At 62.5% G+C, this 56,944-nt stretch carries 50 protein-coding genes (2 of these 50 cut by a window edge); 35 read left to right on the top strand and 15 right to left on the bottom strand.

What is annotated here, in order from left to right:
- The 3 genes in view from GR212_RS01895 to GR212_RS01885 are tightly spaced (at most 16 nt apart) and all read right to left on the bottom strand, a layout consistent with a single transcriptional unit that may run on beyond the window.
- Window positions 1–701, bottom strand: the 5' portion of a protein-coding gene (locus GR212_RS01895; protein ID WP_163984759.1) for an MATE family efflux transporter. It extends 649 nt beyond the left edge of the window; only the first 701 of its 1,350 coding nucleotides appear in the window; it begins with the start codon at window positions 699–701; its stop codon lies beyond the left edge, outside the window.
- A 16-nt stretch (window positions 702–717) separates the two neighbouring features.
- A complete protein-coding gene (locus tag GR212_RS01890) occupies window positions 718–1,221 on the bottom strand; it encodes a CAP domain-containing protein (RefSeq protein ID WP_163984758.1) in 504 nt (167 codons plus the stop codon).
- 1 nt (window position 1,222) lies between these two features.
- Window positions 1,223–1,489 carry a DUF6460 domain-containing protein gene (locus tag GR212_RS01885; RefSeq protein WP_163984757.1) on the bottom strand — a complete coding sequence of 89 codons (267 nt, stop codon included), beginning with the start codon at window positions 1,487–1,489 and terminating at the stop codon, window positions 1,223–1,225.
- 165 nt (window positions 1,490–1,654) lie between these two features.
- Between GR212_RS01885 and GR212_RS01880 the strand changes: the two genes are divergently transcribed.
- Window positions 1,655–2,599, top strand: coding sequence for a class I SAM-dependent DNA methyltransferase (locus GR212_RS01880; protein WP_163984756.1), 945 nt, complete (start codon window positions 1,655–1,657; stop codon window positions 2,597–2,599).
- A gap of 107 nt (window positions 2,600–2,706) precedes the next feature.
- A complete protein-coding gene (locus tag GR212_RS01875; RefSeq protein ID WP_163984755.1) occupies window positions 2,707–3,342 on the top strand; it encodes a YitT family protein in 636 nt (211 codons plus the stop codon).
- Between the two features lie 9 nt (window positions 3,343–3,351).
- On the opposite strand, the gene GR212_RS01870 is transcribed toward GR212_RS01875, so the two are convergent.
- The gene (locus GR212_RS01870; protein ID WP_163984754.1) at window positions 3,352–3,543 is read right to left on the bottom strand and encodes a DUF2735 domain-containing protein; all 192 of its coding nucleotides are present in this window, start codon (window positions 3,541–3,543) and stop codon (window positions 3,352–3,354) included.
- A 442-nt stretch (window positions 3,544–3,985) separates the two neighbouring features.
- Here GR212_RS01870 and GR212_RS01865 point away from each other — a divergent pair, with 442 nt between their 5' ends.
- Window positions 3,986–5,026 carry a glutamine synthetase beta-grasp domain-containing protein gene (locus GR212_RS01865; protein WP_163984753.1) on the top strand — a complete coding sequence of 347 codons (1,041 nt, stop codon included), beginning with the start codon at window positions 3,986–3,988 and terminating at the stop codon, window positions 5,024–5,026.
- An 86-nt stretch (window positions 5,027–5,112) separates the two neighbouring features.
- Here the strand turns inward: GR212_RS01865 and GR212_RS01860 are convergent, their stop codons facing one another.
- Window positions 5,113–5,574 carry a carboxymuconolactone decarboxylase family protein gene (locus GR212_RS01860; RefSeq protein ID WP_163984752.1) on the bottom strand — a complete coding sequence of 154 codons (462 nt, stop codon included), beginning with the start codon at window positions 5,572–5,574 and terminating at the stop codon, window positions 5,113–5,115.
- A gap of 31 nt (window positions 5,575–5,605) precedes the next feature.
- The gene (locus GR212_RS01855; RefSeq protein ID WP_163984751.1) at window positions 5,606–6,109 is read right to left on the bottom strand and encodes an RrF2 family transcriptional regulator; all 504 of its coding nucleotides are present in this window, start codon (window positions 6,107–6,109) and stop codon (window positions 5,606–5,608) included.
- Between the two features lie 238 nt (window positions 6,110–6,347).
- Between GR212_RS01855 and GR212_RS01850 the strand changes: the two genes are divergently transcribed.
- Both GR212_RS01850 and pdeM read left to right on the top strand, forming a co-directional pair.
- Window positions 6,348–8,858: a ligase-associated DNA damage response DEXH box helicase gene (locus GR212_RS01850; protein ID WP_163985157.1), complete on the top strand. Its 2,511-nt coding sequence runs from the start codon at window positions 6,348–6,350 to the stop codon at window positions 8,856–8,858.
- A gap of 72 nt (window positions 8,859–8,930) precedes the next feature.
- The gene (gene pdeM / locus GR212_RS01845; protein WP_163985156.1) at window positions 8,931–9,668 is read left to right on the top strand and encodes a ligase-associated DNA damage response endonuclease PdeM; all 738 of its coding nucleotides are present in this window, start codon (window positions 8,931–8,933) and stop codon (window positions 9,666–9,668) included.
- Between the two features lie 47 nt (window positions 9,669–9,715).
- Here pdeM and GR212_RS01840 read toward each other — a convergent pair whose 3' ends face one another.
- The 3 genes from GR212_RS01840 to GR212_RS01830 form a co-directional block, all read right to left on the bottom strand.
- Window positions 9,716–10,456: a TIGR02186 family protein gene (locus GR212_RS01840; protein WP_246725672.1), complete on the bottom strand. Its 741-nt coding sequence runs from the start codon at window positions 10,454–10,456 to the stop codon at window positions 9,716–9,718.
- Window positions 10,457–10,521: 65 nt separating this feature from the next.
- On the bottom strand, window positions 10,522–11,445 hold the full coding sequence (locus GR212_RS01835) for a TSUP family transporter (protein ID WP_163984749.1): 924 nt from the start codon (window positions 11,443–11,445) through the stop codon (window positions 10,522–10,524).
- Between the two features lie 295 nt (window positions 11,446–11,740).
- On the bottom strand, window positions 11,741–15,451 hold the full coding sequence (locus GR212_RS01830; protein WP_163984748.1) for a peptidoglycan-binding protein: 3,711 nt from the start codon (window positions 15,449–15,451) through the stop codon (window positions 11,741–11,743).
- On the opposite strand from GR212_RS01830, the gene GR212_RS01825 reads away from it, so the two are divergent.
- The 5 genes from GR212_RS01825 (at window position 15,450) to GR212_RS01805 (ending at window position 21,757) form a co-directional block, all read left to right on the top strand.
- Window positions 15,450–15,782, top strand: a complete 333-nt coding sequence (locus GR212_RS01825; RefSeq protein ID WP_163984747.1) for a hypothetical protein — start codon at window positions 15,450–15,452, stop codon at window positions 15,780–15,782. The two genes, GR212_RS01830 and GR212_RS01825, sit on opposite strands and share 2 nt — an antisense overlap.
- A 127-nt stretch (window positions 15,783–15,909) precedes the next feature.
- Window positions 15,910–17,706 carry an acyl-CoA dehydrogenase C-terminal domain-containing protein gene (locus GR212_RS01820; protein ID WP_163984746.1) on the top strand — a complete coding sequence of 599 codons (1,797 nt, stop codon included), beginning with the start codon at window positions 15,910–15,912 and terminating at the stop codon, window positions 17,704–17,706.
- A gap of 72 nt (window positions 17,707–17,778) precedes the next feature.
- Window positions 17,779–18,987, top strand: coding sequence for an acetyl-CoA C-acetyltransferase (locus tag GR212_RS01815; RefSeq protein ID WP_163984745.1), 1,209 nt, complete (start codon window positions 17,779–17,781; stop codon window positions 18,985–18,987).
- 14 nt (window positions 18,988–19,001) lie between these two features.
- A complete protein-coding gene (locus GR212_RS01810; RefSeq protein ID WP_163984744.1) occupies window positions 19,002–21,212 on the top strand; it encodes a 3-hydroxyacyl-CoA dehydrogenase NAD-binding domain-containing protein in 2,211 nt (736 codons plus the stop codon).
- Window positions 21,213–21,313: 101 nt separating this feature from the next.
- Window positions 21,314–21,757: a YybH family protein gene (locus GR212_RS01805; RefSeq protein ID WP_163984743.1), complete on the top strand. Its 444-nt coding sequence runs from the start codon at window positions 21,314–21,316 to the stop codon at window positions 21,755–21,757.
- Window positions 21,758–21,765: 8 nt separating this feature from the next.
- Here GR212_RS01805 and GR212_RS01800 read toward each other — a convergent pair whose 3' ends face one another.
- Complete coding sequence (locus GR212_RS01800; protein ID WP_163984742.1) at window positions 21,766–22,977, bottom strand: MFS transporter; 1,212 nt, start codon at window positions 22,975–22,977, stop codon at window positions 21,766–21,768.
- Window positions 22,978–23,116: 139 nt separating this feature from the next.
- Here GR212_RS01800 and GR212_RS01795 point away from each other — a divergent pair, with 139 nt between their 5' ends.
- The 4 genes from GR212_RS01795 (at window position 23,117) to galE (ending at window position 26,960) form a co-directional block, all read left to right on the top strand.
- A complete protein-coding gene (locus GR212_RS01795; protein WP_163984741.1) occupies window positions 23,117–23,671 on the top strand; it encodes a TetR/AcrR family transcriptional regulator in 555 nt (184 codons plus the stop codon).
- Between the two features lie 254 nt (window positions 23,672–23,925).
- Window positions 23,926–24,351, top strand: a complete 426-nt coding sequence (mscL, locus tag GR212_RS01790) for a large conductance mechanosensitive channel protein MscL (protein ID WP_163984740.1) — start codon at window positions 23,926–23,928, stop codon at window positions 24,349–24,351.
- A gap of 143 nt (window positions 24,352–24,494) precedes the next feature.
- The gene (locus GR212_RS01785; RefSeq protein WP_163984739.1) at window positions 24,495–25,661 is read left to right on the top strand and encodes a pyridoxal phosphate-dependent aminotransferase; all 1,167 of its coding nucleotides are present in this window, start codon (window positions 24,495–24,497) and stop codon (window positions 25,659–25,661) included.
- Window positions 25,662–25,922: 261 nt separating this feature from the next.
- Entirely contained in the window at window positions 25,923–26,960 is a 1,038-nt protein-coding gene (gene galE / locus GR212_RS01780) for a UDP-glucose 4-epimerase GalE (RefSeq protein ID WP_163984738.1), read from the top strand.
- A 14-nt stretch (window positions 26,961–26,974) separates the two neighbouring features.
- Here the strand turns inward: galE and GR212_RS01775 are convergent, their stop codons facing one another.
- A complete protein-coding gene (locus GR212_RS01775) occupies window positions 26,975–27,901 on the bottom strand; it encodes a LysR family transcriptional regulator (protein ID WP_163984737.1) in 927 nt (308 codons plus the stop codon).
- A 172-nt stretch (window positions 27,902–28,073) separates the two neighbouring features.
- Here GR212_RS01775 and GR212_RS01770 point away from each other — a divergent pair, with 172 nt between their 5' ends.
- The 8 genes from GR212_RS01770 to mmsB all read left to right on the top strand — a co-directional run bounded on the left by GR212_RS01770 (window position 28,074) and on the right by mmsB (window position 36,473).
- A complete protein-coding gene (locus tag GR212_RS01770; protein WP_163984736.1) occupies window positions 28,074–29,282 on the top strand; it encodes an ABC transporter substrate-binding protein in 1,209 nt (402 codons plus the stop codon).
- Window positions 29,283–29,297: 15 nt separating this feature from the next.
- Complete coding sequence (locus GR212_RS01765; protein ID WP_163984735.1) at window positions 29,298–30,080, top strand: ABC transporter ATP-binding protein; 783 nt, start codon at window positions 29,298–29,300, stop codon at window positions 30,078–30,080.
- 2 nt (window positions 30,081–30,082) lie between these two features.
- Window positions 30,083–30,784, top strand: a complete 702-nt coding sequence (locus GR212_RS01760) for an ABC transporter ATP-binding protein (protein ID WP_163984734.1) — start codon at window positions 30,083–30,085, stop codon at window positions 30,782–30,784.
- Window positions 30,785–30,787: 3 nt separating this feature from the next.
- Complete coding sequence (locus tag GR212_RS01755; protein WP_163984733.1) at window positions 30,788–31,675, top strand: branched-chain amino acid ABC transporter permease; 888 nt, start codon at window positions 30,788–30,790, stop codon at window positions 31,673–31,675.
- A gap of 1 nt (window position 31,676) precedes the next feature.
- The gene (locus tag GR212_RS01750) at window positions 31,677–32,660 is read left to right on the top strand and encodes a branched-chain amino acid ABC transporter permease (RefSeq protein ID WP_163984732.1); all 984 of its coding nucleotides are present in this window, start codon (window positions 31,677–31,679) and stop codon (window positions 32,658–32,660) included.
- A gap of 163 nt (window positions 32,661–32,823) precedes the next feature.
- Window positions 32,824–34,419, top strand: a complete 1,596-nt coding sequence (locus GR212_RS01745; protein WP_163984731.1) for a GMC family oxidoreductase — start codon at window positions 32,824–32,826, stop codon at window positions 34,417–34,419.
- A gap of 39 nt (window positions 34,420–34,458) precedes the next feature.
- The gene (locus tag GR212_RS01740) at window positions 34,459–35,517 is read left to right on the top strand and encodes an enoyl-CoA hydratase/isomerase family protein (RefSeq protein ID WP_163984730.1); all 1,059 of its coding nucleotides are present in this window, start codon (window positions 34,459–34,461) and stop codon (window positions 35,515–35,517) included.
- Between the two features lie 74 nt (window positions 35,518–35,591).
- Window positions 35,592–36,473 carry a 3-hydroxyisobutyrate dehydrogenase gene (gene mmsB / locus GR212_RS01735; protein ID WP_163984729.1) on the top strand — a complete coding sequence of 294 codons (882 nt, stop codon included), beginning with the start codon at window positions 35,592–35,594 and terminating at the stop codon, window positions 36,471–36,473.
- Between the two features lie 232 nt (window positions 36,474–36,705).
- Here mmsB and GR212_RS01730 read toward each other — a convergent pair whose 3' ends face one another.
- A complete protein-coding gene (locus GR212_RS01730; RefSeq protein WP_163984728.1) occupies window positions 36,706–38,775 on the bottom strand; it encodes an ATP-dependent helicase in 2,070 nt (689 codons plus the stop codon).
- Between the two features lie 268 nt (window positions 38,776–39,043).
- Here GR212_RS01730 and GR212_RS01725 point away from each other — a divergent pair, with 268 nt between their 5' ends.
- The gene (locus GR212_RS01725) at window positions 39,044–39,919 is read left to right on the top strand and encodes an SMP-30/gluconolactonase/LRE family protein (protein ID WP_163984727.1); all 876 of its coding nucleotides are present in this window, start codon (window positions 39,044–39,046) and stop codon (window positions 39,917–39,919) included.
- A gap of 160 nt (window positions 39,920–40,079) precedes the next feature.
- Here the strand turns inward: GR212_RS01725 and secD are convergent, their stop codons facing one another.
- From secD to GR212_RS01710, 3 genes are all read right to left on the bottom strand, one after another.
- Window positions 40,080–42,638: a protein translocase subunit SecD gene (gene secD, locus GR212_RS01720; RefSeq protein WP_163984726.1), complete on the bottom strand. Its 2,559-nt coding sequence runs from the start codon at window positions 42,636–42,638 to the stop codon at window positions 40,080–40,082.
- A 93-nt stretch (window positions 42,639–42,731) separates the two neighbouring features.
- A complete protein-coding gene (locus tag GR212_RS01715; RefSeq protein ID WP_163984725.1) occupies window positions 42,732–43,154 on the bottom strand; it encodes a hypothetical protein in 423 nt (140 codons plus the stop codon).
- Window positions 43,155–43,294: 140 nt separating this feature from the next.
- Entirely contained in the window at window positions 43,295–44,821 is a 1,527-nt protein-coding gene (locus GR212_RS01710) for an ArnT family glycosyltransferase (RefSeq protein WP_163984724.1), read from the bottom strand.
- 721 nt (window positions 44,822–45,542) lie between these two features.
- On the opposite strand from GR212_RS01710, the gene GR212_RS01705 reads away from it, so the two are divergent.
- The 12 genes from GR212_RS01705 to visN form a co-directional block, all read left to right on the top strand.
- Window positions 45,543–47,189 carry a globin-coupled sensor protein gene (locus GR212_RS01705; protein WP_163984723.1) on the top strand — a complete coding sequence of 549 codons (1,647 nt, stop codon included), beginning with the start codon at window positions 45,543–45,545 and terminating at the stop codon, window positions 47,187–47,189.
- Between the two features lie 62 nt (window positions 47,190–47,251).
- Window positions 47,252–47,548, top strand: a complete 297-nt coding sequence (locus GR212_RS01700; protein ID WP_163984722.1) for an STAS domain-containing protein — start codon at window positions 47,252–47,254, stop codon at window positions 47,546–47,548.
- Window positions 47,545–47,910: a chemotaxis response regulator CheY1 gene (cheY1, locus tag GR212_RS01695; RefSeq protein WP_004128526.1), complete on the top strand. Its 366-nt coding sequence runs from the start codon at window positions 47,545–47,547 to the stop codon at window positions 47,908–47,910. Before GR212_RS01700 ends, cheY1 begins: the two co-directional genes overlap by 4 nt.
- Before the next feature lie 16 nt (window positions 47,911–47,926).
- Window positions 47,927–50,203 carry a chemotaxis protein CheA gene (locus tag GR212_RS01690; protein WP_163984721.1) on the top strand — a complete coding sequence of 759 codons (2,277 nt, stop codon included), beginning with the start codon at window positions 47,927–47,929 and terminating at the stop codon, window positions 50,201–50,203.
- 4 nt (window positions 50,204–50,207) lie between these two features.
- Entirely contained in the window at window positions 50,208–50,675 is a 468-nt protein-coding gene (locus GR212_RS01685) for a chemotaxis protein CheW (RefSeq protein ID WP_163984720.1), read from the top strand.
- Entirely contained in the window at window positions 50,672–51,580 is a 909-nt protein-coding gene (locus GR212_RS01680; RefSeq protein ID WP_163984719.1) for a protein-glutamate O-methyltransferase, read from the top strand. The genes GR212_RS01685 and GR212_RS01680 overlap by 4 nt, the downstream gene beginning before the upstream one ends.
- Complete coding sequence (gene cheB / locus GR212_RS01675) at window positions 51,577–52,620, top strand: protein-glutamate O-methylesterase CheB (RefSeq protein ID WP_163984718.1); 1,044 nt, start codon at window positions 51,577–51,579, stop codon at window positions 52,618–52,620. Before GR212_RS01680 ends, cheB begins: the two co-directional genes overlap by 4 nt.
- Window positions 52,620–53,009: a response regulator gene (locus tag GR212_RS01670; RefSeq protein WP_004128537.1), complete on the top strand. Its 390-nt coding sequence runs from the start codon at window positions 52,620–52,622 to the stop codon at window positions 53,007–53,009. Before cheB ends, GR212_RS01670 begins: the two co-directional genes overlap by 1 nt.
- Window positions 53,006–53,560 carry a chemoreceptor glutamine deamidase CheD gene (gene cheD / locus GR212_RS01665; RefSeq protein ID WP_163984717.1) on the top strand — a complete coding sequence of 185 codons (555 nt, stop codon included), beginning with the start codon at window positions 53,006–53,008 and terminating at the stop codon, window positions 53,558–53,560. The genes GR212_RS01670 and cheD overlap by 4 nt, the downstream gene beginning before the upstream one ends.
- A gap of 16 nt (window positions 53,561–53,576) precedes the next feature.
- Window positions 53,577–53,966 carry a chemotaxis protein CheT gene (gene cheT, locus GR212_RS01660; RefSeq protein WP_163984716.1) on the top strand — a complete coding sequence of 130 codons (390 nt, stop codon included), beginning with the start codon at window positions 53,577–53,579 and terminating at the stop codon, window positions 53,964–53,966.
- 165 nt (window positions 53,967–54,131) lie between these two features.
- Window positions 54,132–55,808: a flagellar basal-body MS-ring/collar protein FliF gene (gene fliF / locus GR212_RS01655; RefSeq protein WP_163984715.1), complete on the top strand. Its 1,677-nt coding sequence runs from the start codon at window positions 54,132–54,134 to the stop codon at window positions 55,806–55,808.
- Window positions 55,809–56,326: 518 nt separating this feature from the next.
- A protein-coding gene (visN, locus tag GR212_RS01650; RefSeq protein WP_163984714.1) for a transcriptional regulator VisN crosses the window boundary here: on the top strand, window positions 56,327–56,944 show its 5' portion. Its footprint extends 120 nt past the window's final position; the window shows 618 of its 738 coding nt (coding positions 1–618); its start codon is at window positions 56,327–56,329; its stop codon lies beyond the right edge, outside the window.

The raw sequence follows: 56,944 nt of genomic DNA, 5'->3' as shown, positions 1-56,944 counted from the left end.
AGCAGTTCCGCGCGGGGCGGGCGCGCCTCGCCGGCAAAGCTGCGCAGCACGATCGTCAGGCCCAGCAGCGTGCCGCTCGCTTCGCCGATCAGCGTGCCCCAGGCAACGCCGGCCACACCCCAGCCAAGACAGAGGCCGAGCACGATGGCCAGCGCGATGTTGACGCCGTTGATGACCGTTTGCAGCAGCAGTCCGATGCGGCCCTGGCCGCGGCCGAGCACGAAGCCGAGCAGCGCATAATTGGCAAGGGCGGCCGGCCCTGAAAGCATGCGGATGGAGAAATAGGTGCGTGTCGCATCGGCGACGCCGCCCTGCGGCCCCATCAGCTTGATGCCGAGCCAAAGCAGCAGGGGCGACAGCAGCACGAGCAGGATTCCGCAACCGACCGCCGATATCAGCGCCCGCCAGAAGACGGCCTGCTGTTCGTGCCGGTCATGGCGGCCATAGGCCTGGGCGGTAAGACCTGTCGTGGAGGCGCGCAGGAAGTTGAAACTTGCAAAGATGAGGTCGAAAAGCACCGCTCCGATCGCAAGTCCCGCCAGCGCATCCGGCTGGCCGAGGCGGCCGACGACCGCGGTCCCAGCGAGGCCGAGCAGTGGCGTCGTCATGAAGCCCAGCGTCATCGGAATCGCGATCGACAGCACGAGCCGATGCGTCACGTCGAAGGGCAGAACCCTCCCGCTCCCCTGTTGGACATCCATGTTGCGCTAAGCCTCCTCAGTTCGAGGAAAGCACCATGGACCAATAAGGCCTGCCACCGGAAGAGGGGGTATAGGCAAGAGCGACGCCAAGACCATCATATTTGCCGAGCATGTTGTGCAAATGCTTCGGCGAATTGATCCAGGCCGTCACCGCCGCGTTCACGTCGTGCTGGCCTTCGGCAATGTTCTCGGCTGCCGGCAGCTTGACGCCGCTTGCCTTGACCCGCTTGCCGAAATCGTCGCCGATGCCGATCAGGTGCTCCATCTTGCCGGTATCCGCCATGCGCCGTGCCTGATAGACGGCCGCGGCGCTGGCGGCGGTATCGATCTTCAATGGCGGCAGCCCGTTCTTGGCGCGCAGTGCATTCACGAGCGGCAGGGCGGAGGCGGTCTGGTCGCTGGCGGGCGTGTTGGAAACACGGGCGGGCGGCGTGGCGCAGCCCGCGACGGACGCGGTGAGCGCAAGGGCGGCGAGGCGCAGCGCATCGCGGCGCGTGCAGGTCAGTATCTGAGAGGTCATGTCAGCGGCGATAATTGAACAGGCGGAGGATGATGAAGAGTGGAATGACGATGGTTGCGCCAAGCAGCAGATAGTCGCCGAATTCGCCAAGCGCAGCAAAGCCGCTGTGCCAGAGATCGACGATGAACCGGCGGACGCCATTCAGAAAATCGAGCGGCCGCCAGCCGAAGAACTTCATCACGAAGCCGACCACGAGCGACACGATGATGAGCTTCACCAGCGTGCGGCCGGGCGAGTCGCCAAGGAATCTGTTCACCTGATCGGACATACTGACGTCTCCATGATGGCAGTCGGTGGTGTTGAGATAGGGCCGGGGCTGGTGACTCGCAAGCACTTTTGCCCGGCGCATACCTCAAACGGGCCTCTGCCTGAAATAGGACTTGAGTTTTTTTGTGGCCGAGTTCAAAGCCGGGCGTCAAACAGGATGAAACCGATGCTGCCGAGCCAGCTTTCCTCCGGCGATGTCATCGCAGACCGCCGCGCCGACTATGCGAAGATGCTTGCCGAAAGCGGCGAGCCTGCGAGCGCTGCCGAGCTGATGGAGCAGGCGCTGGAACTGTCGCCGCGCTGGGCGGCGGGATGGTTTACGCTTGCGACCTATCACGAGAAGGCCGGAAATGTGCCCGGCGCGCTCGCCGCGCTGAACGAGGTGCTGGCGCTCGATGCGGGAGACGTCTTCGGCGCCCGGCTGAAGCTTGCCGTTCTCGGCGGCGCCGACATGCCCGACCGCCCGCCGAGCCTTTATGTCGAGCGGCTGTTCGACGACTACGCCGACCGCTTCGAAACCTCGCTGGTCGAGAAGCTCGGCTACAGCGTGCCCGGCAAGCTTGCGGCGCTGATCGCCGAGACGGCCGATATCCCGAAACATTTCCGCCTCGCCATCGATCTCGGCTGCGGCACGGGCCTGCTTGGGCCGGAGATCCGTGCCCATGTCGACCGGCTCGAGGGCTACGACCTGTCGAAGGGCATGCTTGCCAAGGCGGCCGAGAAGAAAGTCTACGACCATCTCGGCCAGGCCGACTTGTCGCTGGAGCCGGATCTGTCCGGCGTGTTCGATGCCGGACTTGGGCCGGGCCGCGCGGACCTGATCACCGCCGCCGATGTGCTGATGTATCTGGGCGCTCTGCAGGGTGTCATGGCGATCGTGCGCAGGCTGGCGGCCGATGGCGCCGTCTTCGCCTTTTCCGTCGAGGATGCGCAGCAGCCGGCCGGCTATGTGCTACGCGACTCCCTGCGTTTCGCGCATTCGGAAGCCTATGTGAGGGCGATATTGGCCGATCATGGCTTTGACGTGCAGGGTCTCTCCCGCAGCGTCATTCGCATGGATGGCGGAAAACCGGTCCACGGCATTCTGTTCATTACGCGCAAATCGGCCTGATTATTCGAATCTTGCGAATTTCAAATAGGTCAGTATTGCTTACGTATTTTCGCTTGATTATCGCCCGAGCTTTCAGCAAAGAAGCCTTGAAACACAGGGGAAAGCACATGGCGAACGCGAAGAGCGCATTTGGCGTCTGGAATACATCTGCGACCCGGCATTCATGGGTCGAGGACTTTCAGGGCATACTGTCCGGCAGCCTGATTTCGTCGCTCGGCTTGTTCTGCCTTTCGAGCGCGGGCCTTTTGACGGGCAGCACCGCCGGCATCGCTTTCCTGCTGCACTATGCAATCGGCGTGAACTTCGGCCTGGCCTTCTTCGTCGTCAATCTGCCGTTCTTCTATCTGTCGCTGAAACAGCTCGGCCCGGTCTTCACCGTCAAGACCTTCATCGCCATCGCGCTGACATCTCTGCTCACCAACCTGCAGCCGCTCCTGTTCGACGTGGCGCACATCAATGCGCTATGGTCGGCGCTCCTCGGCGGCATCCTGCTCGGTTTCGGGCTGCTCGCGCTTTACCGTCATCGCGCCAGCCTCGGCGGCGTGGGTATTTTGGGGATTTATCTGCAGGAGCGTTTCGGCATTCGGGCAGGGCTTGTGCAGCTTGCCATCGACTTGTGCGTGCTCGCCGTCGCTTTTGCGGTGACCACGCCTCCTGTGGTCATCTGCTCGGTGATTGGCGCCATCGCGCTCAATCTCTTCGTCGCGATCAATCATCGCTCGGATCGCTACATAGCGCTGTAAAGCTGATGCCTACTGCTTGCGGGTCTCGTCGGATTCGACGATAGCGGCTTCGTGATACCAGCTGTCGAATGCGGCCGTGGCAATGGTCGGGCCGATATCCGGGGTGAGGTTCACCTTCGGACGCTGGCTGACCGCCGTGGGGCGGGCCGTGACGGGAAACTGATAGATCTTTGCGGTTTCGTGCCGGGTACTGATTGCCATTCGTTGTCTCTCCCTTTTTGGTGTTCAAGCGGGCGCGCTTCAAGAGACAGCTCATATATAGCAAAGCCGAAGGCAAATATCACCATTCCGCTTAAAAAAAATGCTGAATGATGAAATTATAGGCAACTCGACGATGGCGCGGTCGATGCCGCTTCTTTGATCTGCCAATTTGCCAATCCATTCCGGGGCCGGCGAGCCTGCGACATCTTGGCAGCCTGGTTGGGACGACCTCGGCGATTTGAAAAGAATCCGGCGGTTGATGCTCCGAAACCTTGTTCGAATACGGCTGAATCATAAAAATCTTGCCTCACGGGTCCCGTGTCGATCTGATCTGGCACAGCAAATGCATCTCATCTAGCAGCCGTTCGTAGTGAGGAATTTTCCGGCGGGCGCGCCGGGCAAGTTTTCCTACTTCGCCTGATTAACTGTTATGAGGTGCGTAATGACGAAATTTAAACTCGAGTACATCTGGCTCGACGGGTACACCCCGGTACCGAACCTGCGCGGTAAAACGCAGATCAAGGAATTCGACGTATTTCCGACGCTCGAGCAGCTTCCGCTTTGGGGCTTCGATGGTTCGTCAACGATGCAGGCCGAAGGCCGCAGCTCCGATTGCGTGCTGAAGCCCGTCGCCATCTATCCGGACCCGGCCCGTACCAACGGTGCTCTCGTCATGTGCGAAGTCATGATGCCCGATGGCGTGACCCCGCATGAAACCAACAGCCGCGCGACCATCCTCGACGATGAAGACGCATGGTTCGGCTTCGAGCAGGAATATTTCTTCTACAAGGACGGCCGTCCGCTCGGCTTCCCGGAATCTGGCTATCCGGCTCCGCAGGGTCCGTACTACACCGGCGTCGGCTACAAGAACGTCGGCGATGTCGCCCGCGAGATCGTTGAAGAGCACCTCGACCTTTGCCTCGAAGCAGGCATCAACCACGAAGGCATCAACGCCGAAGTGGCCAAGGGTCAGTGGGAGTTCCAGATTTTCGGCAAGGGCTCCAAGAAGGCCGCCGACCAGATCTGGATGGCTCGCTACCTGCTGCTGCGTCTGTGCGAAAAGTACGGCATCGACATCGAGTTCCATTGCAAGCCGCTCGGCGACACCGACTGGAACGGCTCGGGCATGCACTGCAACTTCTCGACCAAGTTCATGCGCGAAGTCGGCGGCAAGGCCTATTTCGAAGCGCTCATGGCTCAGTTCGACAAGAACCTCGAAGCGCATATCGCTGTTTACGGTCCGGACAACCACCTGCGTCTGACCGGCAAGCACGAAACGGCTCCGTGGAACAAGTTCAGCTACGGCGTTGCCGACCGCGGTGCCTCGATCCGCGTTCCGCATTCCTTCATCAAGAACGACTACAAGGGCTATCTCGAAGATCGTCGCCCGAACTCGCAAGGCGACCCCTACCAGATCGCTTCGCAGGTTCTGAAGACCATCTCGGAAGTGTCGACGGCCGGGTCCGCTTCGGCTGCTGCCTGATTATTTTCAACCTCGGTTCGCCGAGGTGGAGACAAACGAAAAGCGCGGGATTTCGGTCCCGCGCTTTTTGCGTCTTGAAGCTGGTCTCAAGCAGCCTTGCTGCCGGCATCGACCGGATGCTGCGAGCGGAAGCCGACGGCAAGGCGGTTCCAGACGTTGATCGTGGCGATCGCGACGGTGATCTTGACGATCTCCTCTTCGCTGAAGTGCTGCTTCAGCGGCTCGTAGTCGGAATCCGGGATGCCGGTCTGGGCAATCTTGGTGACGGAATCGACCCAGCGGAGCAGGGCGCGTTCGCGATCGTCATAGACGGGTGATTCCCACCAGACGCACATCAGGTTGATCCACTGTTCACTGAGGCCATCGTGCCGGGCTTCCTTCACATGCATGTCGACGCAGTAGGCGCAGCCGTTGATCTGCGAGGCGCGAAGCTTGATCAGGTGGATGAAACGGCGCTCCAGGCCGCTGCTCTGGACGAAGTTTTCCAGCGCGACGACGGCCTTGTAGGAATCGGGCGAGGCCTTGGCGAAATTGAAACGGGGATGCATGGTCTTCTCCTTGGGTTGAACTTTCGAGGGATCAGCTTTTTGTCTTGCGTTCATGAAGCGCGAGAAAGGCGCAGCCCCTCGCGGCGATGCCGCCATCCGTGTCCGTCTGCCTGAGATCGGTCAGCACGTCGGCAATACTCGTCTTGGCCAATTCGGCCCTGTAGACGCGCTCAGCGGCCAGCATCGCGGCACTGATGCCGCAGGGCCTGGCGAAGTAGCGCCCTTCCAGCGGGTTCGGTCCGCGCTGGCGGATTTCGGCGCAGCGAAAGGCAGGCGCCGGACCTTCCGCCGCCAGCACGATATCAAGCAGGCTGATCGCTTCCGGCTTGCGCGCCAGCCGATAGCCGCCCTTCGGTCCCGGCACGGTGTCGAGAATGCCGGCACCTGAAAGCGCCTGCAGATGCTTCAGAAGATAGCTGACGGAGACCCCGTGGAATTCGGCAAGCGCCGCCGCCGAAAGCACGCCTCCGTCGGACAATCCCGCCAGCATGGCAACGCAATGGATGGATTGTTCGACGCCGTCCCCGAGCTTCATTTTCCAACCCTTCTAATCATGGATATTTTTTATCCGTGATTTTTTGAGGAGTCAATTCTTTTTTGAAGTGAGGCTGTATGGAGCCTGAAAGGCAGCTTTTTGTATGCCGTGCCTCTGACCCCCCTCTGTCCCGACAGGGACAGAGGGGGGTGCGCACTCTCCGCGATCCATGAAGCCGATAATGCGAAGTCAGGCATCCCCGCTTCTCATCGGCCGCATATCCATTACATTCAACCCCATGGATCAGATCGACACTGCGCAGCCTCTTGCCCTGCCTGCACCTTTCATCCGCTGGTTCGCGGAAAAGGGCTGGCAGCCGCGTGCGCATCAGGTCGAATTGCTTGCCCGCGCCGAGGCCGGCGAAAGCACCTTGTTGATCGCCCCGACGGGTGCGGGCAAGACGCTCGCCGGCTTCCTGCCGTCGCTCACCGATCTCACCCATCGCGGCAAGATCCCTCCGGGCTCGGCCTTCACCGGCATCCATACGCTCTACATCTCGCCGCTGAAGGCGCTTGCGGTCGATATCGAGCGCAACCTGATGAAGCCGGTTTCGGAAATGGGCCTGCCGGTATCGGTCGAAAATCGCACCGGCGACACGCCTGCCGGCAAGCGGCAGCGGCAGAAGCTCAATCCGCCCGATATACTGCTGACGACGCCGGAACAGGTGGCGCTGCTGCTCGCCAATCGCGAGGCCGAGCGCTTTTTCAAGGACCTGAAATATATCGTCTTCGACGAGCTGCATTCGCTGGTGACTTCCAAGCGCGGCCATATGCTGTCGCTCGGCCTCGCCCGCATCCGCAAGCTGGCGCCGCGCGTGCAGACCATCGGCCTCTCGGCGACCGTCGCCGATCCGATGGATCTGCAGAAATGGCTTGTAGCGCAGGGAGAGGGGGAGGAGCGGCATGCCGGCCTCGTCATGGTCGAGGGCGGCGCCAAGCCCGATATCTCGATCCTGTCGACGGAAGAGCGCATCCCCTGGTCCGGCCACTCCGCCAAATATGCGATCCCGGATATCTATCGCGAGCTGAAGGCGCATCGCACCACGCTGCTCTTCGTCAACACGCGCTCGCAAGCCGAAATGCTGTTTCAGGAGCTGTGGTCGGCCAATGACGACAATCTGCCGATTGCGCTGCATCACGGTTCGCTCGATGTCGGCCAGCGCCGCAAGGTGGAGGCGGCCATGGCGGACAACAGGCTGCGCGCGGTCGTCGCCACCTCGACGCTCGATCTCGGCATAGACTGGGGCGATGTCGATCTCGTCATCCATGTCGGCGCGCCGAAGGGGGCAAGCCGCCTTGCCCAGCGCATCGGCCGCGCCAATCACCGCATGGACGAACCGTCGAAGGCAATCCTGGTCCCGGCCAATCGCTTCGAGGTCATGGAATGTCAGGCCGCCCTCGATGCCAATTATATCGGCGCGCAGGACACCCCGCCGATCGGCTCCGGCGCGCTCGATGTTCTCGCCCAGCATGTGCTCGGCATGGCCTGCGCCGAGCCCTTCGACATGCTGGAGCTCTACGATGAGGTGCAGAGCGCCGCTCCCTATGCTCATCTCTCCTGGGAGACCTTCGAGCGCATCGTCGATTTCGTTGCCACCGGCGGCTATGCGCTCCGCACCTATGAGCGCTATGCCCGCATCCGCAAGATGGCGGATGGGCGCTGGCGCGTCTCCAATCCGCAGGTGGCGCAGCAATACCGCCTGAACCTCGGCACCATCGTCGAGGAGGCGATGCTGAATATCCGTATGGTCAAACGCAATGCTCTCGGTTCGCTCGGGCGCGGCGGAGCCTCGCTCGGCAAGGTCGAGGAGTATTTTCTCGAACAGCTTTCGCCCGGCGACACCTTCCTCTTTTCCGGCAAGGTGCTGCGTTTCGAAGGCATCCGCGAGAACGAGTGTCTGGCCTCGCAGGCCTTTTCCATGGATCCGAAGATCCCATCCTATGCCGGCGGCAAGTTTCCGCTCTCGACCTATCTCGCCGATCAGGTGCGGGCAATGATCGCCGATCCCGACCGCCGGCACCGCCTGCCGGATCAGGTGCGCGACTGGCTGGAAATCCAGAAAGAGAAATCGCTGCTGCCCAAGCGCGACGAGTTTTTGATCGAAACCTTTCCGCGCGGCAGCCGCGCCTACATGGTCGCCTATCCCTTCGAGGGCCGGCTCGCGCACCAGACGCTCGGCATGTTGCTGACCCGCAGGCTGGAGCGGGCGGGCGCAAAGCCCATGGGCTTCGTCGCGACCGATTATTCGCTCGGCATCTGGGGCCTGGAGGACATGGGCCTGATGATCGCCAACCGCCGGCTCAGCCTTTCCGATCTCTTCGACGAGGATATGCTCGGCGACGATCTCGAGGCCTGGCTCGACGAGTCCTTTCTCCTGAAGCGGACTTTCCGCAATTGCGCCGTGATTGCCGGCTTGATCGAGCGCCGGCATCCGGGCAAGGAAAAGACCGGCCGCCAGGTGACCGTCTCCGCCGATCTGATCTATGACGTGCTGCGCAGCCACGAGCCGGACCACATCCTGCTGCAGGCGACGAGGCAGGATGCGGCGACGGGGCTTTTGGATATTGGCCGCCTTGCGGATATGCTGAAGCGAATCAGGGGCCACATCACCCACCGGGCGCTGGATCATATTTCCCCGCTCGCCGTGCCGGTGATGCTGGAAATCGGCAAGGTGCCGGTGCCGGGCGAGGCGCACGATGTCCTCCTGGCCGAAGCGGCGGATGACCTGATCCGCGAGGCGATGGAATAGGGCATGATCCAAAAAAGTGTGAAGCGCTTTTGGGTCATGCGAAACAGACGACGAAGGTAGATTGTTAAGGTGATGAACCGCCTGGCGCTAGCGCGAGATATGAACCGTCAGGGCAACGGCGCGATATCGGCGTCGGGCGTCGAGACCGTCGTTCATGGCGTTGCTGCCGTCTGCGATCCGCTTGGCGCGCTCTATCTGCCGGATGCCGGAATTCTCGTCGTCTCCGATCTGCATCTGGAAAAAGGTGCGGCCTTTGCCCGTCGCGGCATGTTGTTGCCGCCCTACGATACGCTGGCGACGCTGACGGTTCTCTCCGCCGTCATCTCCCGCTACGATCCGAAACTCGTGGTTTCTCTCGGCGACAATTTCCACGATCGGGTCGGGTCGCAGCATCTGCCGGAGGAGTTCCGCGGCCTCATCGTCGACATGGCTCGCGGCCGCGAGTGGATCTGGATCAATGGCAACCACGATCCGGACGGCACGATCGACCTGCCCGGCCATTCCGTCGACGAGATGCATTATGGCGGGCTGTGTTTTCGCCATGAACCGAAGGCGGGACTGCAGGCCGGTGAGATCGCCGGCCATCTACATCCCTCCGCCACGGTTCGGCGTCGTGAAAAATCCGTGCGCCGCCCGTGCTTCGCAACCGATGGCGCTCGCCTGCTGATGCCGGCATTCGGCATCATGACCGGCGGCCTCGACCTTCGCCACAAGGCCATGGCGGGTCTTTTCGAGCGGGAGAGCCTGATCGCCCACCTGCTCGGCCGCGACCGCATCTATTCCGTCCGGTTCGGCAACCTGTCGGCCTGAGTTGCGTTCGCCGGCTCGATGTCGTCAATCGCAGGAAAAGCGGCTCATCAGCTTTTGCGGAACATGAAGCTCGCACCCCAGCCGGTGACGAGGGCAAGCAGCACGGAAAACACGCCGTAGGCGATCGGCTGCTGATGCGCCGCATCGGTTATCATTTGCTCGATGCCTGTCTTGATGACGCGTAGCGGCAGGGATTTCTCGCCCAGGAACTTGCCGCTCTTGAACAGATAAGCGCGCACCGTATGCACGCCGTTCGGCACGTCGGCGGGTATCCTCAGCGTCGCCTTAAAAAGGGAGGAGCTGACGAAGCGGACGCCGGCCGGGTCGCTTTCATAAAGGCCGCCTGTCTTCTGCAGTCGTCGGAAGGCGTTCCGGAATTCCGGCACGTCGGCGATATTGCCGACGAAGCCGACGGGTGTCAGCGGAATATGATCGACGCCGATGCCGCGATCGCTGAGTTCCAGCGGCGCGGTGATATTGTCGACGGCGCGCGTGCTCGACAGCGAATAGGCCTGCGGCACATGTTCGAACGTCATCGAGCGCGTGTTGACCCATATACCGAAAACACGCTCCTTCCGGCGCACGGTGGCGTTCTCGCGCGGGCCTTCCAGCACGACGACGATGTCGTATTGGCCGATCGCCAGAAGCAGTTGGTCCGTGTTGGAAAGGGCGCCGAAAATCGTCAGGTCGGCGCCCGTAAAGTCGGACGTTATGGCGATCTCGCTGGTCGAGGTGCCGATCTCCATCGTCTCCCGCGCCGTGGTGGAGGTCGTCGGCTGATCGAGCATCACCTGTGCCTGTCCGGCGAGCGGCGCAAGCAGCAGCGTGGCAGCGATCAGCAGGCCGAACCCCCTCATCGGCTCACTCCTTCCATCACCACCGAATAGATGTCTGCCGGCGTGACGATAAGGGCGATCGCCAGGCGAAGGCCGACGGCCAGGACGAGAAGACCGAGCAGCGCGCGCAATTGCTCGCCGCGCAGCTTCTGGCCGACGCGCACGCCATACTGCGCACCGACCACGCCCGCCACCATCAGCAGGAAGGCCAATATGATATCGACGGAGTAGTTGGTGGCAGCCTGCACGGTGGTCGTGAAGGCGGTCACGAAAATGACTTGGAACAGCGAGGTGCCGACGACGACGTTGGTCGGCACGCGCAGCAGATAGATCATCGCCGGCACGAGGATGAAGCCGCCGCCGATACCCATCGGCGTCAGCATGCCGACGAAGAAGCCGAGGCCGATCACCGGAATGGCGCTGAGATAGAGCTTGGATTTCTTGAAGCGCAGTTTCAGCGGCAGGCGCTGCACCCAGTTGTGATGGCGGGGCTTGCCGGTCGATGGCGGCAGCTTGCCGGCGGCCCGCCGCATGGCCCGCACGCTCTCCCAGAGCATCAACGTTCCCACGGTGCCGAGCAGAAGCACATAGATCAGCGAGATGATCAGATCGATCTGGCCGAGCCGGCGCAGCAGCACGAACAGCCAGAGGCCGAATGTCGCGCCTGCCAGGCCGCCGGCGAGCAGGATCGTGCCCAGCTTCAGATCGAGCGAGCCGCGCCGGAAATGGGTCAGCGCGCCCGACACCGAGGAGGCGACGACCTGGTTGGAACCGGTGGCGACGGCCACGACCGGCGGGATGTTGTAGAAGATCAGGAGAGGCGTAATCAGAAAGCCGCCGCCGACGCCGAACATGCCGGAGAGAAACCCTACGGCTGCTCCCATGCCGAGAATAATGAGGATATTCACCGACAGTTCTGCAATCGGCAGATAGATCGTCACGCGCTGTTCCCATTTGCAGGCATTTCGGCGCGGTGACCGAAGCCCATTCTTCCCTTAAACGGCGGATTCTAATCTGAAATCATTGCCAGAGCCTTAGGAAAAGCCGGGCTGCTTCAGTTTTCGAATAGCCAGCTTCACTCTAACGCGGCTTTTTCCGCATTTCTGTGACGTCGTTCCCGGGAGCAAGGGGGAATGGCATGGGAGGAGGCTTCGTCGAGCCTCCCTGAACAGGACAATGCCGGCGCGATCGCGCCGGCATGTTCGGGTGGATTGCCTTTTACAAGAGCCCGGCGGGCTACTTGTTGCGGGCCAGCAGTTCCTTGACGACCTGATCCGTGACCCGTCCATCAGCCGGCAGGCCGACCGACTTCTGGAAGCTCTTCAGGGCGGATACCGTCTTGTCGCCCATGGTGCCGTCCGGGGTGCCGGCATCGAAGCCGTTCTTGTTGAGAATGGCCTGAATGTTGCGAATGGCCTTCTTCATGTCGATGGAGGCCGTGTTCACGCCCTTGCCGGTGGTCCATTCGTCGGGAATGTCGGTGCCGTTGGCCTTGGGATCGGCCGATTGCACCTTCCAGAGATCGACCTTGGCGCGGGCGCCTTCGAGATCCGCCGGTTTCATGGCGTTGGCGACCTCGTCCCGCTTCTGGGCAGCGTCCTTGTCACCGCTCTTCGCCGCGATCGCGAACCATTTGTAGGATTCCTGCAGGTCCTGCTTCACGCCGTTGCCCCGCGCATAGAGGATGGCGAGATTGAACTGGCTGTCGGAGACGCCGAGGTCGGCGGCGCGGATGAACCAGTTCGCAGCGGTGTCGTAGTCCTGCGGTCCGGCCGTGCCCGAGGCATAGAGGACGGCGAGATTGTGCATGGCGCTGGCATTGCCCTGATTGGCCGCCTGTTCGTAATACTGCTTGGCCTTGACGAGATCGCGGTCGACGCCGTTGCCCTTCTCGTACATGCTGGCGAGGCGATACTGCGCGGGCGCATAGCCCTTGTCGGCCGAAAGCTGATACCAGTTCGCCGCCTGCTTCATATCTGCCGTAACGCCGCGGCCATCCGTATAGCGCGCGCCGATTTCGAAGAGCGCGACAGGATCGGCCGACTTGGCGGCTGCGACCAGCGATGGCGGCTGGATGCCGTCAGGCACTGCGATCTCCGGAGCTGCCGCAGTGGCGGCGGGAGCCGCAGCGGCTGCCTTGTCCGGCTGGACGAAGGCCGCGGTCTGCTGCGCGGGTGCGGCGCTGCCGGCGGGCGTCAAGGTCTCGGTCGCCGCCTGGTTGCCGTCGAGCGGTGCCGCCGCCGTCAGGTGATCGCTGGCCGGCACCGGTGCCGGATCGACAGGCGCGGCCGCAGGCTGGGCCTCCGCCGTATCGGTTGTTGAGGGGGCGGGTGCGGCGGCCTGGTTTGCGGCGGGCTGCTGATTGCTGTCGGCCGGGTTCGCATTGGCGACGACGTTGCCGGCCGCTGCGTTGGCCGGAGGCGCGACCATCGTCGAGACTTCGGCGGGCGGAGGCGCCTTCTGGCCGCGCGTCAGCGTATTGACCAGCGGGAAGGCCATGATAGCGAGGAGCGCTGCGCCGATGGCGAGCAGTATCGGCCGGCGGAAGCGCGAGAACGCGCCGCCTTTCTTGGCGTCCTTCTTGGAGGCAGACGTGGAGCGCTGCGTCTGGTCGACTTCCATGGCAGCCGCCTGCGCCGCGCGCCGGGCGGCGGCGATGTAGTCGGCCCGTTCGTTTTCGGTCGGCTGGCGGGCGTTTCCACTGCGGGAGGCATTCTGGCTGGCGCGCACGCGCTCCAGGATCTTCTTGATATCGGGCGCGCCCGAGCCTGGCTCCAGCAATTCGTTGGCTTCCTCGCCAGGCATCAGGTCGGCCGGATCGATCGACGGCGCCTGCTCGATCACCGGGCGATCCGGCGGAAAGATCGGCTCCGCCTTTTCCGGCATGAACAAGCGCTTGCCAAGGCTGGCGAAGAGGCTGGTCTTGCCGCTCTTCTTGGCCGCGGCCTTGATTTCCGCCTTCGTATTGGCGTCGATCGCCTCTGCGACCGCTGCTTCGGAAGAGATTGCAGGGGAGGCGCTCGGGGTTTCGGCGGGCGCAACCGTGCGGATGATCGGACCGGACTTCTGCTGCGCGGCCATCGGCGGCCTTATGGCGGGGCCGTCCTCTTCGGCGAAGACGTCGCTTTCGAAGGTCGCAACGGGCATGGCGGCCGTCGGTCTGCGATGTTCCATATGGTCGAGGCGATCGGCGATCTGCAGCAGCGTGTCGTGCAGCGCCTCGAAAGTACGGTGCGTGCGCTCGTCGCTGGAGCGGCTGAGGTCTTCGAGATGACGAAGGTCTTCGGCAAGCGCCGTCAGTGCGGACATGTCGGCGGCCTGGACGCCGTTGCCAAGGCCCTCGCGCGAATAGGCCTCGACGACGGTTTCCGCCGCATGGCGGGCCGCCTCGATGATGTACTCGTCGTTGGTCGCCATATAGTCTTCGATGGCGCTCATCCGCCGATCGAAATCGACGGGGAAATGCTCGGCTGCCGCTGCCCGGGGCTCGTTCGTCAGCAATGTCGAGAGATGGGCGATCTGTTCTTCGAGATTGCGCAGGGCCTGCGTATCCGTGGGCGGTGCCGCGGTGCTGGCCTCAAGGCGTGCCGCGATGTCGGAGAGACGTCCTTCCAGCCGGCGCACCATGCCGTCGTCGATGTTTGCGGCCGGAGCGGGCGGATGGAAATCCATTTCGTCGATGCGGCGGGCGAGATAGTCCAGGCGGTCGGCCAGCACGTTGCCGACCGAACCGTGCTCCAGCGCATCGATCTTGTGGGAGATGTCTGCGAGGTAGGTGACGAGTTCTGGCTGTGGCGCGGCCTTCTGCGAGCGCTCCATCAGATGCGACAGCTGGTCGAGGCGCTCTTCGAGGCGGGCGACGGATTTGGCGCTGCCGAGCTCGTCGATGCGCATGGCGAGCGCTTCGAGACGGCCGGAAAGATCGTCGGCCGGCTGATGCCGGGCGGCGTCGCGGTGCATCAGGTCGATCTGGTCGGCAAGGCCGCTCAAGCGGCCTTCCAGCCGCTGCATGGCCTGGTCCTGCGGCTGCATCATGGAGCCGAGGCTCTCCATCGCGGTTGCGATCGTCAGCAGCTTGTTTTCCAGCGCATGCACGGCCGGGCTGTCGTTCATGCCGCCGAGATGCTGCTTGATGTCGTCAAGGCGATAGGCAAGCGAAACGAGTTCGTCCTGAAGGCCCGACGTATCGATCGCCTTAACGTGGCGTGCGACGTGATGCAGGGATTCCTCGCGGGCAAGCCCGTCCATCAGCGAGCGCAGCTCGTCGAATTCGGCTTTCAGGCCGGCGGTTTCCGGCTGCCCGGCGATCTGGTTGATGCTGTCGGCAAGGCGCGCCATGTCTTCGCGGACGTCGGCGACGAAATGCTTGTCCTCGGCGTTTTCGCGGATATCGCGGATTTCGGCGCGCAGCGCGCTGACTTCGCGGGTCACGCTCTCGGCGATGTCGTGTTTGAGGTCCTGGCGAAGGTTGACGAGCGCCTGGGCGATATCGATCGGCGCTTCTGCGGCAGCGGCCCGCATCGGCTGACGCGAGGCATAGGCGTCGGCTGGGCGTCGGGCCGGCTGCGGTTCGGCGTGTGCCATCTCTTCGCGGCGTGCGAGCACCCGCTCGCGGTTAGCCTCCAGCGCACGCTGGCGCTGGCGAATCTCGGCAAGAGGATCCGGACGGGGGTCGATGTCCTGGCGTTCGCTGCGCAGCGGGCGCTCGTAGGATCGGCTGGCATATTGTTCCCGTTCGGGGCGTGGCGGCAGCCGCTCCGGTGCGGCGACCCGTTCGGGTGCGAGTGCGGGCGCATGGCCGACGGCGACACGCTGGCGCGTATCGCGCGAGGCGGCGGTGCCCATCAGCCCCTCGATGCGTGCCTCCAGCCCCTCGATCGTGCGGCTCAGAGCATCCAGCGACGTCCAGTCGCCTGTACCGGTAGGATTTGATCGCGATCCGCTCATGTCTTTTGCTCGCCTTGAACTTTGGACCACCTGGGCCACCGGACTGACAGGAAGAGGAGATCGCGGCATTGCCGCGCCACCCGTATCCCACCACTCGGAAAGGGATAAATGTATTGGCTTTCCTCAAACAGAGCTGCAAGACATCGCGCCCTCAAAGGATAAGTTGAAGAAACGCGAAGCATTGCTGCTCATCTCGTACAATTTACGAAACGTGGTAAACAACTCGTTAAGTTTCGCGGAAGTCTTAACCTTTTATTTCGGTTCTGCGGCCGCAACCCCCGATATTCCTGTGAGCCGGCTACGGCGCCGCTTCCCGGACCAGCGCTTTTGACGGCCTTCGCCCATCAAAAATTCACCACGCAACACGAATTTGACGTTTACGCAAACGTCAATATTTTGTAAGAGTAGGTCAGTGGCCGGAATCTGAGGTCCGGCGGCGAATTGGAGGAATTCGAAAGATGCCAGTCTACAAGGCCCCCGTGAACGATACGCTCTTCGTCCTGAACGATGTGCTCGGGCTGGAGCGCTACAACAATCTTCCGGGTTATGCCGACGCCACGCCCGACATGATCGAGGCGATCGTCGGCGAAGCGGCCAAGATCTCGGAAGAGGTGCTGTTCCCCCTGAATTATTCCGGCGATCAGGAAGGCTGCGTGCGCCATGACGATGGCACGGTCTCGACGCCGAAGGGCTTCAAGGAAGCCTATCGCGCCTATCGTGAAGGCGGCTGGCTCGGCCTCGCCGTGCCGGAGGAATTCGGCGGCCAGGGGCTCCCCTATGTCCTGCACTGCGCCGTCGGCGAATATACTTCCGCCGCCAACATGTCGCTGATGATGTATCCGGGCCTGACGCAGGGCGCGATCGCGGCGATCCTCGTGCATGGCTCCGACGAACAGAAGCAGACCTATCTGCCGAAGATGGTCGAGGGCACCTGGTCCGGCACCATGAACCTCACCGAGCCGCATTGCGGCACCGATCTCGGCCTGCTGCGCACCAAGGCGGTTCCTCAGGCCGACGGCAGCTACAAGATATCGGGCCAGAAGATCTTCATTTCCGCCGGCGAGCACGACATGACGGACAATATCGTCCATCTCGTTCTTGCCCGCATCGAAGGCGCGCCCGAAGGTACCAAGGGCATCTCGCTGTTCATCGTGCCGAAATTCATGGTGAAGGAAGACGGCTCTCTCGGTGCCCGCAACCCGGTCGCCTGCGGCGCGATCGAGCACAAGATGGGTATCCATGGCAACGCGACCTGCGTCATGAACTATGACGAGGCGACGGGCTTCCTGATCGGCGCCGAGAACAAGGGTCTCAACGCCATGTTCGTCATGATGAACGAAGCGCGGCTGGGCGTCGGCCTGCAGGGTCTCTCGATTGCCGAGATCGCCTATCAGAATGCCGCCAACTATGCCCGCGAGCGCATCCAGGGCCGCTCGCTTTCCGGTCCGAAGGCGCCGGACAAGAAGGCGGACCCGATCATCGTCCATCCCGATATCCGCCGTTCGCTGATGACCATCCGCGCCTTCAACGAGGCCGGCCGCGCCTTCCTTCTCTGGACGGCGCTGAAGTCCGATATCGCCCATCGCTCGCCCGACGAAAAGGAACGGCAGTCGGCTGACGATATCCTCGGTCTGGCAACGCCGATCCTCAAGGGCGTGATGACCGACAAGGGCTTCGAGCACGCCGTCATGGCGCAGCAGGTCTTCGGCGGCCACGGCTATATCGAAGAACACGGCATGAGCCAGTATGTTCGCGATGCCCGCATCGCCATGATCTACGAAGGCGCCAACGGCATCCAGGCGCTCGATCTCGTCGGCCGCAAGCTGGCGCTGAACGGCGGCCGCGCCGTCATGGCCTTGTTCAAGGAAATCGGCGACTTCTGCGAGGAGAACCGCAACGACGAGCAGATGGCTTTCTTCACCAAGCATCTGAAGAAGGGCTTGAACGATGTGCAGGCCTCAACCATGTGGTTCATGCAGAATGCCATGGCCAAGCCCGACAATGCCGGCGCCGGCTCGACCGACTACATGCACCTCTTCGGCCTCGTCGTCCTCGGCTATATGTGGGCGAAGATGGCGAAGGCGGCGCAGACAGGCCTTGCGGCGGGCGACAGCGCGCGCGAGGATTACCTGAAGAACAAGCTTGTCACGGCACGGTTCTACATGGAGCGCATCATGCCGGAAACGGCGCTGCGCAAGGCCCGTATCGAAACCGGCGCCGACACGATGATGGAGTTGGCAGCGGAAGCCTTTTGACGGGATCCCTTCTCCCCATTGGGGAGAAGGAGAGTTATTGGAAGGCGGCTTGCCGCCGCAGGGAGATGAGACATGACCGAGGTTTTCATTTACGACCATGTGCGCACGCCGCGCGGGCGGGGCAAGAAGGACGGGTCGCTGCACGAAGTCCCCTCCGTGCGCCTCGCCGCCAAGACGCTGGAAGCCATCCGCGACCGCAACGGCCTCGACACAGAAACCGTTGACGACATCATCATGGGCTGCGTCGATCCGGTCATGGAAGCCGGCGCCGTCATCCCGAGGGGTGCTGCCTTCGAAGCGGGCTATTCAACCAAGGCGCCTGGCATGCAGATTTCCCGCTTCTGCGCCTCCGGTCTCGATGCCGTGAACTTTGGCGCGGCCAAGATCGCGCAGGGGGCTGATGATATCGTCATTGCCGGCGGCGTCGAAAGCATGTCGCGCGTCGGTCTCGGCATGTCCGGCGGCGCATGGTTCATGGATCCCTCCGTCAACTTCCCGGCCTATTTCATGCCGCAGGGCGTATCTGCCGACCTGATCGCCACCAAATACGGTTTCTCGCGCGATGATGTCGACGCCTATGCCGTCGAGAGCCAGAAGCGGGCCGCCAATGCCTGGGCAAAGGGCTACTTCAAGAATTCCGTCATCCCGGTGAAGGATATCAACGGCTTGACCATTCTCGACCGCGACGAGCATATGCGTCCCGGCACGGACATGCAGGCGCTTGCCTCGCTCAACCCCTCGTTCCAGCTGCCGGGCGAAATGGGCGGCTTCGAGGCCGTCGGCATCCAGGCGCACCCGGAAGTGGAGCGCATCAACTACGTCCATCATGCCGGCAACTCCTCCGGCATCGTCGATGGCGCGGCCGCCGTGCTGCTCGGCTCCAAGGCGGGCGGCGAGAGCATGGGTCTGAAGCCGCGCGGCCGCATCAGGGCCTTCGCCAATATCGGCTCCGACCCGGCGCTGATGCTGACCGGTCCCGTCGACGTCACCGAGAAGCTCCTGAAGCGCAGCGGCATGACGCTCGCCGACATCGATCTGTTCGAGCTCAACGAAGCCTTCGCCGCCGTCGTGCTGCGCTACATGCAGGCCTTCGACATTCCGCATGACAAGATCAACGTCAATGGCGGCGCCATCGCCATGGGCCATCCGCTCGGCGCGACCGGCGCGATGATCCTCGGCACGGTGCTGGACGAGCTGGAACGCCGCGATCTCAACACCGCGCTGGTCACGCTCTGCATCGGCGCCGGCATGGGCACCGCCACGATCGTCGAACGCGTCTGAGGGAGGGAAAACCAATGGCCTACACGAATTTCACCGTCGAAACGGACGCAGACGGGATCGCGCTCGTCACCTGGGACATGCCCGGCAAGTCCATGAACGTCTTCACTGCCGAGATCCTGGACGAGCTTGGCGCCATCATCGACGCGACCGTCGCCGATGCCGCTGTCAAGGGCGTGGTCTTCACCTCGGGCAAGTCCTCCTTCTCCGGCGGCGCCGACTTGTCGATGATCAAGTCGATGTTCTCCTTCTATCATGAAGAAAAGGCCAGGGATCCGGGGGCGGCCGCGCAGAAGCTCTTCGATCTCGTCGGCCGCATGACCGGCCTGTTCCGCAAGCTCGAAACCTGCGGCAAGCCGTGGGTCTCGGCGATCAACGGCACCTGCATGGGCGGCGCTTTCGAGCTGTCGCTGGCTTGCCACGGTCGCGTCGCTTCCAGCGCCAAGAGCGTCAAGATCGCGCTGCCTGAAGTCAAGGTCGGCATCTTCCCCGGCGCCGGCGGCACGCAGCGCATCCCGCGCCTGACGGACGCTCAGTCGGCGCTGCAGATGATGACGACGGGCCAGTCGCTGACGGCCGCACGCGCCAAGGCGATGAACTTGGTGCATCAGGTGGTCGAGCCGGATCAGCTGATCCCGGCTGCCAAGCAGATGATCAAGGACGGCCTGAAGCCGGTAGCACCGTGGGACGAGAAGGGCTTCAAGGCGCCGGGCGGTGGCATCTGGACGCCTGCCGCAGCCCAGCTCTGGCCGGCAGCCCCCGCCATCCTGCGCCGCGAGACGTCGGGCAATTATCCGGCCGCGCTCGCCATCCTGAAATGCGTCTACGAAGGCCTGCAGGTTCCCTTCGATACCGGCCTGAAGATCGAGCAGCGCTATTTCACCCATGTGCTGCAGACCACCGAAGCCTATTCGATGATCCGCTCGCTGTTCATCTCCATGCAGGAGCTTGGCAAGGGCGCCCGCCGCCCGGCAGGCCAGCCGAAGACGGAGCTGAAGAAGGTCGGCGTCGTCGGCGCCGGCTTCATGGGTGCTTCCATCGCCTATGTCACCGCAGCCGCCGGCATTCCGGTCACGCTGATTGACCGCGATATCGAGGCGGCAACCAAGGGCAAGGGCGTCGGCGAAGGCCTGGTCAAGGACTCGGTCGGTAAGGGAAGGCTGACGCAGGACGAGGGCGCTGCTTTGCTCTCCCGCATCACGCCGTCGGCCGATTATTCCGATCTGAAGGATGCCGATCTCGTCATCGAGGCGGTGTTCGAGGATCGCGAGGTCAAGAAGGCCGTCATCGAGGCCGTGGAAGCCGTGCTGCCGGCGGGCGCCATCTTCGCCTCCAACACCTCGACGCTGCCGATCACCGGTCTTGCAAAGAATTCCAAGCGTCCGGTCGATTTCATCGGCGTCCATTTCTTCTCGCCGGTCGAGAAGATGATGCTGACCGAAGTCATCCTCGGCAAGGAAACCGGCGATCGTGCCATTGCTGTTGCGCTGGATTACGTCGCCGCCATCAAGAAGACGCCGATCGTCGTCAACGACACGCGCGGCTTCTTCGTCAATCGCTGCGTCTTCCGTTACATCCACGAAGCCTATGACATGCTGATCGAAGGCGTGCCCGCGGCCATGATCGAGAACGCCGCCAAGATGGCCGGCATGCCTGTGGGACCGCTGGCGCTCAACGACGAAGTTGCCATCGACCTGTCCTACAAGATCCTCAAGGCCACCGTCGCCGATCTCGGCGAGAAGGCTGTTGATCCGCGTCACATGCAGCTGGTCACCGGCCTCGTGGAAGGCGAGGGGCGTCTGGGCCGGAAGAATTCCAAGGGCTTCTACGACTATCCGCCGAAGCCGGCCAAGAAGTCGCTCTGGCCGAGCCTCAAGGATCTCTATCCGCAGAAGAAGGCCGATGACGTCGATGTCGCCGTGCTGAAGCAGCGCTTCCTCGTCACCATCGCGCTCGAGGCATCCCGCACCATCGAAGAGGGCATCGTCACCGATCCGCGCGAGGCCGATGTCGGCTCCATCCTCGGCTTCGGCTTTGCGCCTTACACCGGCGGCGCGCTGTCCTACATCGACGGCATGGGCGTGAAGGTGTTCGTGGAGCTCTGCGAAAAGCTGGCGGCCGCCTACGGCCCGCATTTCCAGCCGACGGCGCTGCTCAAGGACATGGCCGCGAAGGGGGAGACCTTCTACGGACGCTTCGACCCTTACGGCGCCAAGAAGGCGGCTTGAGGCGACAACCATAGTTGACGGCAAATAAACCGGCCGCTCCTGTCGGGAGCGGCCGTCTTCGTTCGTCCTCTGCTTGAGTTCGTCAAACCGAGGAGAGTGACATGATCGAGATCATCGGCAATCGCGACAAGGCCGAAGCCGTCAATGCTGTGCTTGCAAGCTGGGCTTCCGCTCTCGGCAACAAGGATGCCGCCGGTGTCGTCAGGCATTTGAGCGACGATGTCGTCAGCTTCACGCTTGCGGCGCCTCTGGTGCACAAGGGCAAGGGCGAGAAGGGTCTGGAGGGCTGGTTCTCGACCTGGGAAGGGCCGATCGGCGGCGATGCCGTCGATGCGAGGCTGATCGTCGGCGAGGATGTCGCCTTCTGGACCGGTCTCGTGCACATGACCGGCAGGAAGACCGACGGCGTCGATGTCGATCTATGGTTTCGCCAGACGCTTGGCCTCAGAAAGGAGGCCGGCATCTGGAAGATCGTCCACGAGCATGCATCGGTGCCGTTTGCGATGGACGGAAGCGGCCTCGCCGAGCTTGGGCTTAAACCGTAAGATTTGTCTTACGCAATGCTCAGTGGCTTTTCCCGGCCGGCGCGCAAGGCAAAGACGCCCCAGCCGACCAGCAGCAGGATCGCCGCCGCGTAGATATCGGCGGCCTCGGCAAACCCGAGCGCCTTCGAGAGAAAGCCTGCCAGAATGGCGGGCACGCTGAAGGCGAGATAGCTCTGAATGTAGAAGGCCGAAAGCAGCCCGGCGCGCTCGTCCGGCTTTGCCAGCGGCATGATGCTTCTCACCGTGCCAAGGAAGGTCGCCCCGAAGCCGGCGCCGGCGATCACGGTTCCGGCGGCGAGGATCGACACCTCGGCCGCATGCACGCCGGCAATCACGGTCAACACGCCGAGCGTCATGCTCGCTATACCGAACTTCATGGCGGTTGCGGCCGATCTCCTGCGCAGCAGGAACACGGCCGCAGCGCCGCTGATTGTCAAGGCTGCGACGACGGAGCCGCCGACCAGGGGCATCGTGCTGCCGGTGGTCGCGCTCACGAGCGAGGGCACCAGCGACAGATAGAAGCCGCCAAGCGCCCATACGGCGACATTGATCGGCGTCAGCGCCAGCAGCGTGCGGCGCACCTGCGGCGGAACGGCGACCTCAGGCTTCAGCGACGCAAGCAGCCCGCTTCGGCGCTGCGTCGTCTCCGGCACCAGCCAGAGCAGCGCCGCCTGCAGGACGAGAAGGGCGAGCGTGATGATATAGACGAGCAGCATCGGTGCAGGCGCGAACTGCACCAGCAGGCTGGTGCCGAGCGCGCCGACGGCCATGCCGGCAAGCGGCGCGAGGCTATTGGTGATCGACCCCTTGATCGGATCGAGATCGACGAGGGCGGCGCCGATGGAGCTTGCCGCAGCGCCCGTTGCCAGGCCCTGCACGATGCGGGCGGCAATCAGCCAATCCGGGCCTTCGGCCATTAAAAACAGCGCCATCGCCACCATATTGAGGAGGATCGACGCGAAGATCACCGGACGGCGGCCGAGATGGTCTGAAATCGAGCCGACGATGAGCAGCGCGGCGAGGAGGGCGAAGGCATAGACGGCGAAGATCACCGTGATCAGCACCGGCGAGAACGCGAAGGCCTGCTGGTAAAGGCGATACAGCGGCGTCGGTGCGGAGGAGGCGGCAAAGAACAGCGCGCTGGTGGCGGCGTAATAGAGCGGCGCCAGGCGTCTGGCCGATGAAATCGGCGCGCTGGCGGTGGAATCGAGAGAGGTCATCGACTATATCCAAGCTTAAAGCTAAAAGATTGCGTTAGGCAGATATAAGTCGCCCGATGAACAAAAGCAAATAATTTGCGTTAGTGGGTGGCGCATGGTCGCTCGCGATCGGCAAAAAGGGAAAGATTGGCAAAGGCTTATGAGCTACAGAGAAAATCCCCGCCCCGGCGGGCGCAGCGCCAGGGTGCAGGCAGCGGTGCATCAATCCGTCCGCGATATGCTGGCAACGATGGACCGCGCCGACGTCACGATCCCCTTGATCGCACAGCGCGCCAATGTCACGCCGTCGACGATCTATCGCCGCTGGGGCGATCTTCAGGAGTTGCTGGCCGACGTGGCAGCCTCGCGCCTGCAGCCGGAAAGCGAGCCGGCCAGGATCGGCAGTGCCCGCCGGGATCTGGAGGTGTGGGTCGAGCAATATGCCGATGAAATGGCCTCCGGCGTCGGGCGGCAGATGCTACGCGACGTTCTTTCCGCTGCCGACGGAGCAAATGCGGAACGATGCAGCGGCTACACGCAGCACCAACTCGCCGCCCTCATCGCGCGGGCGCAGAAATCTGGCGAGCCCTTTCCGACCCAGGCCGAACTCATGGATCATGTCATCTCGCCGATCATCTACCGTATTCTTTTCGATCAGGCGCCCGGTGCGGATTATGTGCGTGAACTCATCGCAAAAGTGATGCCGCAAAGTTGAAGCACTGTCGCTCATGGCGAACGACTCAAGGCAGATGCCTTCAAATCTAGTATCCGGAAAATTCCGCGGCGTTGCTCGCAACCGACGAACAAATAGCTGCGGATATGCACGGGTAAATTGACTAACCCACGGAATCATCTTGGGATATTCGCGCCTACGTGACGTTTCCCGCCAATTTGCTGTTGAAAAATAAGGAAAAAGATGATGCTAATCATCATTAGTGAATTCAACGGCAACGCGAAGGGGACTGCTCAATGCTTAATGAATTCAAGGCATTTATCGCGCGTGGCAACGTCATGGATCTCGCGGTCGGCGTGATCATCGGCGGTGCTTTCGGCGGTATCGTGAAATCGCTGGTTGACGATATCATCATGCCGATCGTCGGCGCGATTTTCGGCGGCTTCGATTTCTCGAACTACTTCATCGGCCTCGCCTCCGGGGTCAACGCGCCGACGCTTGCCGCGGCCCGTGCCCAGGGCGCGGTTCTCGCCTACGGTAGCTTCATTACCGTCCTGATCAACTTCCTGATCCTCGCCTGGATCATCTTCCTCATGGTCAAGGGCGTGAATGCGCTGCAGACCCAGGTCGCGCGCAAGGAAGAGAAGGTTGCCGAGGCAGCGCCGCCGCCGGCTGACGTTCAACTGCTGACGGAAATTCGCGATCTCCTCGCCAAGCGCTGATAGGCTCAGCTCAACGTTTTTAAAAGCCTCGGTCCCGCAAGGGCCGGGGCTTTATTCATCACCAAAATCGATCGGTCACTAAGGCAAAGTCATGGGATTTGTCCGCCGCTCTGCTTTATGAAGGCAGAAACCGGAGACTTTGCATGTCGATACTTGATAGCCTCAGCCCGCGGGCGCTCGCAGCACCTGAAAGCGGGATCGTCGAAGTGGTCAATTATGCCCGCGGCCGCGAAGGCCTGCTGCCGCTTTGGGTCGGCGAGGGCGATCTGCCGACGCCGGATTTCATCAACCGCGCCGCCATGGCTTCGCTCAACGCCGGCGAGACCTTCTACACCTGGCAGCGCGGTATCCCAGAACTGCGCCAGGCACTCGCCGATTATTACGGCCGGCATTTCGGCACCTCCCTGCCGATGGAGCATTTCTACGTCGTCGGCTCCGGTATGCAGGCGATCCAGCTTTCCGTGCAGGCGATCACCTCTCCCGGTGACGAAATGGTCTATCTGTCTCCCGCCTGGCCGAATATCGCCGCCGCGCTGGAGATATCGGGCGCGCGCTCGGTCGCCGTGCCGCTGCAGTTCGAACATGGCAAATGGACGCTCGACCTCGGCCGTCTGGAGGCGGCGATCACGCCGAGGACCAAGGGGCTCTTTATCAATACCCCGTCCAACCCGACCGGCTGGACGGCGACCCATCAGGATCTCCGCGATATTCTGGCACTGGCGCGCAAGCATGATCTCTGGATCATGGCCGACGAAATCTATGCGCTGTACTATTATGCCGGCGGCCGCGCGCCGAGCTTCCTTGATGTCAAGGAAGCCGACGACAAGATCCTTTTCGTCAATTCCTTCTCGAAGAATTGGTCGATGACCGGCTGGCGCGTCGGCTGGATCGTCGCCCCGGCCGAGCTTGGGCAGGTGATCGAGAACCTCGTGCAATATTCGACATCGGGCGTTGCGCAATTCATGCAGAAGGGTGCGGTCGCGGCGCTGAACGAGGGCGACGATTTCGTCCGCTCCAACATCGCCAAGGCGACCCGCTCGCGCGACATCCTCTGCGATGCGCTCATCGCCACCAATCGCGTGCAGACGCTGAAGCCGGATGGCGCGCTCTATTCCTTCCTCAAGATCGACGGCGTGACCGACAGCCGCAAGGCGGCCATCGACATCGTCGACAAGACCGGCGTCGGCCTTGCGCCCGGAACGGCCTTCGGCAAGGGCGGAGAGCTGTTCATGCGCGCCTGCTTCCTGCGCGATCCGGCGCAGGTCGCCGATGCGGCGGAGAAGTTGAGCCGGTATATTTTGGATTTGTAGGGACGGCCGGTGCGCCGCAGCTGGCAGCTTTCGACTTGGATGGTCCGCACCCCCTCTGTCACCAAGTGACAGAGGGGGGTGAATACTCTCCAAGTTCACCAAAATTGCCGTCGCGCATCCGATCGATAAAATGCAATCGATCCACGAAATCCCCTCCTAACCATCCCGGCAATCTTTTCCGCCCGCCTGTCCGCTTTTAATCAATTTCGCAGGGGAAGCGGTCCCATATGGTGTCGATGAGACTTGGCGGGGACGCGAAGAATGACGGTGTTGGTGACGGGCGGAGCCGGTTATATCGGTAGCCACATGGTCTGGAGATTGCTGGATGCGGGCGAGGACGTCGTGGTTCTCGATCGCCTCTCCACAGGGTTCCGCTGGGCGGTTCCGCCGGCTGCCCGCTTCTATCTCGGCGATATCGCGGACGAAGCGCTGCTGCAGATGATTTTCGCCGAGAACGACATAGAGGCCATCATCCATTTTGCCGGCTCGGCCGTGGTGCCGACGTCGATCGAGGATCCCCTGGCATACTATGAGAACAATACCGGCAAGACGCGCATCCTCATGAGCGCCGCCGTCAGGGCCGGCATCCGCCATTTCGTCTTCTCCTCCACGGCCGCGGTTTACGGTCAGCAGCCCGCGGATCGGCCGGTCAGCGAAACCGCGCCGCTGCGTCCGGAATCGCCCTATGGTCAATCCAAGCTGATGTCCGAGTTGATGCTGCGCGATGCCGCGGCAGCCTATGATTTCCGCTATGTGGCGCTGCGCTATTTCAATGTTGCCGGCGCCGATCCGCTCGGACGGGCGGGCCAGTCGACCGACGGCGCCACCCATCTCATCAAGGTCGCCTGCGAGGCGGCCCTTGGCCGCCGTCGTCAGGTGGATATCTACGGCACCGATTATGCGACGCATGACGGCACCGGTGTTCGCGACTACATCCACGTCAGCGATCTCGTGGAAGCACATCTGACGGCCTTGCGGCATCTGCGCAGCGGCGGCCGGTCCCTGGTTGCCAATTGCGGCTACGGCCAGGGCTACTCCGTGCTCGACGTGCTCAATATGGTCATGCGCGTCTACGGCCGTGCCTTCCGCATCCACATCGCCCCGCGCCGGCCGGGCGACATGGCCAGCGTCGTTGCCGATGCGACGCTTGCTCGTCGCGAACTAGGCTGGACGCCCACATACAATTCCCTGGAAACGATCGTCCGTTCGGCGCTGGATTGGGAGCTTCACCTTGCCGAGCGCGCCGGGTTCGACGCCGCCGGGCTCAACAAGATCTACGCCGCCCCGAGCATCCTGTAACGGGGCGGGCGGCTTCAGCTTTCCGTGCCTCTCCAGGGTCCCAGAAAAGCCGGCGCATTCCGATGCACCGCATCCATCAGGAAATCGATGACGGTGCGCACGCGCGGCGACTGGCGCAGGTCGCGGTGGCAGGTGATCCAGTAGTGGCGCCTGAGATCCACCTCCTGCGGCAGGACGACCTGCAGATCCGGGTGCTTGCCGGCGATGAAGAACGGCAGCACGCAGAGCCCCTGGCCGTTCTTCGTCGCGGTCAGCTGCGCAAAGATGCTCGAGCTCTGGAACTGCGGCTTTATGCGCGGGTGCACGTCGCCGAGATAGTCCAGGCCCGGTGCGAAGATCATGTCCTCGATATAGCCGACGAAAGCGAAATCCGGCAGGTCGTCGCGGCTTCCGATCGGCGGATGGCGGGCGAGATAATCGCGCGATCCGTAGACCTGCAGGTGATAGTCGGTGAGCTTCTCGGTAAAATAAGGGCCGGCCTTCGGCGGGTCGAGCACGATGACGATATCGGCCTCCTTGCGCGAAAGCGACATGATCTGCTGGATGGTGATCAACTCCAGCGAAATGTTCGGATGCCGGGCGGTGAATTCGGGCAGGACGCCGGTGAAGAAGAAGTTTGAAAATCCTTCCGGCGCGCTGATGCGGACAACGCCCCGTTGCGCCGCCGATCCGGCGGAAAGATCGGCGCGAAGACGCTCGGTTTCCTGCTCCATGCGTTCGGCGGTGTCGACGAAGCGCTGCCCCATTGATGTCAGCATGTAGCCGCGCGGATTGCGCTCGAAGAGCTTGACCTTGAGGGCGAATTCCAGCCGGTCGATGCGGCGCGAAACGGTGGCATGGCTGGTGCGCAGCTGTCGCGCCGCGGTTGAAAGCTGCCCGGTCCGCGCGACGGCGAGAAAGAACTGCAGATCGTCCCAGGTGAAGTGCGGCGCGTTCTTCATTCTTCCCCTTTCTGTTCAAAAATGAACAGACGCTGTTTGGAATTAATTGCAATCGCGACTTGCGTCAACGCGGGAATTCCGTGATCCTGCGCCCGGGAAAAGTCGTTTTGAGGAAAGCGGCTGGCCAATTCTGAACAGATTCGTTTTTGCCAAATCTCTGGGAGGAGAGGACATGCGAAAGAGTCTCATTGCATCCCTGGCATTTCTGCTTGCAACCGGCACCGCGGCCTTCGCCGACGGTGCATCCGATGGTGTCGTCAAGATCGGCATCCTCAACGACCAGTCCGGCGTCTATGCGGACTTCGGCGGTAAATCGTCGGTAGAGGCCGCCAAGATGGCCGCGGAGGATTTCGGCGGCAAGGTTCTCGGCGTTCCGATCGAGATCGTCGATGCCGACCACCAGAACAAGCCCGATATCGCCTCCAACATCGCCCGCCAATGGTATGACCAGGATAAAGTCGACGCCATCATGGAGCTGACGACCTCTTCCGTCGCGCTGGCCGTGCAGGCCGTCGCCAAGGAAAAGAAGAAGATCGATATCGTCACCGGCGCCGCCACGACGGATCTCACCGGCTCGCAATGCTCGCCCTATGGTTTCCATTGGGCCTATGACACGCACGCGCTCGCCGTCGGCACCGGCGGCGCGCTCGTCAAGCAGGGCGGCGATACCTGGTTCTTCCTGACGGCGGATTACGCCTTTGGCTACTCGCTCGAGCAGCAGACCAGTGATTTCGTCAAGGCGAACGGCGGCAAGATTTTGGGCTCCGTCCGTCATCCGCTGTCGACGAATGATTTCTCGTCCTTCCTGCTGCAGGCGCAGTCGTCCGGCGCCAAGGTCATCGGTCTTGCCAATGCAGGCCTCGACACGTCGAACGCCATCAAGCAGGCCTCGGAATTCGGCATCACCCAGGGCGGCCAGCATCTGGCGGCGCTGCTCTTCACGCTCGCCGAAGTCCACGGTCTCGGCCTGCAGGCGGCGCAGGGGCTGACGCTGACGGAAGGCTACTACTGGAACCTCGACGACAAGAGCCGCGAATTCGGCAAGCGCTTCTTTGCCCGCACCGGCAAGATGCCGAACATGATCCACGCCGGCACCTATTCCGCTGTCATGCAATATCTGAAGGCGGTGCAGAAGGCCGGCACGGATGATACCGAGGCCGTTGCCAAGGAACTGCACGAAATGCCTGTCGACGATTTCTTCGGTCGCGGCGGCACGGTCGGCGCCAACGGCCGCATGATCCACGACATGTATCTGCTTCAGGTCAAGAAGCCGGAAGAGAGCAAGGAGCCGTGGGACTATTTCAACGTGCTGGCGACCATTCCTGGCAAGGAAGCCTATATCGACCCGGCCAAGAGCGGCTGCGATCTCGTCAAGCAATAGGGCTGCGACAGGCCCATGGCGATGTCAGCGACACATCAGCAGGAAGAGCCCCGGGTAGTCCTATCCGCCCGGGGATTGCGTCGCGATTTCGGAGGCTTCACCGCCGTCAAGAATGTCGATCTCGACGTGCATCATGCCCGCGTCCATGCGCTGATCGGTCCGAACGGCGCCGGCAAGACGACGGTGTTCAATCTGCTCACCAAGTTCCTGCAGCCGACGCATGGCACGATCACGCTGCTTGGCACCGACATCACCAAGACAAGACCCGACAAGGTCGCGCGCATGGGCCTCGTGCGTTCCTTCCAGATTTCGGCCGTCTTTCCGCACCTGACGGTTCTGGACAATGTCCGCGTCGCCCTGCAGCGGCCGGGTAATCTCGCGCACCAGTTCTGGCGGCCGCTCTCGGCTCTCGACAGCCTCAATGCCCGCGCCGAACAGCTGCTCGCCTCCGTGGGGCTCTCGAAGGAGCGCGATGCCATCGCCGCCGATCTTTCCTATGGACGCAAGCGCGTGCTCGAGATCGCGACGACGCTTGCGCTCGATCCGAAGGTGCTGCTGCTGGACGAGCCGATGGCCGGCATGGGGCTGGAGGATGTGAAGACCGTCTCCGCCATCATCCGCGATGTTGCGCGCGACAGGGCTGTGCTCATGGTGGAGCACAATCTCTCCGTCGTTGCCGATATCTGCCATCATGTCACAGTCCTGCAGCGCGGCGAGATCCTGGCCCAGGGCGATTACGCTACCGTCAGCCGGGACCCTCGCGTTCGCGAAGCCTATATGGGCACGGAGGAGGCTTGACGATGGCGCCGCTGCTGGAAGTTCAAGGCCTCAATGCCTGCTATGGCGAAAGCCATATCCTGCATGGCGTCGACATGGCGGTGGGCGAGGGCGAAACCATCACCATCCTCGGCCGCAACGGCGTCGGCAAGACGACGACGCTGCGCACCATCGTCGGCATCGTCCGTGCCCGCAAGGGCAGGATCACCTTCGCCGGCAAGGACATGATGCAGGTGCCGCTGCACAGGACGGCGCATCAGGGCATCGGCTTCGTGCCGGAAGAGCGCGGCATCTTCTCGACGCTCAGCGTCTATGAAAACCTGATGCTGCCGCCGGTTGTCGCCCCCGGCGGCATGACGCTCGACGAGATCTTCGAGCTGTTTCCCAATCTGCACGAGCGGCGCAACAGCGTCGGCACCAGGCTTTCCGGCGGCGAGCAGCAGATGCTCGCCATGGCCCGCATCCTGCGCACCGGCGTCCGCATGCTGCTGCTCGACGAGCCGACCGAGGGCCTCGCGCCCGTCATCGTCCAGCGCATCGGCGAAGTCCTGCAGACGCTCAAAGGCCGCGGCATGACCATATTGCTCGTCGAGCAGAATTTCCGTTTCGCCAGCCGCATTGCCGATCGCTTCTATCTGATGGATCATGGCCGGATGGTTTCGGAATTCCCGGTCGGCGAATTGCCTGAGCGTATGGACATGCTGCACAAGGTTCTGGGGGTCTGAGCCATGACGACGATATTCGGCATCCCCGCCCAGGCTCTTCTCGGTCAGCTGCTGATCGGCCTCATCAACGGCTCCTTCTATGCGCTGCTGAGCCTCGGTCTCGCGATCATCTTCGGCATGTTGCGGGTGATCAATTTCGCCCATGGCGCGCTCTACATGCTTGGCGCCTTCACGGCCTATCTGCTGCTCACCTATGCCGGCATCGGCTATTGGCCGGCGCTCATCGTCGCGCCGCTGATCGTCGGCCTGTTCGGCGCGCTGGTCGAGAGGTTCTGCCTGCGTCAACTCTACAAGATCGATCCGCTCTACGGATTGCTCTTCACCTTCGGCATGGCGCTGACGATCGAGGGGACGTTCCGCTATCTCTACGGCTCATCCGGCCAGCCTTATTCCGTTCCGGCGGAATTGGCGGGCGCGAAGAATATCGGCTTCATGTTCCTGCCCGTCTATCGCGGCTGGGTGGTCATCGCCTCGATGATCGTCTGCATCGGAACCTGGCTTCTGATCGAGAAGACCAAGCTCGGCGCCTATCTCCGTGCCGCGACAGAGAATTCCACACTCGTGCAGGTGTTCGGCGTCAACGTGCCGGTGCTTTTGACGCTGACCTACGGCTTCGGCGTGGCGCTCGCCGCCTTTGCCGGCGTGCTGGCCGCGCCGATCTATCAGGTCTCGCCGCTGATGGGATCGAACATGATCATCATCGTCTTCGCCGTGGTCGTCGTCGGCGGCATGGGCTCGATCATGGGGGCGATCGTGACGGGCTACATGCTTGGCATTGCCGAGGGCCTGACCAAGGTCTTCTATCCGGAAGCGTCGAATATCGTCATCTTCGTCATCATGGCGATCGTGCTGCTCTTCAGGCCCGCGGGCCTCTTCGGTCGGGATGCGTGATATGGTGGACCTGATCACATTGGCCTCCAGAGGGCGCCCGAAGTTTTCGGTACAGAAGCTGTTGCTGGTCCTCGGCCTCGTCGGGCTGATCTGGGCACCGTTCTTCGTCTACCCGATCTTCGTCATGAAGGTGCTCTGCTTCGCGCTGTTCGCCTGCGCCTTCAATCTTCTGCTCGGCTATGCCGGCCTGCTTTCCTTCGGTCACGCCACCTTCTTCGGCGGTGCGGCCTATTTTACGGCCTACGCCGTGAAGGAATGGGGTCTCCCGCCCGAACTCGGCATTCTGATCGGCGTCGCCGGCGCCGCGCTGCTCGGCCTCGTCATGGGCTTCGTCGCCATCCGTAGGCAGGGCATCTATTTCGCCATGATCACGCTGGCGCTGTCCTACATGTTCTACTTCTTCTGCCTGCAGGCGGAGTTCACCCATGGCGAGGACGGCATTCAGTCGGTGCCGCGCGGCTATCTCTTCGGCGTTCTCGATCTCAACAACTCGTTCAACATGTATTATTTCGTCCTCGCCGTCTTCCTGATCGGCGTGCTGATCATCTGGCGGTTCATCAATTCGCCCTTCGGCATGATCCTGAAATCGATCCGCGAAAACGAGCAGCGGGCGATCTCGCTCGGCTATTCCGTCGCGCGCTACAAGCTCGGCGCTTTCGTCATGTCGGCGGCCCTGGCGGGGCTTGCCGGCGCGGTCAAGGCGCTGGTCTTCCAGTTCGCGACGCTGACCGATGTCGCCTGGCAGATGTCCGGCGAGGTCATCCTCATGACCCTGCTTGGCGGTATCGGCACGCTGATCGGTCCGCTTTTCGGCGCGGGGTTCGTGGCGACGCTGGAAAACTATCTCGCGACCTCGGAATTCCCGGTCACCATCATCACCGGCATCGTCTTCATGGTTTGCGTCCTGCTCTTCCGCCGCGGCGTCGTCGGCGAATTCTATGCCTCGCGGCTGGGACGGAAGCTGGGGTTCGAATATCGGCGGTAAAGATCAAACCTATGCGTTCTTGTTGTGCACCCCCTCACCCCAGCCCTCTCCCCGAGGGGAGAGGGGGAATTATCTCTGACGATCACCGGATTCGGGATCGAGGCAAATGCCGAAATAGTCCCCTCTCCCCTCGGGGAGAGGGTTAGGGTGAGGGGGCATGCCAATGGATCGCTTCGACTACATCATCATCGGCGCCGGCAGTGCCGGCTGCTTGCTCGCCAACCGGCTCTCGGCCGACCGCAACAACAGGGTGCTGCTGCTGGAAGCCGGCGGTAACGACAATTACCACTGGATCCACATCCCGGTCGGCTATCTCTATTGCATCAACAATCCCCGCACCGACTGGTGTTTCACCACGTCGCCGGAGCCGGGCCTGAACGGCCGGTCGCTGAACTATCCGCGCGGCAAGGTGCTCGGCGGCTGCTCCTCCATCAACGGCATGATCTACATGCGCGGCCAGGCGCGCGACTACGATCTTTGGCGCCAGTTCGGCTGTGCAGGCTGGGGCTGGGACGACGTGCTGCCCTATTTCATCAAGTCCGAGGATCACTATCGCGGCAAGGACGAGATGCATGGCGCCGGCGGCGAGTGGCGGGTCGAGAAGGCGCGCGTGCGCTGGGCCGTGCTCGATGCCTTCCAGGCCGCCGCCAGGGAGGCCGGCATTCCGGAGACGCCGGATTTCAATCGCGGCAACAATGAGGGTTCGGGCTATTTCGACGTCAACCAGCGTTCCGGCATACGCTGGAACACGACGAAAGCCTTCCTGCGGCCGGCGATGAAACGGGGCAATCTCACCGTCTATACAAAGGCGCAGGTTCGCCGCCTGATCGTCGAGGGCGATGCCGTCACCGGCGTCGAATTCCAGCATGACGGCGTGGCCAAGCGTGCCTATGCGACCAAGGAGACGGTGTTATCCGCCGGCTCGATCGGCTCGCCGCATATTCTCGAGCTTTCGGGCATTGGCCATGGCGAGGTGTTGGGGAAGGCCGGCATCGAGGTCGTGCGCGAGGTAAAGTCCGTCGGCGAAAACCTGCAGGATCATCTTCAGCTCCGCCTTGCCTACAAAGTAACCGGCGTGCCCACGCTGAACGAGAAGGCGACGAAGCTGATCGGCAAGGCGGCGATCGGGCTGGAATATCTCATTCGCCGCTCCGGCCCGATGGCGATGGCGCCGAGCCAGCTCGGCATCTTCACGCGCTCCGGGCCGGACAAGGAAACGCCGGATCTGCAATATCATGTACAGCCGGTCTCGCTCGACAAGTTCGGCGATCCGGTTCATCCCTTTCCGGCAATCACCGCCAGCGTCTGCAATCTGAGGCCCGAAAGCCGGGGCTCCGTGCATGCCCGCAGCTCCGATTTCGCCATGCAGCCGGCCATCAGCCCGAATTATCTTTCCGCCGCGCGCGACCGGGAGATCGCCGTGCGCTCCATTCGCCTGACACGGCGGATCGTGGCGCAGCCCTCCTTCGCCCGGTTCCGGCCGGAGGAGTTCAAGCCTGGGCCGGCCTATGACACGGATGCGGATCTGGAGCGCGCCGCCGGCGAGATCGGCACGACGATTTTCCATCCCGTCGGCACATGCCGCATGGGCAGCGACGCGCAGAGCGTGGTCGACCCCCGCCTGCGGCTGCGGGCGCTGGCAAGGCTGCGCATCGCCGACGCCTCGATCATGCCGTCGATCACATCGGGCAACACCAACTCGCCAACCATCATGATCGCCGAAAAGGCAGCCGAAATGATCCTTGCCGACAACCGCTGAAGGCCTATGGATGGGTGGAGGCGAAGACAGGAGATTTGCATGGACAGCCAGGACGAGGTCATCATCGAGCGGCGCGGATCGGCCGGCATCATCCGGCTCAACCGGCCGAAGGCGCTGAACAGCCTGACATTGCCGATGGTGCGGGTCATCGCTTCGGCACTGGAGGATTTTGCCGCCGATCCCTCGGTCGCGAGCGTCGTCGTCATGGGCGAGGGGGAGCGTGGTTTCTGCGCGGGCGGCGATATCCGCCTGCTGCACCAGAGCGGCAAGGAGGGTTCCGATGGCGCGGAAACCTTCTGGCGCGAGGAGTTCCGGCTCAATCACGCGATCTCGCGCTACTCCAAGCCCTATGTGGTATTGATGGACGGCATCACCATGGGCGGTGGCGTCGGCCTCTCGGCGCATGGCAGCCACCGCGTCGTCACCGAGCGCACGCGCCTTGCCATGCCCGAGACCGGCATCGGCTACTTCCCCGATGTCGGCGCCACCTGGCTGCTGCCGCGCGCACCGGGCGAAGCCGGCACATGGATGGGGCTGACCGGCCTTGCCGTCAGTGCTGCCGATGCGATCCATGCCCGCTTTGCCGATCACTGCGTGGCATCCACGGCCCTGCCGGCTCTGGTGGACGTGATTGCAGCGCTGCCCGCCTCGGCCTCTGCGGAAGATGTGCATGCGCTTATCCGGACGATGGCGGCGGATGCCGGCGAGAGCCGGCTTGCCGTAAACCGGGATGTGATCGACCGCGCCTTCGCGGGAGATACGGTCGAAGACGTTTTACAGGCATTGGCCGGCGAACCGGGAGAATTTGCCGCCGAAGCGGCCGGCGTGATCGCCAGCCGCTCGCCGACCAGCCTGAAGCTGACGTTGCGGCTGCTGCGAGCCGGGCGGACGAGCGCCAGCCTCGCCGAATGCCTCAATCGTGAACTCGGCGCCTGCATGGGCATATTGTATAATCATGATTTCTACGAAGGCGTGCGCGCCGCCGTCATCGACAAGGACCGCAATCCGAAATGGTCTCCGGCCAGCCTTTCGGACGTGGCGCCGGGCGATATCGACCGCTTTTTCATAGCGGCGCAGCCGCCGCTTTTCGCGACGTAGAAGGATTCAGCGCGTCATGGAACGCCTGAACCGCTCTGTCGCATAGCTTCAACCGATCATGGGAGGAAAACATCATGACACGGATCGCATTCATCGGCCTCGGCAATATGGGAGGCCCGATGGCCGCCAATCTCGTCAAGGCCGGCCATGCCGTTACTGGTTACGACCTCTCGCATGACGTGCTGAAGGCGGCCGAGGCGTCGGGCGTCAAGCCCGCGAGCGTCTTGACCGAGGCGCTGGCCGACGCCGAAGTGGTGGTGACCATGCTGCCGAAGGGCCAGCATGTCCTCACCGTCTGGACCGACCTGCTGCGCTCCGTGCCCAAGGGAACCCTGCTGATCGACAGCTCCACCATCGATGTCGACAGCGCCCGCAAGGCGCATGCGATGGCAGGCGATGCCGGCTGCCTCTCGCTCGATGCGCCTGTTTCCGGCGGCACCGGCGGGGCTGCGGCGGGAACGCTGACCTTCATGGCCGGCGGTTCGGCCGAGAGCTTTGCCGCCGCCAGGCCGCTGCTTGACGTGATGGGCAAGAAGATCGTCCATTGCGGCGATGCCGGAGCAGGGCAGGCGGCGAAAATCTGCAACAACATGATCCTCGGCATTTCCATGATCGGCGTCTGCGAGGCCTTCGTGCTCGGCGAAAAGCTCGGCCTTTCGCATCAGGCCCTGTTCGACGTCGCCTCGACCTCGTCCGGCCAGTGCTGGTCGATCAATACCTATTGCCCCGTGCCCGGCCCCGTGCCGACCTCGCCCGCCAATAACGACTATAAGCCCGGCTTTTCGGCCGCCTTGATGCTCAAGGACCTGCGCCTGTCGCAGGAGGCCGCTCTCTCCAGCGGCGCGTCGACGCCTCTGGGTGCCGAAGCGGCGCAGCTCTACGCGCTCTTCGAAAAGCTGGGCAATGGCGGCCGCGATTTTTCGGCTATTATCGAGATGTTTCGCGAGGCGAAGTGAGGTTGGGTGGATCGTTGGGTGGGCGCAAGGCTGCCCCTCACCCCGACCCTCTCCCCGCAGGCGGGGAGAGGGGGAGTCGTGCCCCAAGCCGCTGCTGTTTGCTGAGAGGCGTACTACTTTGTGAGGTTGTTTCCCTCTCCCCGTTCACGGGGAGAGGGTTAGGGTGAGGGGCCATGTACGAATGCGCAGCATCCGCGAACACGCCCGACCCGCCGATCTCCGCAGCCACAACTTACCGCCACATGCCGCGCATGCGCGCGCCGACATCGACACGCACCTCTCGCGCCCGGACGGCGGCGGCGCTCTCGGCCCGGGCCTGCGGCCAGCCGCAGACCTCGAAGAACTGCAGCAATGTCGCCGGGATGAAGCGCGTGCGTGAGGCGAAGACATGCTTGTCGCCCTGTGCATGCTGGCCGTGAATGAAGAATCGTTGCGGAGTGACGAGGTCGAGATTGTCCTTCGCCCGGGTCATGGCGACATAAAGCAGTCGCCGCTCCTCTTCGATCTCGGCGGATGATCCGACGGCAAGATCGGCGGGAATGCAGCCGTCGACGGCGTTGAGAATGAAGACCTTCGTCCATTCCTGCCCCTTGGCGGAATGGATGGTCGAAAGAATCAGATAGTCCTCGTCGAGCAAAGGCACGCCGGCCTGGTCGCTGGTCGCGTCGGGCGGATCGAGCGTCAGTTCGGTGAGGAAGCGCTCGCGCGAGCCGTAGCCTGCGGCAATCTGTTCGAGCTGGACGAGATCGGCCTGGCGTGTCGCAGCGTCCTCATGAGCCCGCTCCAGATGCGGCTCGTACCATTGGCGAACCAGGCCGATTTCCGCCGGCCAGCCGGCCTTGCCGCTTTTGACCTCCTGCATCGTCTCCACGAAAGTGGTCCAGTCGTTTCCGGTGCGGGGAGGTGGCGGAAGCTCCGCGAGGGCCGCGATGGGGCTTGCCTCTTCGCCGATCTGGTCGAGGACGCGTTGCGCCGTGGAGGGGCCGACGCCCGGCAGAAGCTGCATCAGGCGAAAGCCCGCCACGCGGTCGCGCGGGTTCTGGGCGAAACGCAGCGCCGCCAGCATGTCCTTGACATGAGCGCTGTCGAGAAACTTCAACCCGCCGAATTTCACGAAGGGAATGTTGCGCCGTGTGAGCTCCACTTCCAGCGGGCCGCTATGGCTCGAGGTGCGGAACAGCACGGCCTGCTGCTTGAGCCTTGTTCCGCCCTCGCGGTTCTCCAGCAGCTGGTCGGCGATATAGCGCGCCTGATCGGCCTCGTCGCGCACCGTCACCAGCCGCGGCCGCTCCGCGCTTTGCCGCTCCGTGCGCAGGTTCTTGGTGAAGCGCTCCGAGGCGAGATCGATCACGGCATTGGCGGCGGCGAGGATCGGTTGCGTCGAGCGATAGTTGCGATCGAGCGTGACGATATCGGCCGACGGCGTAAAAGCCTTGGGAAAATCGAGAATGTTGCGCACGGTGGCGGCACGGAAGGAGTAGATCGACTGCGCATCGTCGCCGACGACGGTCAATCCCCGGCCATCCGGCTTCAGCGCCAGCAGTATAGATGATTGCAGCCGGTTGGTGTCCTGATATTCATCGACCAGGACATGGTCGAAGCGGCTGCCGATATCCTCGGCGATCAGCGGCTCCTGCAGCATATGCGCCCAGTAGAGCAGCAGGTCATCATAATCGAGCACGTTCTGCGCCTGCTTCGCCTCGACATAACAGGCGAAGAGATCGCGCAACTGCTGCTCCCACATGGCGCACCAGGGGAAGAAGTCGCGCAGCACGCCGTCGAGCGGCGCTTCCGCGTTGACGGAGCGGGAATAGATGGCAAGGCATGTCGCCTTGGTTGGGAAGCGGTTCTCCGTCTTCGAAAAGCCGAGATCGTGGCGCGCAAGGTTCATCAGATCGGCGCTGTCTTCCCGGTCGTGGATCGTGAAGGCCGGATCGATGCCGATCTGTTCGGCATAGTCCCGCAGCAGGCGCGCGCCGATGCCGTGAAACGTGCCGCTCCAGGCCAGCGCATCGGCGGTGATGCCGGCATTCGCACCCAGCACCTCACGGCAGATCCGTTCCACGCGGCGGCCCATTTCGGCGGCAGCGCGCCGCGAGAATGTCATCAGCAGGATGCGGCGCGGATCGGCACCCTTGACGATCAGGTGCGCCACGCGATGGGCAAGCGTATTCGTCTTGCCCGAGCCCGCTCCGGCGATGACGAGCAGCGGCCCGGCGACATGACCATCGCCCGCGGTCGTGCCGTGCTCTACCGCCAGCCGCTGCTCCGGGTTCAGCTTTTCCAGATAGGCGGCAGTCATCAATTCTCCTGACCGGACGGGAATTCGGGGCGCGACAGGCAACGAATCGCAAGCGCGAAAACTATCGCGCGTTCTATGGATGTTCCGAATCGCCAAAGCCTGTCAAGATCGGTGGAATTGCACGCAGATGTGAGCTTCGGCGCAAGAAACTTCTTGGGATTTGCCTGAATACCGCTCGAAAAGAACTTTCTTCGTGCTTATGTATGGCTATGGCGTGGCATTTTGAGTTTTTGGAGTGTCGCAGTGCGTAGAGTGAAGGTTTCAGAAAATGAACGACACGATCGCCACTGGCCTGCGTCTGCCTAGCGGACTGGTGGCTCTCTCCGGCGGGCGCCTCGCGCTTGTCGAAATGGATGCTAGCCGCCGCTCCCTGAAGCTTTTCGACACGAGCGGCGCCAACAAAGAAGTGTGCCGGATCGGCGGCAGTCCGACCGGTATAGCGATCGACGGCGATGGCTGCTTCTGGGTGGCGGATGGCCCGGAGGATTCTCTTGTGAGGCTTTCGCCGCAAGGGCGGGTTCTCCAGGTGATAGAAGGAGGCGCGGACGGTCCGTTTCTCCATCCGAATGCCCTGGCCTTCGGGCCTGACGGCCTGCTCTACATGACCGATTCCGGCATCCGCCTTGCCGATCTCCTCGAAGGCGGTCACATCCATCCCGATTTCTTCAAGGCCGCTTACAATGGCTGCGTCTATCAGATCGATCCGGCAGAAGGCCGGGTCATTCGCGTGCTGGCCGCCGGCCTGCTTCTTGCCGGCGGCATCGCCTTCGGGCCGGACGGGCTGCTCTACTACAGCGAGACATTGACCGGGAAAATCTATCGTCAGATCGTCGGCGGCCGCCAGGAGATGTTCGCGCAGTCGATGACGTCGCCCGCCGTGAACATGCTGCGCGGGCCGGCCGGCCTCGCCTTCGATCGCAGCGGCATGCTGTACTGCGCCATGTATGGGCTGGGCGAGATCTGTCTGATCGATAGCGAGGGCAGGATGACGGGCCACATCCGCACGGACGGCACGCGGCCGGGCAATATTGCCTTTACCGTCGATGGCAAGCACTTGCTCGTCAGCGAGCAGGAAAAGGGTGTGGTGGAGAAGATAACGGCGCCACGTCCCGGGCTGCCGCTGCATATGCCGACCATTTCCTAAAGCGCCGCGCGATCTTTCCGATTCGCTTCTTGCGCTTTGGTTTTCCGCTATTTCGCATGTCGTCGCCGCAAAACCGCTGCACATTTTCACGCGACACACGCCAGCTCGGCCTGGCGGACGCGCCCGGTCTCCGGGCGCGTCCTTTTCAAATATCTGCCGCTTATTCGGCTGCGGGGATCTGCTTGTTGTCCTTGCCGGACGTGCCGTCCGCCTGCTTGCTATCGTTGGCAACCGGCTTGGCATGACGGCGGCGCCAGTCGCCGAGGAAGAGCAGGATCGGCGCTGCGATGAAGATCGACGAGGCGCCGGCGACAAGGATGCCGAACACCATCGGGATCGCGAAGCTGGAGACGGCGCTGCCGCCCCAGATCGCCATCGGCAGCAGCGCCAGGAAGGCCGTGGCGTTGGTATAGAGGCTTCGCGCCAGGGTCTCGTTGATCGACTTGTCGATGATGTCGCGCAGCGGCATCGACTTGTAGAGCCGCATGTTTTCACGCATGCGGTCGTAGACCACGACCTTGTCGTTCACCGAATATCCCACAAGCGTCAGGATCGCGGCGATGGCCGTCAGGTTGAAATCGAGGCCGGTGATCGCGAAGAAGCCGATCGCCTTGGTGACGTCGAGGACCAGCGTCACGATGGCGCCGACCGCGAACGGCCATTCGAAACGGAACCAGATGTAGAACAGCATGGCCAGGCTGGCGATCACGACCGACAGGATGCCGGCCCAGGCAAGCTCGCCCGAAACCTTCGGACCGATGACGTCGGTGCCTTCGATGGTCGCGGTCGGGTCGATTTTGACGATTTCCGCCTTGAGCTTGGTCACAGCGGCCGTCTGCGCCTCTTCGCCGCCGTCCTGGCGCTGGGCGCGGACAAGGATGCTGTTGTTGTCGCCGAAGGACTGCAGTGCGATTTCGCCGAGGCCGAGCGTGTTCAGGCCCTCGCGGAACGTCGCCAGATCGGCTGCGTCCTTGGTCTTGACCGACATCTGGATGCCGCCGCGGAAATCGACGCCGTAGTTGAGGCCCGGATGGATGAACAGGACCACCGAGGCGATCGACAGGATCGCCGAGACGGTGACGCCAAAGAAGCGGGCCTTCATGAACTGGATGTGCTTGTCATAGGGGCTGAAGGGGATCAGCGGCCTGATGTTGATCACCTTCAGCTTGCTGCGACGGGTGATGGCGATCATCACTACGCGCACGAAGGCGACGGAGGTGAACATCGAGATGATGAGGCCGAGACCCATGGTCACGGCAAAGCCGCGAACCGGGCCGGAGCCGAAGTAGAACAGGATGGCGGCCGCGATCAGGGCCGTCATGTTGCCGTCGATGATCGTCGAATAAGCCTTCTTGAAGCCGTTATCGATGGCGGCGAAGGCGCCGCGGCCCTTGCGGGTTTCTTCGCGGATGCGCTCGTTGATGAGAACGTTGGCATCGACCGCAAGGCCGATACCGAGGACGACACCGGCGATACCGGGCAGCGTCAGCGTGGCGCCGACCAGCGTCAGGGCCGAGAAGGTCAGGATCGTGTGGATGAGCAGCGCAACATTCGCGAGAATGCCCCAGGCGCCGTAGAGCACGAAGATGAAGGCGGCAACCAGCACGAAGCCGAGCAGGCCGCTATAGATGCCCTTCTGGATCGCGTCGCTGCCGAGGTCGGCGCCGACGGTGCGCTCTTCGATGACGGTCAGCTTGGCAGGCAGCGCGCCGGCGCGCAGCAGGGCTGCAAGCGTCGTGGCGCTGTCGGCGGTGAAGTTGCCGGAAATCTGGCCCGAACCGCCGGTGATCGGCTCGCGGATATTCGGTGCGCTCAGCACCTTGTCGTCGAGCACGATGGCGAAGGGCTTGCCGACATTTTCGCGGGTGATTTCCGCAAAGCGGTTGGCGCCGGCGCTGTCGAAACGGAAGGTGACGAGCGGCTCATGCGTGTTCGGATCGAAGCTGACGCGGGCGTCGGTCAGGCGGTCGCCCGACAGTTCGATACGGTCGAGAACCGGATAGCTGTTGCCCTGCTCGTCCTTGAGGATGGTGACGCCGGGGCCTGGGTTGTTCGGGTCGGCATTGTCGGCCAGAAGATGGAAGGACATCTTCGCGGTCGAGCCGAGAAGCTCGCGCAGGTGCGACGGATCCTGTGCGCCCGGAAGCTGCACGAGAACGCGGTTCGGTCCGACGCGCTGGATGGTCGGCTCTGCGACGCCCACCTGGTCGACGCGCTTGCGGATGACTTCAAGGCTCTGCTGAACGGCGGAATCGACGTTGGCCGCAATACCCGCCTGCGAGAAGGACATGGCGATCGTCGCGCCATTCGGTGTGATCGCCAGGTCGGACTGACCGGCCGAGAGGCCGGACGTGACCGTGTTGGCGAGCGTCTGCAGCTGCGTCACCGCGTCGCCGCTCTGCGCGGGATCGGTGAGCGTCACGACGACCTGGTTGCCGTTGCGGACGATCGAGCGGGTCTGGATGTTCTTGTCGCGCAGCACGCGGCGCGAATCCTGCTGCAGCGATTGCAGCCGGCCGTTGGTCAGGTCCTTCTCGTCGACTTCAAGCACGAGATAGGAACCGCCACGAAGGTCGAGGCCGAGGGAAACTTGGCTATGCGGCAGCCAGGACGGAATTTTGCCGAGAACTGACTGCGGCAGCACGTTCGGCAGGGCGACAAAAAGGCCGATCACAATGATCACCGTATAAAGTGCCACGAGCCATGGTGAGGTACGCATGGGTATTATCCTTGAAAATACGCTTATGCCGGCGGTCTGGCCGCTGGCGGACTTGAGATCATGTCGGAGATGCAGCGCGTTCGCGCCGACCGCTCAGGCGATGTCGCTCGGAGGGGCGCGGGCGAAATAGGCGCGGAATGTCAGGGATTCGAGCCGCGAGACATTGCCTGGATGGCTCGGCTGCCAGGGCGTGGCCGGATATCCGAGGGAGGGAAGGGCGGCAAGCGTTGCAGGCCCTATATCGTGCCATGTGGCCTTCGGCGTCGCCAGCCGATCGGCGACGACGATGCCGCGAACCGGATCCCGCAAGGAAAGATAGAGCGGCTGGGTTTCTTTGCCCGAGGAAAGGGCGTCCGCATCGGCGCGGGTGGCGAGATTGATGCCACCGCCCAGCGCCAGCCCGATATAGGCGAAAAACGCGACGAACAGCGAGGCGATCACGCGCGCGCCGGCACGGTTCGTCCTGTCGTCTCTATCTTCGCTGTCGGCGGCGACGCCGAATTCGAGCGGGCTCAACGGTCAGAAATGCCTTCTTTGTTCCTTTGCCGGCGCGGACTCCGGCGGTTCGTTCATGATATCAGGGCGCCTCGCGCCTTCATAGTGCGGCCTGTCATGATGCACTTGTGCGAACCGGTCAACCGTTCCGGCGCGATTTCTTAATTTTCCGTGGTCCCCGTTTCGGCGGATGACGGCCTGGGCGCCAGGCAGGATGCCGGAACGCGATAGGCATAGAGCGTCTCGCCCTTCATGTCCCCATAGGGCGGCGACCAGCTTTTGATAAGCTCGGCCTGGCCGCCGGGACAATCGAGCGGAGCATTATCGACGAACAGGACGGAGCCGGTCACGTCGGCCGGCAGGGAGAAGTTCTGCTCGTAATAGCTCTTCGGGAAACCGCCGAAGTTGCGGGCATGGATGCGGAAGGGCTCGCCTTTCAGCGTGTAGTAGAGATCGGCGAGGATATCGCGGTCCTGAGCAACGATGTCGGTCATTTTTGCCGTCGTGGCGATGTCGGCGATTTCCCGGCTTATCATGCTGCGGCCAACATAACGCTTCATGACGAGATCGCCGTTCGGCAGCTTGATGTCCAGGGCGAAGACCGTCAGCACCGGAATGATAAAGGCGACGACGGCGCCGATGATCAGCGAGGTGGTCAGCCCCTTCTTCGTCAGGCGATAGAGCAGCCAGACGGCGAGAATGGTGCCTGCGGCATAGGCGGAAACGGCCCAGTTGGCATAGGCCTTGGCAAAGAAGGCCTGCAACGCGATGAGGATGACCACCGGCATGGATAGCCAGAACAGCAGCTTCTCCCGGTCGTCGCTCTGGCCGCGGATCAGCCGCCATGTCGCCCACAGCATGGCATAGAAGACGACCGGCCCGACCACGCCAAACTGCGCGCCGACGAAGCCGAGCCCGCTGAGCAGCTGCTTCAGCACCCCGCCATTGCCGCCGCCCGAACCCCAGTGGGCGATGGTCTGCGTGTGTCTCACGGTCGCGGCTTGATGGGTGACGTTCCACCAGAGATTGGGCGAAACGACGACGGCGCCGACGATCGCCGCGATTGCGACGTCCCGCCAGGCGATGCGCGCCGAGCGCAGCGTCAGCATGGCGATCCCGACTCCGGGCAGGAGAAACAGGACGGAATATTTCGTCAGGAAGGCGATGCCGAGGCTCGCGCCAAGGATCGCCGCCTCAAGAGCCGAGGAGCGCCTGCTGAGGCCGATAAAGGCCCAGATCGCGATCGTCACGAACAGGATCTGGATGGTGTCGGTCGACACAAGGACGGCGGAGAGCGAGGCAGCCGGAAGGGTGATGAAGATGACGCCGACCCAGGGCGCGATCTCGCGCCCGGTCTCATCGTCGATCAGCCGCCGTGTGGTGCACATCAGCATCAGGGCGGTGGCAAGGTGGAAAAGCGGCGCCGATACGCGGATCCAGAATGTCGAGTCCGATCCGGAGATCACATTGAAGAAGCGGATGACCCACGCGATCATCGGCGGCTTGGAATAATAGCCGAAGTCCAGATTCTGACCCCAGAACCAATATTGCGCCTCGTCGACGAACAGGTCGGTGCTGTTGAACAGCAGCATGAGAACGCGCCAGAGCGTCACTCCGAAGATGATCGCAAGGGCCAACCCCAGCGAAAGTTTCTGGGCATTTGTTCGGGATTGGGTCGTGTCGAGCATTAAGGAATGGATCTCGGTGCCGGGTCGTGAGGCTTAATACGGAACTATTGCGGCCAAAGCTAGCTCCCGGCCGTCTGTAAAGCCGCCTGGAGAGTGCCGGCCTGGTCGCGGAGGACCAGGGATCCGTTTTTGAAATCCGAGATGTTTCTGAAAGCCGCCTAGAGGACGCGGGAAGCGGCCTTGCCGCGCGTCTCTTCGAGGCGGCATAAAAGCATGAAGGCCGCGAGCGTCAGGCTGGCCATCAGCGTGGCGGTCAAACCAAGAACAATCATTGCTCTCTCCGTATCGACATCGAAGCTGTCTATCCCCTGTTCAGTAAGGCATGAAGCTTGCTCGTGACTTGCGATCCGTGCGCTTGCCGGCCAAGGGAATGAGTAAATAACGCATGGCTAATTTAGAATTGTACTGATTGAATCCTGCCGTCGTCGGTCATTAACCTTCGGGCAAGGAATTAACCATAAATATTGAGCTTGAACGTCGGAATGGGAAAATTGTGACTCGTTCTCACCAGGCATGAAGCCGCCCCGTCGTACCGGGTCAGATCCGGTATCCATTTCATCAAACAGGTCCGCAACAGACTTTGATGAACGAGCGAGCTTCAACGCCTCGATCAGTCGATCGGCGGCGATGCGTGCCTTTTATCGCTTCTTCATTGCGCTTGGTGCGGATTATCAGCGGTTTCGCCGGCGCTTGGGCGCGCGGCAGTTCGGCGGGGACGACTTTGGCGCAGGATACGCCGTCAGATCAGGCAGGCAGGGCGCAGGCAGGCAGCCTTCGTGACCGCTTGCGTTTTGCTGGTCTCGACGCCGGGCAATGCGACATTCTGCGCCGCAACCGGCCGATGCTCGAGGCGCATCTGAAAGCCGGCCTGCGCGATCTTTTTCACCGCTTCCAGACCCTTCCGGACGCTGCACGCCATTTTACCAGCGAAAGCCAGCTCGAACGGCTCCAGGATCTGCAGTCCTCGCACTGGGATGTGCTGACGGATGCCCGGTTCGACAGCCTCTATGCGGAGCGCGTCAAGGTTCTTTCCGACAGCGAAAGCAAGATGGGTCTGGACCCGCGCTGGCATGTGGCCGGCCATGGGGTGATGCTGGAGCATCTTCTTTCCGGCCTCCTCGACGACATGGGCGGTCGTGCGATCCTGCCGGGCAGCAAACGCCGCGCCCGTGAGCTGAGCGAGCTCGTCACGGCCGTCGTGCGGCTGGTCATGGTCGATGTCGAGATTGCGGTATCGCTGCGCTTCAACGAATTGCGGGTCAGCCACCAGCGCGCGTTGAGCGAGCAGAGAGCTGCTGACCGCGCCGAGGCGGCGGCGATCATCGCCGAACTTGCCACCGGTCTTGGCGATCGCGATCTTACGATCCGGATGCCGACCGATTGTCCCGAAGCCTATGCCGAGGTCGCGGAAGCCTTGAATACGGCGCTTGCGGATATCCGGCAGCAATTTTCCGCTCTGTCCGGCGGCGTGCAGGCGGCCGAGGCGACCAGCGATGCCATTTCCCGCTCGTCGAAATCCCTGGCGGAAAACTCGGCCGAACAATCGCGGGCGCTGGCGGTCTCCGCGCGACACCTTGCCGAGCTTGCCGAGCAGGTGCGCGGCAATGCGGCCAATACGCGCTCGGCCGAGCGCGTGACGGCATCGACCCGCGTGGCGGCGGAAGACAGCGGCCGCATCGTCGGGCAGGCGATATCGGCCATGGCAGATATCGAGAGCTCGGCCGAAAAGATCGGCCAGATCATCGGTGTCATCGACGAGATTGCATTCCAGACCAATCTTCTTGCCCTCAACGCAGGCATCGAGGCGGCCCGCGCCGGCGACAGCGGTCGTGGCTTTGCCGTCGTCGCGCAGGAAGTCCGGGCGCTTGCGCAGCGTTCCGCCGACGCCGCGCGCGAGATCAAGGTTCTGGTGACGGGGACCAAGGCGCAGGTGGATGCCGGCGTTCAGATGGTCGGCCGTACACAGGATGCGATCGGCAGCATCGTTCGTCAGGTGACCGATATCAACGAAGCCATCTCCGGGATCGCCGCCGCCAGCGATGAACAGGTTGCGGGCCTCAACGCGCTCACGACCGATATCGGCGGCTACAGCGCGCGCGCGGCGGCCGACGAGAGCCAGGCGAGCCGCTCGCAGGAAGGCGCCGATCATCTCCATACCGTCGTCGTCGAGCTCGGCCGGACCATCCGCGAGTTTCGCATCGAGCGCGAGCGCCGCCATGGGGCGCCCCCTGCGCCGGCCAAAGCCGCACAGCAGCGCCAGCTGCCTGCACGCGACGAGTTCAGCATCGCGCGGGACGAGGACGAGATGGCCGATTTCGGCTTTCCGCTTCGCCGGACCGCGACGGGAGGCGAGCGAAATGCCTATTGATCTTTCAGTTTCAAGTACATGCGGGCCGGTCGGCCCGATTTCAGCCAACAAGGAATGAAGCGATGGCGAGCAAGAAAGGCGAAAAGACAATCAGTCTGGCCGCGGTGCTGGACCTCAACGAGGCCTCGGCCCTTCGCGGAACGTTGATAGGGCTGCGCGGCAGCAATGTCGCGATCGATGCGTCCGGTGTCGAAAGGATCGGGACCTTGTGCGTGCAGGTCATCATGGCCGCCGCCAAGACCTGGGATGAGGACAAGCTGTCCTTCACCTTTTCCAAGGTGTCGGATGCATTTCAAAAAACGATGCAGGTGATCGGGGTGGATATCTCCCATCTGCTTGCCAAGGAGATCCGTCAATGAAGAAAAAAGTGCTGACCGTGGATGATTCACGGACCATTCGAAACATGCTTCTCGTCACCCTCAACAATGCGGGTTTCGAGACCATCCAGGCCGAAGACGGCGTCGAGGGCCTGGAAATTCTGGAAGAAGCCAATCCCGACGTCATCGTCACGGATATCAACATGCCGCGTCTTGACGGCTTCGGTTTCATCGAGGGCGTTCGCCGCAACGATCGGTATCGTGCGGTGCCGATCCTCGTGCTGACGACCGAAAGCGATGCGGAAAAAAAGAACCGCGCCCGCCAGGCCGGTGCGACCGGCTGGATCGTCAAGCCGTTCGATCCCGCCAAGCTTATCGATGCCATCGAGCGCGTAACCGCCTAAACAGGATCCACCCCTCATGGATATGAACGAAATCAAAGAGATTTTCTTCCAGGAGTGCGAAGAGCAGCTCGCCGAACTGGAATCCGGTCTCCTGAAAATGAATGATGGCGACCGTGATCCGGAAACCGTCAATGCCGTATTCCGCGCCGTTCATTCCATCAAGGGTGGGGCTGGTGCCTTCGGTCTGGACGACCTGGTCGCATTCGCGCACGTCTTCGAGACCACGCTTGATTGCGTTCGATCCAACAAGCTGGAGCCGACCCAGGATGTCCTGAAGGTCATGCTCAAGGCCGCCGACGTTCTGGCCGACCTGACCAATGCCGCGCGTGACGGCGGCAGCGTCGATCAGGCGCGCAGCCGCGGCCTGGTCAAGGAACTGGAAGCGCTGGCAAATGGCGATCTGCCCGCGCCGTCGGCCGCCGTTGCCGTTGAGGCTGCTCCCAAGCCCGCAGCGCCGGCACCGACGGACGACAGCGGCTTCCAGCCGATCCCCTTCAGCTTCGACGACGATTTCGGTGGCGATGAGCCGGCCGGCGACGGCATGCCGGAATATGAAGTCAGCTTCAAGCCGCGCTCCGATCTCTATGCCAAGGGCAACGATGCGACGCTGCTGCTGCGCGATCTCGCGCGGCATGGCGAAATGAGCATCTTCTGCGACATGGATGCCTTGCCGGGTCTACCCGACCTCGATCCGGAAGGTGCCTACTTCAAATGGGCGATCTCGATCAAGACGGATAAGGGCGAAGACGCCATTCGCACCGTCTTCGAATTTGCCGAATGGGATTGCGACCTCGATATCAGGCAGACTGAAAGCGAGGCCGGTACGGGTCGCGAAGAATTGCCGATGGTGCCCGTACCCTTCGATCTTTCGATTCTCGACGACGGCGCCGTCCCGGCTGCGGAAATCATCGAGGAGGTGCCTGCGCCGAAGAACGATGCCGCCGCTGCCATCGCGGCTGCGGAAACCGCCAGCAACGTCACTCAGCTTGCCGCCGCCGCCGCCCGCGTCGAGAAGAAGGAGGCTGCCATGGCAGCCGCCGCCGCTTCCAACGCGGCCGTCGCGCAGAACAATGCCGCCGCCGGCGTCGGTCAGACCATCCGCGTCGACCTCGACCGCGTCGATCGCCTGATCAACCTCGTGGGTGAGCTCGTCATCAACCAGGCGATGCTCTCCCAGAGCGTCATCGAGAACGACAACAACGGCACATCGTCGATCAACATGGGTCTCGAGGAGCTGCAGCAGCTCACCCGCGAGATTCAGGACAGCGTCATGGCGATCCGCGCCCAGCCGGTGAAGCCTGTCTTCCAGCGCATGTCGCGCATCGTCCGCGAAATCGCCGACATGACCGGCAAGTCGATCCGCCTGATCACCGAGGGCGAGAACACCGAGGTCGACAAGACCGTTATCGACAAGCTCGCCGAACCGCTGACGCACATGATCCGCAATGCCGTCGACCACGGCATCGAAAGCCCGGAAAAGCGCACGACGCTCGGCAAAAACCCGGAAGGCACCGTTCGCCTGACGGCAAAGCACCGTTCGGGCCGCATCCTGATCGAGCTTGCCGACGATGGCGCCGGCATCAACCGGGAGAGGGTGCGCCAGAAGGCCATCGACAACGATCTGATCGCCGCGGACGCCAACCTTTCGGATGAGGAAATCGACAACCTGATCTTCCTGCCGGGCTTCTCGACCGCCGACAAGATTTCCGACATTTCCGGCCGCGGCGTCGGCATGGACGTGGTCAAGCGCTCCATCCAGGCGCTCGGCGGCCGCATCAACATCACCTCCAAGCCGGGGCAGGGCTCCGTCTTCACGATGAGCCTGCCGCTGACGCTCGCCGTCCTCGACGGCATGGTGGTGACGGTTGCCGGCCAGACCCTGGTCGTGCCGCTGACGGCGATCGTCGAAACGCTGCAGCCGGAGGCGTCCGCCATCCATTCCTTCGGTGCGAACCATCGCCTGATCTCGATCCGCAACAGCTTCTGCCCGCTGGTCGATGTCGGCCGCATCCTGAATTTCCGCGCCACGCAGGCCAATCCGGTCGAAGGCGTCGCGCTGCTGGTGGAATCCGAGGGCGGCGGTCAGCGCGCGCTCATGGTCGATGCCATCCAGGGCCAGCGTCAGGTCGTCATCAAGAGCCTCGAGGCAAACTATACGCATGTGCCCGGCATCGCGGCGGCAACCATTCTCGGCGATGGTCGCGTCGCTTTGATCCTGGATGTCGACGCGGTGGTCGGCGCTTCGCGCGGCCAGTCGATGAAGGCTGAAATATCTTACGCAGCGGTGGGGTGAGTTTATGTCCTATGCCGTCAAGAACCTGACCCAGGGCGTCCGTGAGCTCATTGCCTTCCGGATCGGTGATCAGGAGTTCTGCGTCAACATCATGTCGGTCCGCGAAATTCGCGGCTGGACGCAGGCAACGGCCATGCCGCATGCGCCGGCCTATGTGCTCGGTGTCATCAACCTGCGTGGAGCCGTGCTGCCGATCGTCGATCTCTCCGCCCGTCTCGGCATGAAGCGGTCGGAGCCGACGCAGCGGCATGTGATTATCGTCGCACAGGTCAAGCGCAAGACGGTCGGCCTGCTTGTCGATGCGGTTTCGGACATATTGACGATCACCGACGACAGCATCCAGCCGACGCCGGAGGTCTCCTCCGATCACGAACGGCAGTTTGCGCGCGGCATCGTGGCGATCGATCGCCGCATGATCTGCCTGATCGAACTGGAAGCCATGTTCCCTGAAAGTGAAAGCGAGGCCGCATGAGTGTGATGGGAGCAATGGATTTCAAGGCGTCTCCGGACGAGGTGCTGGCCAGCGGCGAGTATCCGCTGACCCGGCGCGACCTCTCCGAAATCGCCGCCATGATTTATTCGGATGCGGGCATTTCGCTTAACGAGAGCAAGGCATCGCTCGTCTATTCCAGGCTGTCGAAGCATATCCGGGCATTGGGCCTCGCCGGTTTCCGCGATTACTGCCTGCTGGTTTCTTCGCCGGCGGGGAGCGCTGCGCGTCGCGAGATGCTGTCGCATCTGACGACCAATTTCACGCGCTTCTTCCGCGAAAACCACCATTTCGACCATCTGCGCGATGAGGTTCTGCCGGGCTTGCTGGCACGCGCCAAGGCCGGCGGCCGGGTGCGCATCTGGTCGGCTGCCTGCTCCGACGGGCAAGAGCCCTATTCGATAGCGCTGACGGTGCTGGCGATGATGCCCAACATCGCAGACTTCGATTTCAGGATCCTGGCGACGGATATCGATCCCAAGATCCTGGGGCTTGCTCGGGCGGGCGCCTATGACGAAACGTCGCTTGAAACGATTTCTCCCGCCATGCGCAAGCAATGGTTCCAGGACGTCACCGTTCAGGGCCGGCGCAAATTCCAGATCGACGACCGCGTCAAGCGGCTCATCACCTTCAACGAGCTGAACTTGCTGGGGCAATGGCCCTTCAAGGGCGTGTTCGACGTCATCTTCTGCCGCAACGTCGTCATCTATTTCGACGAGCCGACGCAGATGAAGATCTGGACGCGCTTTGCCAGCCAGCTGCAGGAGGGCGGCCACCTCTATATCGGCCATTCCGAGCGGGTTGCAGGCGACGCGAAGCATCTCTTCGACAATATCGGCATCACCACCTATCGCTATCTCGGCAAGAACGCGGGGAGGAAAGCATGAGCGCTGCCGCCCGTGTTCTCGTGGTCGATGATTCCCCGACCATGCGTGGCCTGATTACCGCCGTGTTGCGCGCCGATCCCGAGGTCGACGTCGTCGGTCAGGCCGGCGATGCGCTCGAGGCGCGTGCCGCCATCAAGGCGCTCAACCCCGATGTCGTCACCCTCGATATCGAGATGCCGAACATGAACGGCCTCGATTTTCTTGAAAAGATCATGACGCTCAGGCCCATGCCGGTCATCATGGTATCCACGATGACGCATCGCGGCGCCGATGCGACACTCGCGGCCCTTGAGATCGGGGCATTCGATTGCGTCGGAAAGCCCTCGCCGGGCGAACCGCATCCTTTCGGCGACCTGGCCGAGAAGGTGAAGGCGGCAGCCCGCTCGCAGCGGCAATATGTAAAGCCGGCCGCCGAGCGCGTGCCGCCGCCGGCCGTTGCCGATTTCCGTGTCGGCCGCAAGATCGTCGCCATCGGTTCGTCCACCGGCGGCGTCGAGGCACTGATCAACGTCTTGCAGAAATTTCCGGCCAACTGCCCGCCGACCGTCATCACGCAGCATATGCCGCCGACCTTCACCCGCAGCTTCGCCGAGCGGCTGAACCGCCTTTGCGCGCCGGTCGTCCAGGAGGCGACCGATGGCGCACGGCTGGAAATCGGCAAGATCTATCTGGCGCCGGGCGGCGAACGGCACCTGCGGGTTGCCAATGCCTCCGCGCCGCATTGCCGTCTGGTAGACGGCGCGCCGGTGAACGGCCATCGCCCTTCCGTCGACGTGCTCTTTGATTCGGTTGCCGAACTGGCAGGCCGCAATGCCGTCGGCGTGATCCTGACCGGTATGGGGCGCGACGGCGCCGCCGGTCTCCTTAAGATGCGCCACGCCGGTGCGCGCACCATCGGCCAGAACGAAAAGACCTGCGTGGTCTACGGAATGCCGAGGGTCGCCCACGAGCTTGGCGCCGTCGAACATCAGTTTCCGCTGAACGCCATTGGCGAGGAAATCCTGAAGATAACAGCCGCCCGAAAGGAAGGGAGCGAATAATGTCTCTAGCGGAGAAAATCAAAGTTCTGATCGTGGACGATCAGGTCACCAGCCGCCTTCTGTTGAGTGACGCGCTGACGCAGCTCGGCTTCAAGCAGATCACGGCTGCCGGCGACGGCGAGCAGGGGATGAAGATCATGGAGCAGCAGCCCCATCATCTGGTCATCTCCGATTTCAACATGCCGAAGATGGACGGGCTCGGCCTGCTGCAGGCGGTCCGCACCAATCCGACGACGAAGAAGGCCGCCTTCATCATCCTGACGGCGCAGGGCGACCGCGCGCTGGTCCAGAAGGCGGCGCAGCTCGGCGCCAACAACGTGCTCGCCAAGCCCTTCACCATCGAGAAGATGAAAGCTGCCATCGAGGCAGTGTTCGGAGCATTAAAATGATCGTCGAGGGTGCGGCCCGTCGCGTGCATATCATTCAGGGCGAGTACAAGGTCATCAGCGATCCCGAAGTGGTGCTGACGACCATTCTCGGCTCCTGCGTGGCGGCTTGTTTGCGTGATCCCATCGCCGGCGTCGGCGGGATGAACCATTTCCTCCTCCCGGGAATGGCGAACTCGCCGATGAGCGGTGGCGATGCGACGCGTTACGGCGTGCACCTGATGGAACTTCTGATCAACGGCCTTTTGAAAAAGGGCGCAAGGCGCGACCGGCTGGAGGCGAAAGTCTTCGGCGGCGCCAAGACGATTGCAACCTTCTCCAATGTCGGCGAGCAGAATGCGGTGTTCGCCATGCAGTTCCTGAAGGACGAAGGCATACCGGTCGTCGGCTCCAGCACGGGCGGCGAGCATGGGCGCAAAGTCGAATATTGGCCGATCTCCGGAAGGGCCAGGCAATACCCGCTCACCGGCGCGGAGACGCAGAAGACCGTCGCGCTGGAACAGCGTCCGGTCGTGGCTCCCAAGCCGGTCGACAACACGATCGAATTCTTCTGATCAGCGAGGCTACCGCATGACCCCCTTCCAGCGCGTTGAAACGGCTTCCATGGAGGAGACGCTTCCGGCCATCCTCTTGCGCATCGTTTCGGAACTGCATGACGTCGCCTACCTGATCGAACGCATTGAGCCGCAGCTGCTTGATATCAACGGCCCCAACATGATGGCCTCGCCCGAGGCGATGAAGGTCGTCCAGGGCATCGATCTCGCGGTTCAGAAGACGCGGGGCATCGCCGAATTCATCGACACCATCGCCGGAACCATGCCGGAAGGCTGGACCGTCGATCTGGCGACAGCGCTGAGCTTGGTCAAGCTGACGGAGATGCAAAGGGCGCTTGGCGGCGGCAGTTTCCATGCGCATTCGCAGCCCATGGCGAAGGCGGCCGGCGACTTCGATTTCTTCTGATCGGGTGTCCGCGACGGATACTGTTTTTCCTAGATAAAATTCTTCGTTTCTCCCGGCTTTTTCCTGCCTTTCCCGGCCGGACGAAACGCTCGCACAAGTTTCGATTTCTATTTTCGGCGCAGAGTACAAAGCCATCAGGTCTTTGACGAATCGTGCGAGAACAGAATGAATCTGTTAAATCAATTAGTTCCTCTGCTTCGGAACATTCAGAATCTCGGGAGAACGCGGCTGCTGATCCTCGGCGGCGTCGGCATTGTCTCCATGATGCTGATCCTTTTTGCAGCCCTCTACGTCAATAAGCCTTCACAGGAGACGCTTTATGTCGGCCTGGATGCGACCGATCTCAACCAGATCAGCATCGCGCTCGCAGAAGCAAAGATCAATTTCCAGGTTGGCTCGGATGGCACCAGCCTGACGGTTCCGGCGGGCATGACCGGCAAGGCCCGCGCTCTGCTTGCCGAACGTGGCCTGCCCAATAGCGGCAATGCCGGTTACGAACTGTTCGACAATGTCGGCTCTCTCGGTTTGACCTCCTTCATGCAGGAAGTCACCCGCGTCCGCGCCCTTGAGGGCGAAATCAGCCGTACCATTACCTCGATCGCCGGTATCAGTGCCGCGCGTGTCCATATCGTCATGCAGGACGTCGGCAATTTCCGGAAGGCGGACCAGAAGCCCACGGCATCCGTCATGATCCGTGCGAGCGCGGAAGCGGCCCGCAAGTCGGCTCCGGCCATCCGTCACCTCGTCGCCTCCGCGGTTCCCGGCCTCGAGGTCGACGACGTTACGATCCTCGACTCCACGGGTCAGCTGCTTGCATCCGGCGACGATCCGAGCAACGGCGCCATGAGCCGCAATCTCGGCATCGTGCAGAACGTGCAGAGCGAAGTCGAATCCAACATCAACAAGGCCCTCGCGCCTTTCCTCGGCATGGACAACTTCCGCTCCAGTGTCACGGCGCAGCTGAATACCGATAGCCAGCAGGTGCAGGAAACCACCTTCGATCCGGATTCGAAGGTCGAGCGCTCCGTCCGCACGGTGAAGGAGGCGCAGAAGTCGCAGCAGAGCCAGCCCGATAGTGCCGCGACCGTGGAGCAGAACATCCCGCAGGCGGCTCCGCAGTCCGGCGGCAATACGCCAACGTCGAACGATCAGTCCGACAAGCGCGAAGAGCAGACCAACTACGAAATCAACAGCAAGACGACGGCCACAACGCGCAGCAGCTACAAGATCGAAAAGCTGTCCATCGCCGTGGTGGTCAACAAGGGCCGCATCGCCCAGATGGTCGGCCAGGGCGCCGACCAGGCGAAGATCGACGCCTATATTGCGGAGATGCAGAAGATCGTCGCGACCGCCGCGGGCGTCGATCCGGCCCGTGGCGACGCCGTCACCGTCAATGCCATGGATTTCCTCGACAACCAGCTGCTCGAGGACACGTCTTCCAGCTTCAGCATCACCGACATGCTGAGCCGCAACATGGCCGGCATCATCAACTCGCTGGCCTTCGTCGCGGTCGCCTTCCTGATCGTCTGGATGGGCTTCCGTCCGCTGATCCGCTCGCTCGGCGGCTCGGCCAACAGCACGGAACTGCCGGAAGCGGCGGGCCTGGAACTGCCCGACTTCGCACCGGCCGTCGGCGGCCCGGGGGCGGCCCTGATGGATGGCTTCGGCTCGGACTTCGGCTTCGACAGCACCGACGACCTGCTGACAATGGGCGACGATGGCGGCACCTTCAACCGCCGCGTCAAGGAAGGGCCGGAGCGTCGTCTCTCGCGCATGGTGGAAATCAGCGAAGAGCGCGCCGCCAAGATCCTCAGAAAATGGGCCGTCGACCAGGCAGCCTGAGACAAGGACCGGGATATCCTCCCGGTCCTTATTCGTTCTCGACATGGTGGCATGTCGGTTTCTTGGCGAAGTTGTCGACTTAACGTGTGATCAATTAGTCGCTGCCGGGAAAATTGACGTTCTCGTAAGCTGGAATTTCACGGGATAACTAATTGCTGGGCAGAAAGAATCGACTTACTAATGGTATGCCCATTGCGTAAAGCCGTTTAGTCGAAGCGAATCGGCCTGCGTTTTCCGCGTTTCTCATGTCTAACGAGTTCGCAGATTCCGGAGCGCGGAGAAATCAGTTCGATGATTGTGTCCGTGGCCGCATGTGCCGGCACGGTTGTCGATAAGGAATTTAAGGATGGGTACGCTCGTCCGCCCGCCTCCGCCGGGATGTGTTTGTGTCGCGGTATAAAGATCCGGCTTGATGCCTCATCGGGAAACCCGTCGGTTTCCGAGGCGGCGTGTCGGGTTCTGATGGAACAATGCTCTCGTTGACGAATGATCGTCCAACAGCGGCAGGAAATGCAAGTATGGACATGCAGATATCGCAGGTGAGCAAGGGCGATAGGGATGCGCGGCCGATCGCGTCCACGGGAGCCATGTCACGCGAGCAGCTTATTCTGCAGCTGAATGCGGTCTCGGGCCCATCCTATTTGCAAGACGGCCTGCATGCGCTGGCGAGCTATGCCGGCGCCTCCCACTATCTTCTCGTGCGGTCCGATCTCGTCCAGGAAAGCGGCCTCGACTTCGTGATTTCCTCGGATTGGCCTTTCGATCTCGTCAGGCGCCTGGCGACGGAGCTGATCAGCGGCTACGGCCGTATCGGCGAGCTGGAGAGATGCATGGCGCTATTCCAGCCGAGCCTGGCGGCCTTGCCCGACGATATCGCTCTGCCCGACGGTGTTGGCCGGCAGTATCACATCCTGAGCTTCAACGTCGGTCGTACACGCTTTTCCTTGCTGCTGCTGGCGCGCGAATCGGTGACGCTCTCGCCCGAGCGGCTGCGGGACGTCGGCCTTCTGTCCGGCTATCTCGCCAGTTCGACGCGCTGCTTCGAAGGCAGGTTGGAGCGCGATTTCGATCTGACCGAGCGCGAACTGGAATGCCTGTTCTGGATCGCCGAAGGCAAGACGAGCGATGAGATCGCC

This window comes from Martinezella lusitana, from assembly GCF_010668395.1.
GTDB classification, from domain to species: Bacteria; Pseudomonadota; Alphaproteobacteria; order Rhizobiales; family Rhizobiaceae; genus Rhizobium; species Rhizobium lusitanum_A.
The sequence above is the reverse complement of the archived record's forward strand: the minus strand, read 5'-3'. Positions and strand labels throughout refer to the sequence as shown.

Excerpts from the sequence above, each read along its gene's own strand:
- galE (WP_163984738.1), top strand. The coding sequence starts at position 25,923 with ATGACGGTGTTGGTGACGGGCGGAGCCGGTTATATCGGTAGCCACATG.
- GR212_RS01690 (WP_163984721.1), top strand. The coding sequence starts at position 47,927 with ATGGATATGAACGAAATCAAAGAGATTTTCTTCCAGGAGTGCGAAGAG.
- GR212_RS01795 (WP_163984741.1), top strand. The coding sequence starts at position 23,117 with ATGAGCTACAGAGAAAATCCCCGCCCCGGCGGGCGCAGCGCCAGGGTG.
- GR212_RS01825 (WP_163984747.1), top strand. The coding sequence starts at position 15,450 with ATGTCTTTTGCTCGCCTTGAACTTTGGACCACCTGGGCCACCGGACTG.
- GR212_RS01865 (WP_163984753.1), top strand. The coding sequence starts at position 3,986 with ATGACGAAATTTAAACTCGAGTACATCTGGCTCGACGGGTACACCCCG.
- GR212_RS01805 (WP_163984743.1), top strand. The coding sequence starts at position 21,314 with ATGATCGAGATCATCGGCAATCGCGACAAGGCCGAAGCCGTCAATGCT.
- cheB (WP_163984718.1), top strand. The coding sequence starts at position 51,577 with ATGAGCGCTGCCGCCCGTGTTCTCGTGGTCGATGATTCCCCGACCATG.
- GR212_RS01745 (WP_163984731.1), top strand. The coding sequence starts at position 32,824 with ATGGATCGCTTCGACTACATCATCATCGGCGCCGGCAGTGCCGGCTGC.
- mmsB (WP_163984729.1), top strand. The coding sequence starts at position 35,592 with ATGACACGGATCGCATTCATCGGCCTCGGCAATATGGGAGGCCCGATG.
- GR212_RS01800 (WP_163984742.1), bottom strand. The coding sequence starts at position 22,977 with ATGACCTCTCTCGATTCCACCGCCAGCGCGCCGATTTCATCGGCCAGA.
- GR212_RS01725 (WP_163984727.1), top strand. The coding sequence starts at position 39,044 with ATGAACGACACGATCGCCACTGGCCTGCGTCTGCCTAGCGGACTGGTG.
- GR212_RS01670 (WP_004128537.1), top strand. The coding sequence starts at position 52,620 with ATGTCTCTAGCGGAGAAAATCAAAGTTCTGATCGTGGACGATCAGGTC.
- GR212_RS01815 (WP_163984745.1), top strand. The coding sequence starts at position 17,779 with ATGACCGAGGTTTTCATTTACGACCATGTGCGCACGCCGCGCGGGCGG.
- GR212_RS01775 (WP_163984737.1), bottom strand. The coding sequence starts at position 27,901 with ATGAAGAACGCGCCGCACTTCACCTGGGACGATCTGCAGTTCTTTCTC.
- GR212_RS01785 (WP_163984739.1), top strand. The coding sequence starts at position 24,495 with ATGTCGATACTTGATAGCCTCAGCCCGCGGGCGCTCGCAGCACCTGAA.
- GR212_RS01700 (WP_163984722.1), top strand. The coding sequence starts at position 47,252 with ATGGCGAGCAAGAAAGGCGAAAAGACAATCAGTCTGGCCGCGGTGCTG.
- cheD (WP_163984717.1), top strand. The coding sequence starts at position 53,006 with ATGATCGTCGAGGGTGCGGCCCGTCGCGTGCATATCATTCAGGGCGAG.
- secD (WP_163984726.1), bottom strand. The coding sequence starts at position 42,638 with ATGCGTACCTCACCATGGCTCGTGGCACTTTATACGGTGATCATTGTG.
- GR212_RS01855 (WP_163984751.1), bottom strand. The coding sequence starts at position 6,109 with ATGAAGCTCGGGGACGGCGTCGAACAATCCATCCATTGCGTTGCCATG.
- GR212_RS01740 (WP_163984730.1), top strand. The coding sequence starts at position 34,459 with ATGGACAGCCAGGACGAGGTCATCATCGAGCGGCGCGGATCGGCCGGC.
- GR212_RS01880 (WP_163984756.1), top strand. The coding sequence starts at position 1,655 with ATGCTGCCGAGCCAGCTTTCCTCCGGCGATGTCATCGCAGACCGCCGC.
- GR212_RS01710 (WP_163984724.1), bottom strand. The coding sequence starts at position 44,821 with ATGCTCGACACGACCCAATCCCGAACAAATGCCCAGAAACTTTCGCTG.
- GR212_RS01680 (WP_163984719.1), top strand. The coding sequence starts at position 50,672 with ATGAGTGTGATGGGAGCAATGGATTTCAAGGCGTCTCCGGACGAGGTG.
- GR212_RS01765 (WP_163984735.1), top strand. The coding sequence starts at position 29,298 with ATGGCGATGTCAGCGACACATCAGCAGGAAGAGCCCCGGGTAGTCCTA.
- GR212_RS01770 (WP_163984736.1), top strand. The coding sequence starts at position 28,074 with ATGCGAAAGAGTCTCATTGCATCCCTGGCATTTCTGCTTGCAACCGGC.
- GR212_RS01750 (WP_163984732.1), top strand. The coding sequence starts at position 31,677 with ATGGTGGACCTGATCACATTGGCCTCCAGAGGGCGCCCGAAGTTTTCG.
- GR212_RS01760 (WP_163984734.1), top strand. The coding sequence starts at position 30,083 with ATGGCGCCGCTGCTGGAAGTTCAAGGCCTCAATGCCTGCTATGGCGAA.
- GR212_RS01890 (WP_163984758.1), bottom strand. The coding sequence starts at position 1,221 with ATGACCTCTCAGATACTGACCTGCACGCGCCGCGATGCGCTGCGCCTC.
- GR212_RS01875 (WP_163984755.1), top strand. The coding sequence starts at position 2,707 with ATGGCGAACGCGAAGAGCGCATTTGGCGTCTGGAATACATCTGCGACC.
- GR212_RS01685 (WP_163984720.1), top strand. The coding sequence starts at position 50,208 with ATGTCCTATGCCGTCAAGAACCTGACCCAGGGCGTCCGTGAGCTCATT.
- GR212_RS01840 (WP_246725672.1), bottom strand. The coding sequence starts at position 10,456 with ATGCTCGATCAGCCGACGACCTCCACCACGGCGCGGGAGACGATGGAG.
- mscL (WP_163984740.1), top strand. The coding sequence starts at position 23,926 with ATGCTTAATGAATTCAAGGCATTTATCGCGCGTGGCAACGTCATGGAT.
- GR212_RS01870 (WP_163984754.1), bottom strand. The coding sequence starts at position 3,543 with ATGGCAATCAGTACCCGGCACGAAACCGCAAAGATCTATCAGTTTCCC.
- cheY1 (WP_004128526.1), top strand. The coding sequence starts at position 47,545 with ATGAAGAAAAAAGTGCTGACCGTGGATGATTCACGGACCATTCGAAAC.
- pdeM (WP_163985156.1), top strand. The coding sequence starts at position 8,931 with ATGAACCGCCTGGCGCTAGCGCGAGATATGAACCGTCAGGGCAACGGC.
- GR212_RS01730 (WP_163984728.1), bottom strand. The coding sequence starts at position 38,775 with ATGACTGCCGCCTATCTGGAAAAGCTGAACCCGGAGCAGCGGCTGGCG.
- fliF (WP_163984715.1), top strand. The coding sequence starts at position 54,132 with ATGAATCTGTTAAATCAATTAGTTCCTCTGCTTCGGAACATTCAGAAT.
- cheT (WP_163984716.1), top strand. The coding sequence starts at position 53,577 with ATGACCCCCTTCCAGCGCGTTGAAACGGCTTCCATGGAGGAGACGCTT.
- GR212_RS01860 (WP_163984752.1), bottom strand. The coding sequence starts at position 5,574 with ATGCATCCCCGTTTCAATTTCGCCAAGGCCTCGCCCGATTCCTACAAG.
- GR212_RS01830 (WP_163984748.1), bottom strand. The coding sequence starts at position 15,451 with ATGAGCGGATCGCGATCAAATCCTACCGGTACAGGCGACTGGACGTCG.
- GR212_RS01850 (WP_163985157.1), top strand. The coding sequence starts at position 6,348 with ATGGATCAGATCGACACTGCGCAGCCTCTTGCCCTGCCTGCACCTTTC.
- GR212_RS01885 (WP_163984757.1), bottom strand. The coding sequence starts at position 1,489 with ATGTCCGATCAGGTGAACAGATTCCTTGGCGACTCGCCCGGCCGCACG.
- GR212_RS01755 (WP_163984733.1), top strand. The coding sequence starts at position 30,788 with ATGACGACGATATTCGGCATCCCCGCCCAGGCTCTTCTCGGTCAGCTG.
- GR212_RS01810 (WP_163984744.1), top strand. The coding sequence starts at position 19,002 with ATGGCCTACACGAATTTCACCGTCGAAACGGACGCAGACGGGATCGCG.
- GR212_RS01820 (WP_163984746.1), top strand. The coding sequence starts at position 15,910 with ATGCCAGTCTACAAGGCCCCCGTGAACGATACGCTCTTCGTCCTGAAC.